At 44.9% G+C, this 57,671-nt stretch carries 38 protein-coding genes and 2 tRNA genes; 24 read left to right on the forward strand and 16 right to left on the reverse strand.

Annotated elements, in window-relative coordinates; all coding sequences use genetic code 11:
- Window positions 1-124: 124 nt before the first annotated feature.
- Complete coding sequence (locus AAEO56_RS15415; RefSeq protein ID WP_341697956.1) at window positions 125-1,513, reverse strand: dipeptidase; 1,389 nt, start codon at window positions 1,511-1,513, stop codon at window positions 125-127.
- Between the two features lie 142 nt (window positions 1,514-1,655).
- Between AAEO56_RS15415 and AAEO56_RS15420 the strand changes: the two genes are divergently transcribed.
- Window positions 1,656-1,737, forward strand: a tRNA-Leu gene (locus AAEO56_RS15420).
- A gap of 260 nt (window positions 1,738-1,997) precedes the next feature.
- On the opposite strand, the gene AAEO56_RS15425 is transcribed toward AAEO56_RS15420, so the two are convergent.
- On the reverse strand, window positions 1,998-2,846 hold the full coding sequence (locus AAEO56_RS15425; protein WP_341697957.1) for a ferritin-like domain-containing protein: 849 nt from the start codon (window positions 2,844-2,846) through the stop codon (window positions 1,998-2,000).
- 18 nt (window positions 2,847-2,864) lie between these two features.
- Window positions 2,865-3,599, reverse strand: coding sequence for a ferritin-like domain-containing protein (locus tag AAEO56_RS15430; protein ID WP_341697958.1), 735 nt, complete (start codon window positions 3,597-3,599; stop codon window positions 2,865-2,867).
- 421 nt (window positions 3,600-4,020) lie between these two features.
- On the opposite strand from AAEO56_RS15430, the gene AAEO56_RS15435 reads away from it, so the two are divergent.
- Window positions 4,021-5,046: a LacI family DNA-binding transcriptional regulator gene (locus tag AAEO56_RS15435; RefSeq protein ID WP_341697959.1), complete on the forward strand. Its 1,026-nt coding sequence runs from the start codon at window positions 4,021-4,023 to the stop codon at window positions 5,044-5,046.
- Window positions 5,047-5,250: 204 nt separating this feature from the next.
- Here the strand turns inward: AAEO56_RS15435 and AAEO56_RS15440 are convergent, their stop codons facing one another.
- Entirely contained in the window at window positions 5,251-6,573 is a 1,323-nt protein-coding gene (locus AAEO56_RS15440) for a serine hydrolase domain-containing protein (RefSeq protein WP_341697960.1), read from the reverse strand.
- Window positions 6,574-6,711: 138 nt separating this feature from the next.
- Entirely contained in the window at window positions 6,712-9,543 is a 2,832-nt protein-coding gene (gene polA, locus AAEO56_RS15445; protein WP_341697961.1) for a DNA polymerase I, read from the reverse strand.
- Window positions 9,544-9,973: 430 nt separating this feature from the next.
- Between polA and AAEO56_RS15450 the strand changes: the two genes are divergently transcribed.
- Both AAEO56_RS15450 and AAEO56_RS15455 read left to right on the forward strand, forming a co-directional pair.
- A complete protein-coding gene (locus AAEO56_RS15450) occupies window positions 9,974-11,206 on the forward strand; it encodes a metallophosphoesterase (protein ID WP_341697962.1) in 1,233 nt (410 codons plus the stop codon).
- Window positions 11,207-11,279: 73 nt separating this feature from the next.
- The gene (locus AAEO56_RS15455; protein ID WP_341697963.1) at window positions 11,280-11,576 is read left to right on the forward strand and encodes a thioredoxin family protein; all 297 of its coding nucleotides are present in this window, start codon (window positions 11,280-11,282) and stop codon (window positions 11,574-11,576) included.
- Here AAEO56_RS15455 and AAEO56_RS15460 read toward each other — a convergent pair.
- From AAEO56_RS15460 to AAEO56_RS15480, 5 genes are all read right to left on the reverse strand, one after another.
- Window positions 11,573-12,205, reverse strand: coding sequence for a polysaccharide deacetylase family protein (locus tag AAEO56_RS15460; RefSeq protein ID WP_341697964.1), 633 nt, complete (start codon window positions 12,203-12,205; stop codon window positions 11,573-11,575). The genes AAEO56_RS15455 and AAEO56_RS15460 overlap by 4 nt on opposite strands.
- Window positions 12,206-12,478: 273 nt before the next feature.
- On the reverse strand, window positions 12,479-15,760 hold the full coding sequence (locus AAEO56_RS15465) for a DUF2723 domain-containing protein (RefSeq protein ID WP_341697965.1): 3,282 nt from the start codon (window positions 15,758-15,760) through the stop codon (window positions 12,479-12,481).
- 680 nt (window positions 15,761-16,440) lie between these two features.
- Window positions 16,441-18,246, reverse strand: coding sequence for a serine hydrolase (locus AAEO56_RS15470; protein WP_341697966.1), 1,806 nt, complete (start codon window positions 18,244-18,246; stop codon window positions 16,441-16,443).
- Between the two features lie 108 nt (window positions 18,247-18,354).
- Complete coding sequence (locus AAEO56_RS15475) at window positions 18,355-19,170, reverse strand: GIY-YIG nuclease family protein (protein ID WP_341697967.1); 816 nt, start codon at window positions 19,168-19,170, stop codon at window positions 18,355-18,357.
- A gap of 18 nt (window positions 19,171-19,188) precedes the next feature.
- On the reverse strand, window positions 19,189-22,482 hold the full coding sequence (locus tag AAEO56_RS15480) for a DUF2723 domain-containing protein (RefSeq protein WP_341697968.1): 3,294 nt from the start codon (window positions 22,480-22,482) through the stop codon (window positions 19,189-19,191).
- 399 nt (window positions 22,483-22,881) lie between these two features.
- Between AAEO56_RS15480 and AAEO56_RS15485 the strand changes: the two genes are divergently transcribed.
- A tRNA-Gln gene (locus tag AAEO56_RS15485) sits at window positions 22,882-22,952 on the forward strand.
- Between the two features lie 445 nt (window positions 22,953-23,397).
- Here the strand turns inward: AAEO56_RS15485 and AAEO56_RS15490 are convergent.
- Complete coding sequence (locus AAEO56_RS15490) at window positions 23,398-24,243, reverse strand: universal stress protein (protein ID WP_341697969.1); 846 nt, start codon at window positions 24,241-24,243, stop codon at window positions 23,398-23,400.
- A 212-nt stretch (window positions 24,244-24,455) separates the two neighbouring features.
- Here AAEO56_RS15490 and rimP point away from each other — a divergent pair, with 212 nt between their 5' ends.
- From rimP to infB, 3 genes are read left to right on the forward strand one after another with little or no spacing between them, the layout of a single operon-like run.
- Entirely contained in the window at window positions 24,456-24,920 is a 465-nt protein-coding gene (rimP, locus tag AAEO56_RS15495) for a ribosome assembly cofactor RimP (protein ID WP_341697970.1), read from the forward strand.
- 17 nt (window positions 24,921-24,937) lie between these two features.
- A complete protein-coding gene (gene nusA / locus AAEO56_RS15500; protein ID WP_341697971.1) occupies window positions 24,938-26,179 on the forward strand; it encodes a transcription termination factor NusA in 1,242 nt (413 codons plus the stop codon).
- 51 nt (window positions 26,180-26,230) lie between these two features.
- Window positions 26,231-29,077, forward strand: a complete 2,847-nt coding sequence (infB, locus tag AAEO56_RS15505) for a translation initiation factor IF-2 (RefSeq protein ID WP_341697972.1) — start codon at window positions 26,231-26,233, stop codon at window positions 29,075-29,077.
- Window positions 29,078-29,167: 90 nt separating this feature from the next.
- Here the strand turns inward: infB and AAEO56_RS15510 are convergent, their stop codons facing one another.
- A complete protein-coding gene (locus AAEO56_RS15510) occupies window positions 29,168-29,554 on the reverse strand; it encodes an SPOR domain-containing protein (RefSeq protein ID WP_341697973.1) in 387 nt (128 codons plus the stop codon).
- Window positions 29,555-29,766: 212 nt separating this feature from the next.
- Here AAEO56_RS15510 and AAEO56_RS15515 point away from each other — a divergent pair, with 212 nt between their 5' ends.
- The 8 genes from AAEO56_RS15515 to AAEO56_RS15550 are packed head-to-tail and all read left to right on the forward strand — an operon-like array spanning window position 29,767 to window position 41,397.
- On the forward strand, window positions 29,767-31,113 hold the full coding sequence (locus AAEO56_RS15515) for a cytochrome c3 family protein (RefSeq protein ID WP_341697974.1): 1,347 nt from the start codon (window positions 29,767-29,769) through the stop codon (window positions 31,111-31,113).
- Window positions 31,114-31,148: 35 nt separating this feature from the next.
- A complete protein-coding gene (locus AAEO56_RS15520) occupies window positions 31,149-34,211 on the forward strand; it encodes a TAT-variant-translocated molybdopterin oxidoreductase (RefSeq protein WP_341697975.1) in 3,063 nt (1,020 codons plus the stop codon).
- 37 nt (window positions 34,212-34,248) lie between these two features.
- Window positions 34,249-35,673: an NrfD/PsrC family molybdoenzyme membrane anchor subunit gene (gene nrfD / locus AAEO56_RS15525; RefSeq protein WP_341697976.1), complete on the forward strand. Its 1,425-nt coding sequence runs from the start codon at window positions 34,249-34,251 to the stop codon at window positions 35,671-35,673.
- Between the two features lie 4 nt (window positions 35,674-35,677).
- Window positions 35,678-36,202, forward strand: coding sequence for a DUF3341 domain-containing protein (locus AAEO56_RS15530; RefSeq protein WP_341697977.1), 525 nt, complete (start codon window positions 35,678-35,680; stop codon window positions 36,200-36,202).
- An 8-nt stretch (window positions 36,203-36,210) separates the two neighbouring features.
- On the forward strand, window positions 36,211-36,756 hold the full coding sequence (locus AAEO56_RS15535; RefSeq protein WP_341697978.1) for a c-type cytochrome: 546 nt from the start codon (window positions 36,211-36,213) through the stop codon (window positions 36,754-36,756).
- 25 nt (window positions 36,757-36,781) lie between these two features.
- Window positions 36,782-38,344, forward strand: coding sequence for a quinol:cytochrome C oxidoreductase (locus tag AAEO56_RS15540; protein WP_341697979.1), 1,563 nt, complete (start codon window positions 36,782-36,784; stop codon window positions 38,342-38,344).
- A gap of 19 nt (window positions 38,345-38,363) precedes the next feature.
- Window positions 38,364-39,554 carry a cytochrome c oxidase subunit II gene (locus tag AAEO56_RS15545; protein ID WP_341697980.1) on the forward strand — a complete coding sequence of 397 codons (1,191 nt, stop codon included), beginning with the start codon at window positions 38,364-38,366 and terminating at the stop codon, window positions 39,552-39,554.
- A gap of 31 nt (window positions 39,555-39,585) precedes the next feature.
- Window positions 39,586-41,397 carry a cytochrome c oxidase subunit I gene (locus AAEO56_RS15550; RefSeq protein WP_341697981.1) on the forward strand — a complete coding sequence of 604 codons (1,812 nt, stop codon included), beginning with the start codon at window positions 39,586-39,588 and terminating at the stop codon, window positions 41,395-41,397.
- Window positions 41,398-41,814: 417 nt separating this feature from the next.
- Here AAEO56_RS15550 and AAEO56_RS15555 read toward each other — a convergent pair whose 3' ends face one another.
- The gene (locus AAEO56_RS15555) at window positions 41,815-42,429 is read right to left on the reverse strand and encodes a master DNA invertase Mpi family serine-type recombinase (protein ID WP_341697982.1); all 615 of its coding nucleotides are present in this window, start codon (window positions 42,427-42,429) and stop codon (window positions 41,815-41,817) included.
- Between the two features lie 85 nt (window positions 42,430-42,514).
- On the opposite strand from AAEO56_RS15555, the gene AAEO56_RS15560 reads away from it, so the two are divergent.
- A complete protein-coding gene (locus AAEO56_RS15560; RefSeq protein ID WP_341697983.1) occupies window positions 42,515-43,387 on the forward strand; it encodes a TaqI-like C-terminal specificity domain-containing protein in 873 nt (290 codons plus the stop codon).
- Here the strand turns inward: AAEO56_RS15560 and AAEO56_RS15565 are convergent.
- Both AAEO56_RS15565 and AAEO56_RS15570 read right to left on the reverse strand, forming a co-directional pair.
- Window positions 43,346-47,161, reverse strand: coding sequence for a type IIG restriction enzyme/methyltransferase (locus AAEO56_RS15565; protein WP_341697984.1), 3,816 nt, complete (start codon window positions 47,159-47,161; stop codon window positions 43,346-43,348). The two genes, AAEO56_RS15560 and AAEO56_RS15565, sit on opposite strands and share 42 nt — an antisense overlap.
- Before the next feature lie 386 nt (window positions 47,162-47,547).
- On the reverse strand, window positions 47,548-48,972 hold the full coding sequence (locus AAEO56_RS15570) for an APC family permease (protein WP_341697985.1): 1,425 nt from the start codon (window positions 48,970-48,972) through the stop codon (window positions 47,548-47,550).
- A 348-nt stretch (window positions 48,973-49,320) separates the two neighbouring features.
- Between AAEO56_RS15570 and AAEO56_RS15575 the strand changes: the two genes are divergently transcribed.
- The 4 genes from AAEO56_RS15575 to queG all read left to right on the forward strand — a co-directional run bounded on the left by AAEO56_RS15575 (window position 49,321) and on the right by queG (window position 52,262).
- On the forward strand, window positions 49,321-49,623 hold the full coding sequence (locus tag AAEO56_RS15575; protein WP_341697986.1) for a GNAT family N-acetyltransferase: 303 nt from the start codon (window positions 49,321-49,323) through the stop codon (window positions 49,621-49,623).
- A gap of 214 nt (window positions 49,624-49,837) precedes the next feature.
- On the forward strand, window positions 49,838-50,863 hold the full coding sequence (gene ruvB, locus AAEO56_RS15580) for a Holliday junction branch migration DNA helicase RuvB (RefSeq protein ID WP_341697987.1): 1,026 nt from the start codon (window positions 49,838-49,840) through the stop codon (window positions 50,861-50,863).
- A gap of 84 nt (window positions 50,864-50,947) precedes the next feature.
- The gene (locus AAEO56_RS15585; RefSeq protein WP_341697988.1) at window positions 50,948-51,301 is read left to right on the forward strand and encodes a four helix bundle protein; all 354 of its coding nucleotides are present in this window, start codon (window positions 50,948-50,950) and stop codon (window positions 51,299-51,301) included.
- A 31-nt stretch (window positions 51,302-51,332) separates the two neighbouring features.
- On the forward strand, window positions 51,333-52,262 hold the full coding sequence (gene queG / locus AAEO56_RS15590; protein ID WP_341698068.1) for a tRNA epoxyqueuosine(34) reductase QueG: 930 nt from the start codon (window positions 51,333-51,335) through the stop codon (window positions 52,260-52,262).
- Here queG and AAEO56_RS15595 read toward each other — a convergent pair whose 3' ends face one another.
- A complete protein-coding gene (locus AAEO56_RS15595; RefSeq protein ID WP_341697989.1) occupies window positions 52,263-52,880 on the reverse strand; it encodes a hypothetical protein in 618 nt (205 codons plus the stop codon).
- Between the two features lie 132 nt (window positions 52,881-53,012).
- Between AAEO56_RS15595 and AAEO56_RS15600 the strand changes: the two genes are divergently transcribed.
- The 3 genes from AAEO56_RS15600 (at window position 53,013) to AAEO56_RS15610 (ending at window position 57,533) form a co-directional block, all read left to right on the forward strand.
- Window positions 53,013-54,458, forward strand: a complete 1,446-nt coding sequence (locus AAEO56_RS15600) for a sensor histidine kinase (protein WP_341697990.1) — start codon at window positions 53,013-53,015, stop codon at window positions 54,456-54,458.
- Window positions 54,455-55,141 (forward strand): response regulator transcription factor, encoded by a 687-nt coding sequence (locus tag AAEO56_RS15605; protein ID WP_341697991.1) that lies wholly within the window; start codon window positions 54,455-54,457, stop codon window positions 55,139-55,141. The genes AAEO56_RS15600 and AAEO56_RS15605 overlap by 4 nt, the downstream gene beginning before the upstream one ends.
- 103 nt (window positions 55,142-55,244) lie before the next feature.
- Window positions 55,245-57,533, forward strand: coding sequence for an NADP-dependent malic enzyme (locus tag AAEO56_RS15610; RefSeq protein ID WP_341697992.1), 2,289 nt, complete (start codon window positions 55,245-55,247; stop codon window positions 57,531-57,533).
- Window positions 57,534-57,671 lie beyond the last annotated feature (138 nt).

Raw genomic sequence — 57,671 nt, forward strand, 5'->3', positions numbered from 1 at the left:
AAAAAAATCCGCCTTTTTTATGGGCGGATTTTTCATCATTTAAATTCTTCATACAGAGTTATAAATTTTCCATTCCGAGTGAAGCTGCTCCCTCTCCTTTGGAGAGGGCTGGGGTGAGGCCCACTTACTTCGTCATTTCGGTAAAATGCTTATAAAACAACGGAATAGTCTCAATCCCTTTCAGGTAATTGAATATCCCGAAATGCTCATTAGGGGAGTGGATGGCATCACTGTCCAGCCCAAAGCCCATCATGATCGTTTTGCTTTTCAGTTCTTTTTCGAACAATGCCACGATAGGGATACTGCCTCCTGAACGTACCGGTATCGGCTTAATGCCAAAGCTTTCTTCATAGGCTGCTGCTGCGGCACGGTACCCGATGCTGTCTATCGGGGTTACGTAAGCCTGGCCTCCGTGGTGTGGCTTTACTTTTACGGTTACGCCTTTTGGGGCAATGCTTATAAAGTGTTTGGTAAACAGTTCGGTGATATCATGCCAGTCCTGGTCAGGTACCAATCGCATTGAAATTTTCGCGAAAGCCTTGCTGGCAATAACTGTTTTCGCGCCCTCGCCGGTATAGCCGCCCCAAATGCCGTTTACATCAAGAGTAGGGCGGATGGAGTTGCGCTCATTGGTCGTATAAGTGGCCTCTCCGTAAATATCTTCAATGTCCAGTGCTTTCTTATAATCGTCAAGTACAAAAGGCGCTTTGGCCATTTCGTCACGCTCTTCACGAGACAATTCCTGCACCTTGTCATAGAATCCGGGAATGGTAATATGATTGTTCTCATCGTGCAACTGCGCGATCATTTTGGCAAGGATGTTTATCGGGTTAGCCACAGCGCCGCCGTATAATCCTGAATGCAGGTCACGGTTCGGGCCGGTAACTTCTACCTCAACATAGCTCAATCCCCTTAGTCCTGTAGTGATTGATGGCTGCGTGTTTGAGATCATCCCGGTATCGGAAATAAGGATAACGTCGTTGGACAGCTTCTCCTGGTTGCGCTCTACAAACCACGCAAGGCTTGGCGAACCCACTTCCTCTTCACCCTCGATCATGAATTTCACGTTGCATGGCAGTGTGTTGTTCTGCACCATATATTCCAGCGCTTTCACGTGCATGTACATCTGGCCTTTATCGTCGCAGGCGCCGCGGGCAAATATGGCACCGTCAGGGTGCAGCTCAGTTTTTTTAATAACCGGTTCGAAAGGCGGTGATGTCCAAAGCTCCACCGGATCCGGCGGCTGAACGTCATAATGGCCGTACACAAGTATAGTAGGCAGGTTTTTATCGATTATCTTTTCGCCATACACAATAGGGTAGCCCGGTGTCTCGCAAAGCTCTACCTTGTCGCAGCCTGCTTTTTCAAGGCTTGCCTTCACGGCATCGGCAGTATTTATTACATCCTGCGAATAGGCGCTATCAGCACTTACGGATGGTATTTTTAATAATTCTATGAGTTCGTCGAGAAATCTTTCCTTGTGCTGCTGCACATAGTTTTTTATGTTATCCATTTATAATTAGTGATATACGTTTGTAAGTCAAAAGTACAAAAAAATAAATTTTAAAAAATTTCAAATTTTCCTTTGAAAGTTGGAAACTGTTCGTATATTTGCACCCACAATAATGAAACAATTACCTGTTTAATTATCTCCTGCGGGTGTGGTGAAATTGGTAGACACGCCAGACTTAGGATCTGGTGCCTCACGGTGTGTAGGTTCGAGTCCTATCACCCGCACAACTTAAAAGCCTCTGATGTCTCAGGGGCTTTTTTTATTACCACAACTTTCTGAATTGATCCAGTAAATGTTATTGTTAGCTATTCATCGCGCTCCACCTCTAATATTTCACCAACATCCAGCATATGCTTAAGGTTGGTTATCCCTACCGGGTAGCTTTCTTTATTAAAAGGCTTTTCAATCCAAATACTTATAAAACGAAAAACTGCCCGCAGGAAAATTTCCCATGGGCAGCAGATCAACTTAATTTTTATTGTTACTATACAATAAACAAGCCGGCAATAGATCTTGCCTGTGCGCCTGTTAATGGCTCATCGAATGATTCTGTTCCTGCGCCTGCAGGGATTACAGGATTTCCTGCGTTGCTTACAACTGCTGTATTGAAGGTTCCCTGCAATGTAACTTGTTCACCATCATAAACAGGTTGTGCCTGTACAGGCAGCCCTCCACGGTCGTTAGAGGTAATCCATCCTTTTTGGCCTCTAAGCCTCCTTATCTGCGATGCGTGCCTTGCCTCAACAGAGTGTATCTGCAATGCAGCCTGCAACAGGTCGCCGTTAGACATCAGGTTGGCAGCCTGGCCTTTGTAGGCGCGTACTCCGGTGTCTTCAAATGCCTGCGATAGTGCAAGGAAAGTTTGGTAATCACCAAAGGGGTTGAAAGGGCCGCCTCCATTAGCACTTTGTCCACCTGTAAAATCGAAAGTTGGTTTTGCAGGTGCATCATTTCCAAGCGCCGTTTTCAGGAACTCAACGTGTGAAGCCTCGTGCTGGCTTATCTGTGCTATGATAGCCTGATCGGCAGCGGGGATAAGTCCGGTAGTGTCCAGCGCCATTTGGTAAAATTCGTCTTCAAGGTATTCCAGTGTCAGCGCAAGCTGTAATGCTTCTGTTGGTGTTTCGGCAGCTTCTGCAAAAAACGCAGCCGATGCGGCTCTTGCTTTAGTCGGAGCCAATAATGCGGATAACCCAAAAGGTACTGCTGCGAATGCTGCTGTTTTTCCTATGTTCTGGAACTGTGTAAAACTGTCCCTGCGGGAGCCTTTTTCGCTTAGGCCTTTTATAACGCCTTCGTTAGTAAACGACTCTATAAATTTTAAAATATTCATGATTTCGTAGTTTAGGGATTATGGTAAATAGTTAGCTGTAAACGGTGTTTGGATTAAATTAAGCGCAGCAACCTGAGGAATAATCAGGCCTGGCCTTTCAGCTTTGTCCAATCCCTGGGTAGTTGTAACCACATCATCACCTGCAAAAGAGTCTGTTCCCGGATTTAAAAGGCTCCTGATAGCAGAGGCATGCCTGGCTTCTACAGAAACAATTTTTCCTGCCAATAAAAGGTACTCTGAATTTTGAATATACCTTCCTGCGCCGTTGTAAGCTGATACTCCCGTATCTTCAAGCGCTTTTGCTGTGCCTAGTACACTTGCCCTGTTGCCGAAATTTACAGACGCATATGCAAATTCCAGTGTAGGAAGCACGCGGGTGTCGTCTTCAAGCGCTCCTGTAAGGGCTGCTTTAAAGAATTCCCTGTGTATTACCTCGTGGGCATACAGATCTGACAATATTGCCTGTTCTTCAGAGTTGAATATCAGACCGAAAGTGTTGCCGTTAACCACTCTTGTGTAAAAATCGGCTTCAAGCTGCTCAAGGGCATACGCATAAGTAAGTATGCCAAGGTCACCCCCGCCAAGGTCAAATTTTCCATTTCTAACGCCGGGAAGCTGGTCGTTGTTGCTTGTGCTGTCGTCGTCGCTGCTACAGCCGGCCAATAGGAGCCCGGTGCCGGCGAGGGTAAGCCCGCTGATCTTAAGGAAGCTTCTCCTGCTCGTTCCGACTTCCTTTACTTCTACTTTTTTCATAATAAAACAATTATAGGTTAATAATGTGGTGGGTGTGGTCGTTTTGTTGATTTTCAAAGTTATTTGTTACTTACGCCAATTAAGTGTTAAGAGGTTTTCCTAAATTTTAATAAAAATCATTTTTTAAGAATAATTTATGAAATACGAAATTTTTAGATTTCATGTTTTATTCAATAGTGGAAAGGGCTTACGGGTTATTCGTTTACGGCCCCACAAATCGCAATAAAAGTTTTTGAAAGGCAAAATTTACAATTGCTTTAACGTTTTACGAAACTATAGATTTAGGCATTTGTAAGTAGTTTCGCCGTAATTTTTGCGGCAAGTATGAAAATTTACTTTCTTTTATTTCGATTTCCTGCGAAATAGGATGTTTTCATTTTCAAATTTTTCGTTTCTTTACATTAAATAAAATTGGAAGGCCATGAAACAAAAAGCAACACTGAAGCAGATAGCAAAAGAACTGAACGTATCAGTATCTACAGTTTCCAAGGCATTAAGCAACAGCCCTGAGATAAGTGAGCCTACAAAAATAAAGGTGCAGGAATTTGCCAAGCTTAAAAACTACAAGCCCAATAACATTGCGGTGAACCTTAAAAGCAAGCGTTCAAAAACCATTGGCGTTATTATTCCCAATATCCTTAATCCGTTTTTCGCGAAGGTGTTCAGCGGTATTGAAAAAGGAGCCAATGACAAGGGGTATAATGTGATTACCTGTATATCCAACGAATCACTGGAAAAAGAGATACACGCTATGGAAATGCTAAGCAACGGTACTATCGACGGCTTTATACTTTCAATATCCGAAGAGACACAGAAAGAACAGGAATTCAAGCATTTCAAGGAAGCGATGTCTGACGACCTCCCGATTGTGATGTTCGACAGGATATCCGATGAGGTGACTTGCGACAAGGTGATTGTGGATGATTTTGAAGCTTCCAAAGATGCGGTTAACCACCTTATAAAGCTGAAATGCAAAAATATAGCGCTGGTCTCGAGTATCGATAACCTCAGTGTAGGCAAGCTCAGGGCCGAAGGCTACATTAGAGCCCTGGTAGATAATAAGTACACGATTAACGAGGATATCATTATACGTACCGACAATCCGGACGATTTTGACGAAAGGCTCAAAAAGCTGTTCGATACCAAAACCATAGATGGTATTTTTGCCCTGGATGAGCATGCTTCGGTTATGGCAATGAAAGCAGCCATCAAGCGCGGCATAAAAATACCCGAAGAATTGTCAATCATAGGATTTGCCGACGGTGTATGGTCAAGGCGACTTACACCAAGCTTGTCCACCATCAGCCAGCACGGTCCTGAGATAGGGGAGGCCGCTGCCGAAATGCTTATAAAAAGGCTCGAGGCCAAAGAAGGCGAAGAACCGGATTATGAAACCCGCACTATAAAAACCGAATTACGACAACGGGAATCTACCCGCAAGTTATAAAATAGTAAAGCCTCCGTATTGGAGGCTTTACTATTATCATTCCACTACATTTCTGTCATTACCACCGAAGCTTGCGAAGTGGAGAAATATCAAAATAAAATTTAGATTTTTACCTGAAATTTCTCCTTTGTCGAAATGACAAACCGCAGGAGTGCAGCTACTCCCTCTCCTTTGGAGAGTCCGGATAGCTATCGGGAGGGGAGACTATTCCTTATTAAACTCCGTAACCTTCCCGCCCTGCTTCAGCGTAAACCCTTTATCACTAAATATCATATGAAGGTCGGCCGGGTCAAAGTTGAATTCATTCTCGCTTAATGCGTTCAGCTCGAAAGATCCCTGTCCCGGTTCCAGCGCTATGGCTATCAGTTTCCCTTCGCGGGCGGCTATCTTCACTTTATATGGTAGTGAAGGTGCAGAATAGATGCCTTCATAACGTTTAAGGACATCGTCATCCACAGCAACCGATGTAAAATCAGGGAAGCGGTAGGGTAATTTATAATAGCAGCTAAGGACACCCATCACCAAGGCGTTAACGTCGGTGTTTACGCCATTCAGGGTAAGCGCTATGGCGAGGTCATCCTTCGGATTGTAGCCAAGTACTGCCGAAAACCCCTCAATGTCACCATTATGGCCGACAAACTTTCGCTCCGCAAAAGAAAAATGGAATACCCCGCGGCCAATGCCCATCTCCATTTTTGTCATCTCGCCCAAAGAGGTTTTCGTTATGATCTTGCCATCGAACAGCGCCTTTACAAACAGCGTAAGATCGCTTGCAGTAGATTGTAGTCCACCGGCACCCCCAATAGCAGATTCGTGCCACTCGTCCTCTTTTATCCATTGCCCGTCAGTTTCAACGTAGGAGTAGGCCTCGTTTTTTTTCGGGTTGATCTTGGTAAAGTAATAGGTGTTTTTCAGCCCCGCCTTTTTTATAACGCGTGCTGTTACATTCTCCTTATAGGTTTTTTTGGTTATATCCTGTATAATGTATCCCAGCAGCAGGTAATTGGAATTACTTAGTTCCGCTTTCGTGCCGGGTTCAAATGCAGGTTCGTAGCCCTGTATCCGGTCCAGCATCTGCTTACGGTTTTGCAGTTTTACTGAAAAATCTTTAAAAGCAGGCTCCTGTGTGTAATTATAGATGCCGCTTTTATGTCCCAGCATATCGGCAATTGTAATTTTTTCCGCATTCTTCATTTTAGGAAAAAACTCCGAGAGCTTAGTGTCTAATGTCAGTTTCTTTTCCTCGATCAGTTGGAAAACAATGGCGGCGGTGAACATTTCGGTTACCGACCCGATCTTGTATCTGGTATCCGGTGTTGCTTTTGCTTTAGTATCAATATCAGTAAAACCATAGGCTTTTTCAAATACGACCCTGCCTTTTTCACGAATGCTCAGAGCGCCCATAAATTTATCGTTCCTGTTGAAATAAACAAGCAGGCTGTCGATCTTGCGGTATTTAGCCTCGCCCTGCGCGAATGCAGGCAGCGTAATCGCTAAAACAAATAAGGATAAAAATAATTTCTTCATGATTATTTGATTAGACTTACTATAACGTAGGTACATTGAAAATGTTATGTGCTGTTTGTCATTCTGACGAAGGAAGAATCTCAGGCCGTAATTGAGATTCTTCACTACGCTGCGCTTTGTTCAGAATGACAGCGGCTTTTAATGCGCTTCCAGCCAGTTCCGCCCTTCGCCCATATCCACTTCCAAAGGCACATCCAGCTTAAACGCGCTTTCCATCTCTTCCTTGATCATTGGCTTGATGCGCTCCAGCTCACTGTTGTGAACATCGAACACAAGCTCATCATGCACCTGCAGCAGCATCTTGCTTTTCCAGTTCTCATTCACCAGGCGCTTTTGTATATTGATCATAGCAATCTTTATAATGTCAGCGGCACTTCCCTGTATTGGCGCGTTTACAGCATTTCGTTCCGCTGCTCCCCGCACTACCTGGTTTTGGGAGTTGATGTCCTTCAGGTAACGCCTGCGCCCCGATATAGTTTGTACAAAGCCCTGCTCGCGGGCAGTTTCCACCTGTTCGTTAATGTAATTCTTCAGTGTTGGGTATGTTTGGTAATACGCGTCAATAAGGTCTTTCGATTCGGTACGGCTCAGCGAGGTTTGATTGCTTAGTCCGAACGCCGAAACCCCATACACAATACCAAAGTTCACCGTTTTTGCGTGGCTTCGCTGCTCGCGGGTCACTTCTGCCAGCGGTACGTTAAACACTTTGGCTGCTGTCGAGGCGTGGATGTCCTCATTATTTTGGAAAGCCTTCACCATTTCCGGGTCGCCGCTCAGTGCCGCAATAATACGTAATTCTATTTGCGAGTAATCCGCAGATACTATGGTATGGTCGGCATCGCGGGCCACAAAGGCTTTTCGTATCTGCCTGCCCCTCTCGGTACGGATAGGGATATTCTGAAGGTTAGGATTATTGGAACTCAAGCGGCCCGTAGCCGCCACGGCTTGCATATAGTCGGTATGCACACGGCCTGTCTTCGGTTTAACCTGAAGCGGCAGTGCGTCCACATAGGTATTCTGTAGTTTTACCAGTTGCCTCCAGTCCAGTATGTCCTGTACGAATGGGTTGGTAAGCGCAAGGTAAGAAAGCACGTCCTCTCCGGTGGCATATTGTCCGGTCTTGGTTTTCTTTTGCTTAACGCCGCCTATTTTCAGCTTGTCGAATAATATCTCACCCAGCTGTTTCGGCGAACCCAGGTTGAATTTCTCCCCCGCGTTTTCGTATATTTTTTGCTCTAATCCTTTTATGTCGCTTGCCAGTTCTGCAGAAAGCTCTTTCAGGTAGGCGACGTCAAGGTTAATGCCTTCCTGTTCCATGCTTGCCAGTACGGGCATCAATGGTACTTCTATCTCGTCAAAAAGCTTGCGTGTCCCGGTTTGCTCCAGTTGTGGCGCAAACACTTCTTTTAATTGTAATGTGATGTCGGCATCTTCAACGGCGTACTCTTTCACCATTTCTACATCTACATCGCGCATCGTTTTCTGGCCTTTGCCCTTTTTACCAATGAGCGCCTCAATAGGCATGGGCGAATACCTCAAGTAGGTTTCCGCCAGTATGTCCATGCCGTGGCGCATATCCGGGTTGATGAGGTAGTGTGCCAGCATCGTATCGAAGAATTTTCCTTTTACGGTAATGCCATAACTGGCTAATACTTCCAGGTCGTATTTAAGGTTCTGGCCTACTTTCTCTATATTCTCATCCTCAAAGAACGGGATGAATTTATTAACGATCTCCTGCGCTTCGGCACGGTCGGCGGGTACGGGAACGTAAAAGCCTTTCCCTTTCTCCCAAGAAAAAGACATCCCGACCAACTCTGCCGTAAGGGCACAAATATCGGTAGTCTCGGTGTCAAAACTCACTACGGGCTGTTTCAGCATATCGCGCAGCAGCAGGCTTATGGCCATATTACCTTGTACAAGCTGGTAGAAATGGTCGGTAGTATCCAGGGTTTCATAGAAACTTGGCGCCATTTCCGCATTCGGGTCGGCAGCGCCTTCATCGAACAACGAAAATTGCTGCTCCCCGCTGGTAATAGTCTTTGTTGGCGAATAGCCTGATGTGGCAATGGTATCGAATTCTTCCCCATGCGAAAACAACCTGTGGAACTGGTCGGCCATACGGCGGAATTCCAGCTCGTTGAATATCGCTTCTACCTTTTCGGTATCGGGCTTCGTCAGCTCATAATCCGTTTCATTAAAGGTAACATTACAGTCGGTTATAATGGTTGCCAGCTTTTTCGACATGATGCCTTTATCCTTGTTAGCCTCAATATTCTCGCGCAGTTTGCCTTTCAGTTCATGGGTATGGGCCAGTAGGTTTTCCATTGTGCCGTAGTCTTTCAGGAACTTCTTGGCGGTCTTTTCACCCACGCCGGGCAGTCCCGGAATGTTATCCACCGCATCGCCCATCATTCCCAGGTAATCGATCACCTGCTCCGGCCTTTCAATTTCGAAACGCTCCAAAACTTCGGGCACGCCCCATATCTCAATGCCATTCCCCAGCCTTGCCGGTCGGTAGATGAATATATTGTCGCTTACCAGCTGTGCAAAATCCTTATCGGGTGTCACCATAAATACCTTGTAGCCTTCCTTTTCAGCCTGCTTTGCCACAGTGCCTATAAGGTCGTCGGCCTCGCATCCCGCCTCCTCGATAACCGGTATGTGCATGGCTTTCAGTATGTCCTGTATATATGGTATGGCCAGCATTATAGCTTCGGGCGTTGCGCTGCGGTTGGCTTTATAATCACTATACAACTCATTTCGCACGGTACTTCCTTCCTTATCGAACGCCACCGCAAGATGGTCGGGCTTTTCGCGCTTGATCACATCCAGCAAGGAGTTGGTAAAACCGAATATCGCCGAGGTGTCCATCCCTTTCGAATTGATGCGGGGATTTTTGATAAAGGCGTAATAACCACGGAATATCAGTGCGTAGGCATCGAGCAGGAAAAGTCGTTTCTGTTGTGACATGAAAAAAATATTTGACCGTAAAAATAATCAAACCGATGGAGAATTTCTAATTTAAAATACCTTCTGATAAGACAAATGAACCGGCATATTTTCAAAAACTACCACAGAGACTCACAGAGAAAGCTCAGAGATACACAGAGAAATTTTGAGTTAGGCGCGTTTCGCGCGAGTTCACAGAGCAGGGGCTAACAAACATAACGCTCTGTGGCCTCACACCAAAGGTGGTCTCCTAAAAACTCTGTGTGTCTCTGTGCCTACTCAGAGCATCTCTGTGGTATAGCTATTTTAGGTTTCAGGTCCCCTAACAAAATCCGTGTCGATCCGCCAAGATCCGCCACGTCCGCGTTCCTTCTTCCATTAGTGGAAACTACTGCAACATTCTTTGTAACAATTTGCCGCCTTATTCGTTTCTTTGTAAAAACAAATCTAAATGCGTCGCGCTTTCATCTTCATACTCATAGCCATAGTCCTTGGCGAAGTCTATACTTTTTTTGCCGTAAAAACAGTCGTTAAAGCCCGGTGGATGCTTTGGGCTTATGCCGGCATTTCGCTGCTCATCATCGCTTTTATCATCTGGTCGTTCACACAATACGACCGCACTGTTGGCCCAAATAAGCGTTCCCTCTTTACCGTGGGGCTTATGCTGCTCACGGTTGTCCCGAAAATGATTGTCGGGATCATACTGTTGGGCGAAGATGTATTCCGTATTATCGACGGACTTATTAGGTCATTCCTCGGTAACGAAGACGAGTCTTTCCTTCAGGACCGCCGCAAATTTGTAAGCCAGGTTGCTTTCGGGATAGCGGCAATCCCTTTCCTTTCGCTCCTTTACGGAATGAAATGGGGGAAATACAATTACAAAGTTCGGAATGAAATCCTGTATTTCCCTGATCTCCCAGATAATTTTGAGGGTATGACCATCACGCACATCTCCGATATCCACAGTGGCAGTTTTGATGATGCCGAAGAGATAGAGCATGCTATAGGCCTCATTAACGAACAGCAAAGCGACCTCATCCTTTTTACGGGCGACATCGTGAACACCCATGCCGAAGAAATGCACCCATGGATCGAAGCCTTTAAAAGGATAGAATCGGCTCCCTTTGGCAAATATTCCGTGCTGGGCAACCATGACTACGGTGAGTACGTGGAATGGCCCTCGCAAAAAGCAAAACAGCAAAATTTTGAGGATATAAAAGACCTGCACAGGCAGATCAATTTTAAGCTGCTGCTTAATGAGCATGTGAAGCTGGAAAAAGGCGGGCAGGAGATCGCTTTGGTAGGGGTAGAGAACTGGGGTGTCAACTTCAAGCAGGCAGGCGACCTCAGCAAAGCTTCACAGGGGCTTACTCCCGATAACTTCAAGATACTGATGAGCCACGACCCGTCGCACTGGGACGCGGAGGTAAAGAACCATAAAAACAATTACCACCTTACCCTGAGCGGGCATACGCACGGCCTGCAGTTCGGTATAGAAATCCCCGGCTTTTTCAAGTGGAGCCCGGTTCAATATGTGTATAAACAATGGGCAGGGCTGTACGAAAACGTTGGGCGTTATGTGTACGTAAACCGCGGGTTTGGCTTCCATGGCTATCCGGGCCGGGTAGGGATTTGGCCGGAAATCACAGTTATCCAACTAAAAAAAGGGCAAAAAGCATCATAATATAGTAATTATATTATATTTGTATAATCATTGCTAATAAAACGGTTTTAAATTAGTTTAAAATTTCAATTTTATGTCAAAATTTGGAGAACTTATAAACTCCCATGTGCCTGTACTTATCGATTTTTATACAGAGTGGAACGAGCCTTCGGTATCCATGCATCCGGTGATACGCGATGTGGCTGCCGCGCTTGGAGACAAGGCTAAAGTCATTAAAATTGATGTGGATAAAAACCAGGAGCTGGCCGATGCCCTAAGGATAAAGGGGCTTCCTACGCTGATGATCTACAAAGACGGGCAAATGGTATGGAGGCAGAGCGGCGAGCTGGATGCGAACACCATCATAGGCCTTGTGCAGGAGCAGCTTTAATCTATAGCCGCAAACCGAAATCCCTTTCCTTTTAAATATTCAATTGCTTTTGGCAATGCATAGCGCATATTTATATTTGCCTTAATGCTGTCGTGGAATATAATGACGCTGCCATTGGTGGTGTTGCTTATTACATTGTCCAGACACTTTTCCGGCGAAATACTTTGGTCGAAGTCGGCGCTGAGCACATCCCACATTACAATCCGGTAACCCATTTTCTGCACCTCTTTCTTCTGCGACTTTTTTATTTTGCCATACGGCGGACGAAACAGTTGCGCCCCTGAAGCACCGGCTATCCATTTTTCGCAGGCGGCAATGTTTTGAAAGTAGTTGGCGTTATCGGTATTCCAGCCGTTGAGGTGGTTGAAGGTATGGTTGCCAATGGCGTGCCCTGCTTCAACTATTTTTTTAAAAATATGAGGATGCTTTTCGATGTTATTGCCAATGCAAAAGAATGTGGCCCTGATATCATGTTCTTTCAGAATGTCAAGCACCCATTCCGTCACTTCAGGTGTGGGGCCGTCGTCAAAGGTGAGGTAAACGGTTTTGGTGGAATTAGGGATATTCCATACATAGCCGGGAAACAGCTTCCTGATAAACCACCGCGTTTTTACCCAATAGAATTTCATTGGGCAAAGATAAAGTGTTTTTGTTTCTAAATGAATTGTTACACAGAGATGCACAGAGAAGTCACAGAGTCCACAGAATTTTTTTAGTTGTCAGAGCTCTCAGAGAATTCTGCTAAAGCAGAATAAAGACTCTGTGGACTTCTAAATCTATTTAAATTTTTCTCCGTGGAACTCTATGACTTCTCTGTGCATCTCTGCGGTATAACCTCTATAAAGGCAAATAAAAAATGCAGCAAGTCTTCCTGCTGCATCTTTCATTCAATTGGAAAAGATCTACAAATCCTCTCTCCTGTGCATTTTGAACCTGCTGTTGTATTTGTTGAATACCTTCTTCGCAGCTTCATAATATTCTTTATCGCCGTTGTCATCCATAATATACAGAAGGCTCCTGTAGCGCTCTATATTGGTAATGATATCTATGTGTGCATCATTCTGCTCCGATGGCGAATAGCCCGCAAAGAAGTCGAGGTTCTCCTGGTATTTCTTGATCACTTTATCCAAAAGCTTCCGTGCCTCCGCTTTTTTGCCAATCTCATAATACCCGGTAGCATAAGGCTCCAGCAGCGTATAGTATTCGTAATACTCCACCGGCATTTTTTTCATGGCAAGGTCAATGATCTTCTCTGCCTTGTCCATTTTACCCTCCTTGATGAGCGCTTCCATCAGCCTGGCAAGGTTGGTGCGGTAGGTAATGCTGTTCTTACGGGTTTCAGGGTCATGGTAAATTTTCGGGCTTTCGCTGTTACCCCAATCCCACGACATCACGATGTTGTACATCTTGTCGGTATCAATATACCCCATATCCAGTGGGTTCCCGTCTTTAGGTATTGGTGTCTTCATTGGTACAAGTTTATACACCATACCGTCAAGCTGCAGGTAGTCTTTCATCCAAAGGTAGTCATCGTCGCCAAAGCTGCCTCCGGTAAAATACATCGGCCTTTTCCAATTATTCTGGTAAAAGATATCGAGCATCATCAGGCGGTTTTTGTACAATGCATCACCTTTGATGTCAATATCGATATACGGCACAATAGAGTCATATAATTTTGGTGAAACAATTTTGTTCTTAATGATCTCCTCCCTGTTTACCATCATCCTGATTTTGTTGGTCGGGTAAAAATTCACCATGTGGCCATTGCTCAGCTCCCTTTGCGCACGCGGGTCGTCAGTAGCCAGGAACTTGATGAAATCGCCGATAGCCCAACGCTTATCGGTACCCTGGTCAAAGAACATATAGTCGCGTGTTCCCTGCTTGTACTGGTCGTGGGTAAATGATATCGGCATTGGTTCCGACTCATACGCCTTGGCCTTCATCTGGTCAATATACCAGTCGGTCATTAATAAGCTGGTATTTACGATACGCACGTCGGTACGATAGCCTTCCACTTCCTGTGCATACCACAGCGGGAAGGTATCGTTGTCACCAATGGTAAAGAGTATCGCATTCTTATCGCACGACGAAAGGTAGGCTTTCGCCATAGCAAGCGCGGTATAACGATCCGAACGGTCATGGTCATCCCAGTTTTGCGAAGCCATAAGCACCGGTGCGGCAAGCATCGTAACGGCAATCACTACAGGCCCTGCAATTTTCGGCTGCATGTATTTTTTAATGGTATCGTAAATGGCATATACGCCAATGCCTATCCACATGGCGAAGACGTAGAAGGAGCCTACCAGCGCATAGTCACGCTCACGCGGCTCGAACGGCCTTTCATTAAGGTATATTTTTAGCGCAAGCCCTGTAAAAAGGAACAACGCCAGCAGAACATAAAAGCTCTTGGGATCTTTTTTAGCATGGAAAGCAAGGCCTATAACGCCGAGCAGGAACGGAAGGAAGAAATATACATTGCGCCCTTTGTTGTTCGCCTGGTCAGAAGGAAGGTTGTCCTGTGGCCCCAGGAAGATCGTGTCTACCGGCTTGATGCCGCTTAACCAGTTACCGTCAATATTGTCATAACGGCCCTGTATGTCGTTTTGCCTGCCGGTAAAGTTCCACATCAGGTAGCGCCAGTACATGTAACCAAACTGGAACTGGAACATATATTGCATATTCGATGCAAAAGAAGGCTTCTCAACAATAAGGTACCTGCTGTATTTGTTCAGGAATTTATCATAATCTTCATAATCCGCGTTGCCTTTGTTGAACTCCGTCCTGAATTCTGCGACTGCAGCTTCTATCTGCCCACGTGCTTCGGCCATAGCCCTGCCAAGGTCTTCGTCGCTCATTTCATTTATCGGCAATCCGTAGCGTGCCAGGTCTTCCGAAAAATCGTATGCAGGGTCGATCCGGAACTCAAGCGGCTTGGTAAACCTCATATAGTTAGCCGAGTGCTCGGTGCTCCACATCCTTGGCATCAGCCCTTTGTGGTGGTCGTCGGTATTTTGCTTGGCGTTCTTAAAGTTGTTTACAATAACATATTTGCCTGTTTTATAATCCCTTTGGTAGTTGGGCTTCTCGTCTTCATAAGGCCTTACTTTGTCAAGCCCCGCATAAGTGTCCGAGAACATCGGCCCGTAAAAGAGCTTTTGCTCGCCGTACTGCTCCCTGTTGTAGTAGGCCAGTACCTCGGCAGCATCCGACGGCTTGTTCTCATTGATAACCACATTGGCATTGGCACGTATCGGCAGCATCATCCAGGTAGAGAACCCAATGAGGATGAACAGCACGCAAAGCAGCATTGTATTGTAAACAGGCAGCCCTTTTTTCTTTGTATAGCTAAAGCCAAAATAAAAGAAAGCAAGGATGGTAAGGGTTACGAAAATGGTGCCGGAGTTGAACGGCATTCCCAATGAGTTTACCATGAATATTTCGGTTAACCCGAAAAGCGCCATGGTATAAGGCAGTAATAATTTGAATATGAATAGGAGTATGGCCACGATGACCACATTGGCTATGATGAAGCTCTTAACCGTAACTTTTTCGTAGTTTTTAAAGAAATAAATAAACCCTATCGAAGGGATGGCAAGGAGCGCCATAAAGTGTACCCCGAACGAAAGCCCGATAACAAGCGATATGATGAGCAGCCACTTGTTGCCGCGCGGCGTGTGCATTTCTTCACCCCAGCGAAGCCCGAGCCAAAGCAATAGTGCGATGAAAAGTGATGCCATGGCGTATACCTCAGCCTCTACGGCATTGAACCAGAAGCTGTCGGAGAATGTGAAGGCAAGGCTCCCCACAGCCGAAGCCCCGAGTATGGCGATCGCATTATTGTTATTGAATTCAGAGAATTTGGTAATAAGGTTGCGCAGCACGATGGTAAGCGACCAAAACATGAACAATATCGTAAACGCGCTCGAGAATACCGACATCATATTCACCATCAGTGCGACTTTATCCGGGCCTGAGGCAAACATGGCAAAGAAGGCGCCCATCATTTGGTAAAGCGGGGCTCCCGGCGGGTGGCCTACTTCGAGTTTGGCGGCTGTGGCAATATACTCCCCGCAGTCCCAAAAGCTCATGGTAGGCTCTACAGTCATCGAGAAAGTGACGAGGGCAATGGTAAAAACAGACCACCCGAGGGTGGTATTCCATTTTTTGAAATTGAATGTTATCATGAAGGATAGGTTATTCCAAATTATTCTAACTGCAAAGAAACTATTTTTTTAGGAAAGGTAAAGCTGTTTTTTAGCGATATTCAGAATTTAACCAATGAGCACCAAGATTTGCACAAGGTTCACAACTGTACCGAATCATGGGATTGTAACAACATTAAGGTAAGGCGAAATTTATTCCCTACGGGAAAGACGTACTGTTGCGTAATATCATTTCTACCCAAATTTAATCGCTACGCGATAGCTGCCAGTTATTCCAAAATTTCCCGATAGGGAATCTATTTCGGTAGATTAATTACATTTCCACTAAGGATTTCCCTTCGGGAATAAATCCCGCTCCGCAAAGTCTCTTACTTTGTGGACGCATTGGGATGTCTCCGACATACATATAAAAGGTCAGAGACCTTTAAACACCTCCACAAAGTCAGAGACTTTGCGGAGCGGGTGATTAGGTTTCTTCGCGTTCCGCGTCATTGCGAGGAGGAACGACGAAGCAATCTTTCCACAGCAACTAGTGCATCACCCCCTGAAAGATTGCCGCGCTTCATTCTTCCGCTCGCAATGACCGCACGAGAGTATTTAAGGTATTACCAATGGCATGACTGACCCTTACGGTAAAAGACACGCTGACAGAAAAAAGGGCCACCAAACCGGCAGCCCTTTATACAATCATACTATAGCTTTTACTTCTTCACCGCTGTAAATTTACCATTCGGCTGGTGCAGTGTCAGTTCTTTTATTTTTCCGTTGTCTCCGGGAATGAACTCTGCTTTATATCCATCCAGCGTTGTAATTACATACATGGTTTCTGAAGTTGGAGTAAGCTCATATTCCGGTTGGCCGGGAACAAACAGGTACAACTTATTCTCTTTTACAGAAACCTTCACCGTCATTCCTGAGATCTCATAATCCCCAATATACTTGTTTAATACGTCTGCCTCTACAGCAACCTCTTTTGGCGTCCGCTTAAATTCGATAGGGTGGTCAAGTGATGATTCTACCTTCAGCTTAACCCCCGATATCTCGCCTGCATCATTGGTAGTAAAGTTCATGAACATACCATCGGAATCTTCCGATGTGTCAATTACCTTATCCTTTGCATCATAAGGGGAAAATATATCATAATGCTTGTGCTTCAGGTAAAACCGCGTTTGTTTAAAAACTGCAAAGAGGGAGTCATTTTTCTTCACGATCTCAAAGGTGCCATAGCCGGGATTGGTAAACAGCCCTGTGTAATCATCAAGTGGGTGCGAAGGTGTGTGGTTTGCCGTTTCCTCTTTTTTAGCAGGCTCTTTCTTTGCTTTTTCTTCTGCTTCCTTCCCTTCTTTCAGTTCTTTTGCGAGCATTGCATTCCAGTCGGTCTTATCAACACCCAGCATCCTGTCGGCAATGGTGTTCCTAACCAATGACGGTATCCGCGACCCATTTTGGTTGGTAAGCACAACAATACCTATTTTAGAAGAAGGGAAAAACGCAACACTTGCCGAAAACCCGTCAATGTTTCCGCCGTGCTCTACCCTGTAGAACCCTTTATAAGACATGAGCATCCATCCGTAACCGTAGTTTGAGAAGTAGTTGTTGGGTAGTTCCTCCGAAGGCAGTGCGCCTGCTATTACAGCATGGGAACTCATCGCTTCCGTCACGTAATTTTCGGGCAAAATTTCCTTGCCTTTGAATTTTCCTTTGTTGATCCAGGTGATCAGCCAGTTGGCCATATCGTTGGCGCTGCTGTTGATGCTGCCTGCAGGTGCCATTGCGGCAATATCGTAGTAATCCATTTTGCTTATCACGTTATTCTTTTTCAGCTCGTAGCCAAAAGCCGCGTTGGAAGCCGCCTTCATTTCGGCAATGGTCACATTGGTGCGGGTCATTCCCAAGGGGGCAAGGAAACGTTCCCTGATGTTGTCCTCCCAGCTTTTGCCGGTTATTTTTTCGGCGATAACGCCCTGCACGGTAAACATAAAGTTGTTGTAATACCACTGCTGCCTTAATCCGGTAAACGGCTCCTGGTATTTTATCCTTTGGATGATACTGTCCCTGCTATGGGTTGGGAAAAAGTACCACGAAAAGTCATGGCGCGGAATGCCCGTGCGGTGGCTCATCAAGTCTTCGATATTCACGTTGCCATTAAGGTCATTGTTGTAGAATTTAAGCTCAGGCACGTATTTCAGCGGGCTGTCGGTAAAGGCCAGCTTGCCTTCATTTCTTAATGACCCTAGCACGGCAGAAGTAAACGCCTTGGTGCTGGAGCCTATCGCAAAAAGCGTGTTGGGGTCAACGGGAATTTTATTTTCATAGTCCCTGTAGCCAAACCCGGCGGAGTAGATTACTTTATCATTCTCTACTACAGCAACCGAGAATCCCGCGGCATTTGCGGTTTTCAGTAATTCATTCAGGTCTTTTTCAATGCCTTTCAGGCGTTTGTCTTTTTGGGCATAAGCCGAAACGGCAAACACCAAAAGTAAGGATAGTAAGTAATTTTTTTTCATGGATGGTTTATTGGTTTTATTTGGTTGTGGTTTACGATTTAGTGGGGACAATGTTAACAGCGCCATATTGCCAAACTGATGTTATAACGAATAGCTCTATCTCGTTCATCAATTTTCATTGTAACCAAATTGTCTGCTTTGTAAAACTTCTTTCCACCAACTTTCACTGTTAATAATAATTTGGTCGTCAGTAGTTGATTTGTAAATGCTAAGAATTGAGTATTTGAAATTTTGTTTAATATGGTCAAAAGTCAGATTTTTAAGTCCAACGTTTCCACCGTGACCATTTATTACATATGATCTCCAACGTCCTAAAATCATAGTATCTCCGTATGCTGAACCAACATATTTTTTTCCGTTTGAAATGTCGGTCATTAAGTAAACTCCTTTTTGATTTTGAAGTGCTGTTTTCCAGTTGTCCTTTTCTAATACTCGGTTCATTTCGTCCCAAGAAATATTTACATTTTCGTAACCTGGAAATATGTCGTTGTCAAAAGTGTCAGGTAAAATTTGATATACATAACAAATGTCAATTACTGATTCGGCATTACGAATCATTGTCTGTGCTTTGTTCTTAAATTTTACGATTAAACGGCCTATATATTTTTTGTATTCGGGCAGGTCTTGATATTCGTAACCAACACCGTTGAGTATATTCAAGTCATTAGTTACCTGTCCAATATGAAACAACAACCAAAGATCTTCATTCGGCTTTATCTTAACAAGTCCAATTGTGATTTGTCCTGTTTTGTATGATTTGTTTCTGTTATAATTCCAATATTGACCACCAAGCATTGTAGATGTGTCGCCATTTTTAAAAAGTTCTATCGGATTCCAATTTTGGGCGAACATTAAATTGAAACGAATCTTCACATTGTTAAGATTGTCAAGTCGTAATATGTCGTTTAATTTAATGCTGTTCATTTTCTTTTTAATTATGTCCTACTCACTATCCCTCTTAAACCTTGCAAACATCCCGTTAGCCTTATTAAACCCAACTTTCGAGGCATTGAAAAACTCCGTATCGTTATTCTCCTCCATGATGATGAGCAGGGTTCTGTACGCTTCTATTGAGCCGATGATGTCCCTCGCAAGGGCATTCTGGTCGGTAACCGACTGGGATTTATAATACGCAAGCGTTTCCTGGTACTTGCCAATCAGCTTCGTCAGCAGTTCGCGTGCTTCTTTTTTGCGCCCGGTTTTATAATATAATCCTGCAAATGGCTCAGATATAAAATAGTAGCCAAAATAGTCGACCGGCATGTTCTTCATGGCAAGGTCGATTACCTTATTAGCTTTGTCCAGCTTTCCTTCTTTTATCAGGGCTTCGCCAAGGCGTGCCAGGTTTTTCCGGAAGCTAATGCTGTTCTTCTGAGTCTGCGGGTCGTGGTATATGCTGGTATCGCCGCCATTGCCCCAGTCCCATTTCATCACGATGTTGTACATGTCATCCGTATCTATGTAACCCATGTCCAGCGGGCTGCCGTCTTTCGGTATCGGTGTTTTTACAGGCACGAGCTTATACACCATACCTTCCAGCTGCAGGTAATCCTTCAACCATGCGTAGTCTTCGTCGTCAAACCTTCCACCTGCGAAGTAGATCGGGCGTTTCCAGTTATTGGTACGGATGATGTCGAGCATGATCAGGTTGTGCTTGTAGATGGCTTCTTCGGGTAGCGTAATCTCCAGGTTAGAAACAATAGAATCATAGCGCTGCGGAGAAACTACCTTGTTTTTAATAATGAGGTTCTTGTCAACCGGGATGCGGAGCTTGTTAATAGGGTAGAAGTTTACCAAATGGTCGTTGCTCAGCGGCACTTTTGCCCTTTCATCGTCAAGGGTTACAAACCTCATGAAGTCATTGATGTTCATTGTCGAATCCTTCGTTTTGCCGAGCGGGTTGAAGAACAGGAAGTCCCTCGTACCATCAACATACTGCTCGTGGGTGAGCGATATCGGCACCGGCTCCGACTCATAGGCCTGACGCTTCATCTGGTCAATGTACCAGTCGGTAGGCAACAGGGTAGAGCACACGATGCGCACATCGGTACGGAAGCCTTCCACCTCCTGGGCGTACCACAGCGGGAAGGTATCGTTGTCGCCGACGGTAAAGAGTATCGCATTGGGTTCGCACGAGTCGAGATAGGCCTTCGCCATAGATAAAGCCGTATAACGTCCCGAGCGGTCGTGGTCGTCCCAGTTTTGGACAGCCATAAGCAACGGAACGGCGAGCAGGGTCACGCCAAGCACGGCAGGCATCAAGATCTTCGGCTGGATGTATGTTTTGATCCCGTCATAAATTGCATACACGCCAAAGGCGATCCACATGGCAAAAACGTAATAGGAGCCTACAAGCACATAATCCCTTTCACGGACTTCAAACGGCTTTTCGTTGAGGAATATCTTCAGGGCAATTCCCATAAACAGGAACAGCGCCAATAATACATAAAAGCTCTTCAGGTCTTTGCGCGCATGGTATACTGCGCCTATCAATCCAAGGATGAAAGGCAGGAAGAAATACGTATTTCGGCCTTTATTGTTTTTCATATCTGTGGTAAGTGCGTCCTGTGGGCCGAGCCTCATTTCGTCAAGGAAGGTAATGCCGCTTATCCAGTTGCCGTTCTGGTTGTCAAGCTCTCCCTGCACGTCGTTCTGGCGGCCGGTGAAGTTCCACATCAGGTAGCGCCAGTACATGTAGCCGAACTGGTATTCGAACATAAAAGCCATATTGTCACCAAAAGAAGGCTTCTCAATAATAAGGTATTGCTTGTAGGCTTTCAGGAATTTATCCAGTTCCTCATTGCCCACATCGCCCTGTGCGTACGCTTTTCTGAAATCGGCAACGACACCTTCAAATTCGCCCCTTATCTGGTTGATTGCAGCCATTGCCTGCGCATCGTCCAACTGTTCCACGTCAATGCCATATTGCCTCAGGTCGTTACTGTAATCGTATGCCGGGTCGATCCTGAATTTCGGCGGACCCGAAAACATCATGTAGTTGGCGGCATGTTCAGAGCTTGTCATCCTTGGCAGGAAAGCGCCGTGGCTCTCGTCCGGGTTTTGCTTGGCGTTTTTATAATTATTAACGATCACATATTTATTGGTCTTGTAATCGCGCTCATAGTTGGGCGCGGCATCTTTGTATGGGTTCTTTTTATCGAGCCCGCTGTACACTTCGGTATAAAGCGGCCCGTAGAAGGTTTTCTGTTCGCCATACTGCTCACGGTTGTAGTAGGCAAGTAGCTCGGCGGCATCCGATGGCTTATTTTCATTGATCACCACATCGGCGTTGGCCCTTATAGGCAGGAGCATCCAGGTGGAAAAACCGATGAGCAGGAATAACAGGCACAGCAGCAGGGTGTTCGCGAAAGGTTTTGCTTTTTTCTTTGTATAACGAAGGCCGAAGTAAAAGAAAGCGGCGATCAGGGCAAACAGGAAGATGGTACCCGAATCGAATGGCAGCCCCATGCTGTTCACCATAAAGATTTCTGTTTTACCAAAAAGCCCCATCGTGTAAGGCAGCAGGAATTTAAATACAAAGAACAATATGGCCACGGTAGCAATGTTGGCAATAATGAAACTCTTTACCGTTACTGTTTTATAATTCTTAAAGTAATAGATCATTCCTATAGACGGAATTGTGAGCAGCGCCAGGAAGTGCACCCCGAACGAAAGCCCCAGCAGCAGCGATATGAGAAGCAGCCACTTATTGCCGCGCGGTGTATGCATGTCTTCGCCCCATTTGAGCCCGGCCCAAAAGAGTATGGCGATAAACAGCGATGCCATGGCGTATACCTCGGCCTCAGTACCGTTGAACCAAAAGCTGTCCGAAAACAGGAACGCAAGGCTCCCGACAGCAGCGCTACCCAGTACCATGATGGCGTTATTGCGGTTAAATTCGGTAAAGCCCGAAACCATGTTTTTCAGGAGGATGGTGAGCGACCAGTACATGAACAGTATGGTAAACGCGCTCGAAAACACCGAAACCATATTCACCATTAACGCGACCTTACTGGTATCGCCAAAGGCGAACATCGAGAAGAAAGCGCCTGCCATCTGGAAGAGTGGTGCACCGGGCGGGTGGCCTACCTCAAGCTTTGCGGCTGTGGCAATATACTCACCGCAATCCCAAAAGCTGAGGGTGCGTTCTACGGTTGCGCTGTAAATACTAAGGGCAACGGTAAACAGCGACCAGCCTATAGCGGTATTCCATTTCCTGAAATCAAAGTTTGTCATATAATTGGTGCGGAAAGTTAATTATGATACAAAGAAAGTATTTTTACGACAATAATATTTATCAGGCTCGCAAATATTGTTTTAGTAACAGGGATATCAGAGTTTTATTGCCTCGCCTGATCTGACTTTTTTTAGGAGCGAACGAAGGAATATCATTGTTGGATGATCATTACCTGAAATTTAGTTGAGTATTATGTTTTAGCTCGATTGTTAAAAAAAAATCTTTCTCAAAGCGAACTCCATAATCGTATAAATAAGTGCATTACGATTTAGGTGTAATTTATTTTCAATATTTTTCTGCAAAAATTTGCAATAAAAAAATTATGTGCTACATTTGCACCCGCAAACAAGTTCTGCGAGCGCCTGTAAAAGCAGGAAAAACAGAGCAAATAGCAAAATTGACCTATGGTGTAATGGTAACACAGCTGATTTTGGTTCAGTCGTTCTAGGTTCGAGTCCTAGTAGGTCAACAAAAAGCCTCTCAGAAATGAGAGGCTTTTTTGTGTTGGGTTGTGCCATGAAAATCCACAACGGTATTGATAATAGCTGATCAGGAGAAGTTGAAGGTTTTCATATGCCGTTCCTCCGGAACTCTGAGCTGTATGAGGCCGACAATCTCTAAACATAACGCCCCGCCGGAACTGCCTCTCAGAAGTCCCGAGGGACGGCATGTTTATAGAAACTGTTTAGAGTACGAGTGTAGTTGACCTTCTTCTTTGGAGAAGGCACGGGTTAAGGCCTGTGCAGGAAGATTGCCACGCTCTCTTCCTCCGCTCGCAATGCCAGTGAAGTAGTTAAAACGAAAAACCCCAAAGATTTTAAAGTCTTTGGGGTTTTCAGAGGTATTATTTGCTGATAATTACATGTGACATTACACTTTTTAATTTGTGCTAATTCGTGGCAAAAGTTATTTGATTATATCTTAAAAGTCACCACCGGGCGTACCGAATGGTTTACAAGGTCTTCGCTAATGCTTCCGTTGAAGAAGTGGGCAAGCCCGTGCCTTCCGTGGGTAGACATTCCTATAAGGTCAGCATTTACGCTGTTTGCAAAATGAAGCACCCCTTTTTCTACATTTACATCATTGTAAACGTGTGAAGTATAGCCATTGGTAATACTGAATTGCGATGCAAAATCGTGCATCCTTTTCTCGGCAGCGTGAGTCGATTTGAAATCGCTCGGTGTGTTTACAAGTACAAGGTGCATGTGTACACCGAAACTGTTAGCGAAGTAAACCGCTTTTTCAAAAGGTTTTTTGATCTCGTCGGAGAAATCGGAAGCGAATACAAATTTCTGCGGATTAAATTCGCCCTCTTCTTTTTTGATTACCAAAACAGGCACATTGGAAGTCCTTACAACTTTCTCGGTATTAGACCCGATGAACATCTCCTGGAAACCACTTGCGCCGTGTGAGCCCATTACAACAAGGTCGATATCGTGTTTTTTGCTGTGTGCTATAATGCCGTCAAAAGCTTTTTCAAACTGTATTGCTTCAACAACGGTTATTCCTTCGAGGTATGGCTGGCTGATAACCTCGTTGAAGCGCTCACGGGTCTTTTCCATAAAGAACATGACTTCCGGCAGGGCTGCATTGCTTCCGACAGCATTGCTTTCGCCTATGCCGTCGCTGGCGAGGTGTGGCAGTTCCAGCATGTGCAAAAGGTATATTTCGCCATTATTTTTACGTGCTATTTGTGTAGCTACTTTTAAGGCATATTCGGCATGGTCTGAGAAATCGGTAGGAACTAGGATTTTTTTCATGGTTTGTAAAATGTAATTTTTGTAATGTAGATTTAACAGGATTTTGGTTGGAAATTTAAGACAATAAAGGTAAGGATAAATTTTACATTACCCAATGATTTTCAAGATTTATACAATGATTTTCAAGTTATAAAAAAAAGTCTTATATTTGCACGGTTATTTAATAAATACTAAATAATGAGGGGACAGGAGTCCCCTCTTTTTATACAGATATGACATTTAAGGAAAAAGTTGCCGGATTGCTGGAAAAGGGCCTTGAGGAGAGGCCGTCGCTGTTTTTAATAGACTTTTCCATTACCGGTGCAAACAAAATTATGGTGACGCTTGACGGCGACAATGGGGTAACGCTCCAGGATTGCATCGATGTGAGCAGGGCCATAGAGCACAACCTTGACAGGGAAGAAGAAGATTTTTCGCTTGAGGTAGCTTCGGCAGGGGCAACAAGCCCGATGACAAAGCCAAGGCAGTACATAAAAAACATTGGAAGGACACTTAATGTGAAAACCGCTGATAAAGAAATTGAAGCGGACCTTACCGATGCGAATGAGGAATTTATTGTTCTGGAGTGGACAGCCCGCGAACCCAAACAGGTTGGCAAAGGGAAAGAAACCGTACAAAAGAGGGTAGAGATGCCTTACCAGGACATTAAAGAAGCAGTTGTTATAATAAAATTTTAAAAAAATAGAAAGTTGGCATGGAAAATCTCGCATTAATCGATTCGTTTTCAGAGTTTAAAGATGATAAGCTTATAGATCGCGTCACGCTGATGGCGATACTGGAAGATGTATTCAGGAATGCACTGAAGAAGAAATATGGATCAGATGATAACTTTGATATTATCATCAACCCTGACAAAGGGGATATGGAGATATGGAGGAACCGCGTGGTGGTTGCCGATGGAGAGGTGGAAGATCCTAACCAGGAGATTTCCCTTAGCGAAGCAAGAAGGATAGAGCCCGACTTTGAAGTGGGTGAAGATGTTTCGGAAGAAGTGAAGCTGATACAGCTGGGCCGCAGGGCGATACTTGCGCTTCGCCAAAACCTTATTTCGAAGATACACGAACACGATAATACCAACCTGTACAAGCAGTTTAAAGACCTTACAGGCGATATTTATACAGCCGAAGTACACCATGTAAGACCAAAAGCTGTAATTTTGGTGGATGATGAAGGCAATGAGATCGTTTTGCCAAAAGAAAAACAGATACCGTCTGACTTTTTCAGGAAAGGCGATAACGTGCGCGGCATCATAGAAAGCGTAGAGCTGAAAGGCAACAAGCCGATGATCATTATGTCACGTACATCAGAATTGTTCCTTGAGAAATTGTTCGAGCAGGAGATACCGGAGGTTTTCGACGGGCTTATCACAGTTAAGAAAGTGGTTAGGATACCTGGCGAAAAAGCGAAAGTAGCTGTTGACTCGTATGATGACAGGATCGACCCGGTTGGGGCCTGTGTGGGAATGAAAGGTTCACGTATCCACGGTATCGTCCGCGAGCTGGGTAACGAGAATATCGACGTGATTAATTATACGACAAACACGCAGTTATACATATCAAGGGCATTGAGCCCGGCAAAAGTGTCTTCTATCAAGATTGACGAGGCTAATAACAGGGCTGAGGTTTTCCTTAAGCTGGAAGAGGTTTCGAAAGCGATTGGAAGGGGCGGCCACAATATTAAACTGGCAGGATTATTGACGGGCTATGAGCTCGATGTTATCCGCGAAGGCACTCCTGCTGAGGATGAGGATGTTGAATTGACAGAGTTCTCTGATGAGATCGAGGCGTGGATCATTGCCGAGTTTGCAAAGATCGGCCTTGATACAGCAAGAAGCGTACTGAAACAGGACGTTGCTGACCTTGTGAGAAGGACCGACCTTGAAGAGGAGACCATACTTGATGTGATGAGGATATTGAAAGAAGAATTTGAGGATTAGTCCGGTGTAACACAGCACAACACAACAAAGAAGATAAATTAATAAGATTGTATGTCTGAAGAAAGAGCAATAAGAATAAACAAAGTATTAAGGGAATTAAATATTTCGCTTGACAGGGCCGTTGAGTTCCTTAAGGACAAGGGTTTCGCTATCGAAGCCAGCCCGAACGCCAAGATCTCGGGCGAGGAATATAATACGCTCTACAATCAATTTTCTGCCGACAAAGGAAATAAAGCCGCTTCCCTCGAAGTAAGCGAGGAGAAAAGGAAGGAGAAGGAAGCGCTTCGTATGGAACGCGAACGCGAGATGGAAGAAAAGAGGAAGCAGGATGATGAAAAACAACGTCAGGAAGTGATAAGGGCGAAAGCCTCACTTTCAGGGCCGGTTTCTGTTGGCAAAATTGACCTTAATGCCAGAAAAGCAGAGCCTGCTTCAGACGCTCCTGCAAAGCCTGAACCACAGGCGGCAGCTCCCGAAAAACCACAGGAAGCAGTGAAACCTGCCGAGCCCGTGGCTGATGTTCCTCCTGTTGTGCAGGAAAAGGAAGCAGAACCGGAGCAGCCAAAAGCAGCACCTGCAATCCAGCCAAGAGCAGCACAAAAACCTGCCGAAGAGAAAAAAGAACAGCCGGCACCTGCTGAGGCGCCTGCCGAAGAGGAAAAAATAGCAACGCAGTACCAAAAGCTTACCGGAGCGACTTTTACAGGGCAGACAATTGACCTTTCGCAGTTCAATAAGCCTAAAAAGAAAAAAGAGGAGTTCAAAAAAGACCCTCCAAGACCGGGTGGCGCGGCCATTACTCCTAATACCGGAGCTAATGCCAACAACGATAAGAATAAGAGAAAAAGGATTACGCCGAAACCCCAGGGGCAAGGCGGGGCGGGACAGATAAGACCGGGCGCACCGGGCCAAAGCAGGCCGGGACAGCCTGCAGCAAATAAATTTGGGCCGAATACAAATAAGAGGCCGGCAATTGTTTCTAAAGTTGAGCCTACCGAAGAAGAAGTTAAAAACCAGATCCGCGAAACCCTTGAAAAACTCCAGGGCAAAGGAAGTAAATCCAAAGCGGCGAAATACAGAAGGGACAAGCGTGACAGCCACCGCCAGAAATCTGACGATGAGCAAAGGATGCTTGACGAAGGAAGTAAAGTAATCAAGGTAACGGAATTTGTTACCGTTGGTGAAATTGCTACCATGATGGATGTGCCTATTACAAAAGTGATCTCGGTATGTATGTCGTTGGGTATCATGGTTACCATGAACCAAAGGCTTGATGCTGAAACGCTTACTATTGTGGCGGACGAGTTTGGTTTTGAAGTTGAATTTATTACTACCGATATCGAGGAATCGATGGAAGTGGTGGAAGACAGGGAAGAAGACCTTGTATTCAGGGCTCCGATTGTTACCGTAATGGGTCACGTTGACCATGGTAAGACATCGCTTCTTGACTACATCCGTAAAGAAAATGTTATCGCAGGTGAGTCGGGTGGTATAACCCAGCACATTGGTGCTTACGGCGTAACGCTCGACAACGGGCAGAAAATAGCATTCCTTGATACACCGGGCCACGAGGCGTTTACCGCAATGAGGGCAAGGGGTGCACAGGTTACCGATATTGCCATTATCGTGATTGCTGCTGATGATGACATCATGCCGCAGACGAAAGAGGCGATTAACCACGCCCAGGCGGCGGGAGTGCCTATTATATTTGCGATCAATAAAGTGGATAAGCCGGCGGCGAATCCTGAAAAGATAAAAGAAAGGCTTGCAGGAATGAACCTTCTTGTAGAAGACTGGGGAGGTAAGATACAATCGCACGATATCTCTGCAAAAACAGGCCTTGGTGTAAAAGAATTGCTTGAAAAAGTATTGCTTGAGGCCGAATTGCTCGACCTGAAAGCGAACCCGGAAAAAGCGGCTGTGGGAACTGTTGTAGAAGCGTTCCTTGATAAGGGAAGGGGATACATCTCTACAGTGCTTGTACAGGGTGGTACCCTGAGGTTGGGTGACTATGTCCTTGCGGGCAAGCACCACGGTAAGGTAAAAGCCATGCACGATGAGCGCGGGCACAGCATTAAGGTGGCAGGCCCATCTACGCCTATATCGATATTAGGACTTGATGGCGCACCTACTGCGGGCGACAAGTTCAGTGTGTTTGAAGATGAAAGGGAAGCGAAACAAATCGCTGCAAAACGTACGCAGTTGATGCGCGAGCAGTCGGTACGTACGCAAAGGCACATCACGCTTGCCGAGATCGGAAGAAGGATTGCGCTTGGGCAGTTCAAGGAGCTTAACATTATCCTCAAAGGAGACGTGGATGGTTCGGTTGAAGCATTATCCGATTCCTTCTCTAAATTGTCTACCGAAGAGATCCAGATCAACATCATCCATAAAGGTGTAGGGGCGATTACCGAATCTGACGTATTGCTGGCCTCGGCTTCCGATGCGATCATTATCGGGTTTAACGTACGCCCTTCTGCCAGTGCAAGGACTCTTGCCGACAGGGAAGAGATCGATATCAGGAACTACTCGATCATATACGATGCGATAGACGACCTTAAGGATGCGATGGAAGGTATGCTTTCACCGGAACTGAAAGAAGAGGTTACAGGTACTGCCGAGATCCGTGAAACTTTCAAAATATCCAAAGTGGGTACGATTGCAGGATGTATGGTGACCGATGGTAAGATATTCAGGTCGTCAAAAATAAGGCTGATAAGGGAAGGTGTGGTTATCTATACCGGAGAACTTACTGCCCTGAAACGTTTTAAAGACGATGTGAAAGAAGTTTCCAAAGGATATGACTGTGGTATGCAGATCAGGAATTATAACGACATACAGGAGCTTGATATTGTAGAGGCTTACCAGGAAGTTGAAGTTAAGAAAAAGCTGAAATAAATAATCAGCTTTAAAATATAAAATCCCTCGCTGTGGCGGGGGATTTTTGTTTATAGATATGTCATTGTGGCATATTTTGCCTGACAAAAATTACTTATTTGGTTTAATTAGTAAGGCGTACGGGTATTTTTTCTTTAAGTCTGCCAATGTTTTTTCAGCCTCAATTCGTGATTTATAGTTCCCTACCCATACTTTATACGTGGGGCTTTCAAATACAATTGTGCCGTCTATGGTTTTAAATTCCCTTTTAAAATCCGACAGTGTTTTCCTCGCTTTGTCGTTTTCACCATAGAATATCTGTATTTTGAACCGGTCATTTACGGTAATAGATGGGTTTATCCTGCGTTTTTCGGCCAAAAGCTGCTCAAAGCGAGCGTCCTGGTCAACAGTAACGCTTTCCTGGGCAAGGCATTCGGTGCTTAATAAGCCAATGCAAAATAGGGAAAAAGTAAGGTGTGTAATTTTTAAAATTCTCATAATGAACAGTGTTTATACAAAAGTACGACATATTATTTTATCTGCGAAAACGCGATTTATTTAGAATTATTATAAATTATGTTTTAAGGTTTATTTAAGGTTTGAGAATAATTCTTAAGTCGTATTTTTGTGGGAGTTTTTAAAAAAGCATAGTGTTTGCACAGTATGCCTTGAAAAAACCATACCAATTTAAGTCGATAATCATTTTTAATATGAAAAAAGTGGGTAACCATACTTCGTTTTCAAGAATTTTATTGTTCTGCCTGGCGTTATCGCTGTCATTCTCTTTTACATCTTTTGCCCAGGAAACTGCGGCTCCTGCAGCGGCTGCGGCTCCTGCTGGTGGTGCAGCTGCTCCGGCGGCTGGCGCAGGGGATCCTGTGAAGGGAAAGGAACTATTCAATACTCTTTGCGCTGCATGTCACAAGCTTGATGCAAAGTCAACCGGCCCTGCTTTAAGGGGTGTGGCTGATAAGCACGACCGTGCATGGATCTACAAATGGGTGCACAACAGCAGTGAAATGATAAAATCGGGCGATCCGGCCGCTGTTAAGCTGTTCGCTGAAAACAACAACTCGGTAATGACAGCATTCCCGCAGTTGAGCGAGGGTGATATTGATAATATCATGGCCTATACGTCAACGCCGATTGATAACGGTGGAGGCGGTGGTGGAGTTGTTCAGACAAAAGTTGCTCCTAATGCTGACAACGGATCTTCGAACGTGCTGATACTTGGTGCGCTTGTTTTGGTTCTTTTGGTTCTTATCGTGATGCTTGTTTTGGTAAACAAGACGCTGAGAAGGGTTGCTGCTTCCAATGGTATTGTGATCGCGGAAAAAGAATCATCAGTGTCATTATGGAAAGCGTATGCTAAAAACCAGTTTCTGGTATTGGTTACTGTTATCCTGCTTATGCTGGCTTCGTCTTACTTCCTGTATGGCTACCTGATGCAAATCGGGGTTGACCAGGGGTATGAGCCGGTTCAGCCAATTCACTTCTCGCACAAAATACACGCCGGTGACAATGGCATCGACTGTAAATATTGCCACTCGTCGGCAAGGGTAAGCAAACATTCAGGGATACCTTCATTAAATGTTTGTATGAACTGCCACAAAAATATTGCTGAATTCCAGGGTGACAAAGATTCTTTGTATGTAGACTATTCAAAAGAATTCTACACTGCTCAAATCAAGGAATTGTATAATGCAGTAGGTTGGGATGCTACTGCGCAGAAATATACCGGAAAACAAAAACCTGTTAAATGGGTAAGGATTCACAACCTTCCGGATTTTGTTTACTTCAATCACTCACAGCACGTATCTGTTGCCGGTGTTGAATGCCAGACATGCCACGGCCCGGTTGAGACTATGGAAATTATGAGGCAGCACTCACCGCTTACAATGGGTTGGTGTATCAACTGCCACCGTGCGACCGATGTTAAGGTAGAAGGCAATGAATACTACACTAAGATCCACGATGAGCTGGCCAAGAAATATGGCAAGCAAAAGCTTACCGCTGCTGACATGGGCGGAACTGAGTGTGGAAAATGTCACTATTAATCAAATTTTTAAGAAGCTAAATATTTATATACAACATGGCATCAAACAAAAAATACTGGCAAAGTGTTGAAGAGCTTAATGAAAACAGCTCTATTGTTGAGACGCTAAGAAACAATGAGTTTGCTGAGGAGATACCTACAGAAGAATTTCTTGGAGACAAGGAAGCTCTGGCAGGATCATCAACAAGCCGTCGTGACTTTTTGAAATATGTAGGGTTCACTACAGCTGCAGCATCGTTGGCAGCATGTGAGGGCCCGGTTATCAAGTCTATTCCTTATGTAGTTCAGCCGGAAGAGATCATCCCTGGTGTTGCAGATTATTATGCAACAACAATGGCCGATGGTTTCGATTTCGCCAACATACTTATCAAAACCCGTGAAGCACGCCCAATCAAGGTAGAGAAGAATATTCTTGCCGGAGCAAAGGTTAATGCTAATGCAAGGGTTTATGCTTCGGTACTTTCGCTTTATGACAGCATGCGCTTAAAAGAGCCGATGATCAAAGAGAAGCCGGCAACGTGGGAAGCTGTTGATGCGCAGGTGAAAGCGAGTCTTTCCCAGGCAGCGGCAGGCGGTGGACAGGTAGTGGTGCTTACAGGTACAACTGCAAGCCCGTCTACAGATAAGCTTATCGCTGAATTCGGTGCCAAATACCCGGGCTTTAAGCACGTGGTATATGATGCGGTTTCTGCTTCTGAATCGCTTGACGCGTTCCAGGCTGTTTATGGTGAAAGGGCGCTTGCCGATTATGATTTCGGTAAGGCTGATGTTATTGTTTCTGTTGGTGCTGATTTCCTTGGCGACTGGCAGGGTGGCGGATATGATTCAGGCTACACTATGGGCCGTATCCCGAAACAAGGTAAAATGTCAAGGCATATACAAATTGAGTCTAACCTGTCACTTTCAGGGTCAAACGCTGACAAGCGTATCCCGTTGACAGTTACAGAACAGAAATATGCCCTCGTAAAAATATATAATGTAGTTACAGGCGCTTCGGTAAGCACTCCGGCATTTGCCAACAAGGCTTACGAAAAGGCGGTTATGGATGCTGCAACAGAATTAAAGACTAAAGGATCAAGGGGTGTACTTGTTACAGGTCTTGACGATGTAAACGCACAGCTTCTGGCTATCGCCATTAACAACGCGCTAACCTCACAGGCATTCCAGCCGGGTGCTGCACGCCTTGTGAGAAAAGGTGATGCCAAAGCAGTTGCACAGCTTGTAAACGATATGAAGGCAGGCAGCGTACACACGCTTATCATGAGCGGTGTAAACCCTGTATATACACTGCCAAACAGTGCAGCTTTCGTTGAAGGGCTTAAAAAAGTAAAACTATCGGTAGCATTCTCGCTTAAAGCAGACGAGACCGCTTCGCAATCTACTATAGCTGCCGCAGCTCCTCACTACCTTGAGGCTTGGGGCGATGTAAGCATAGCAAAAGGGCATTACGCTATCACGCAGCCTACTATCCGCCCGTTATTCAAAACAAGGCAATTGCAGGATTCATTACTTGCATGGTCGGGCAGTTCGCAGTCATTCTACGACTACCTGAAAGCGACTTCGCTTACATGGTCGGCTGGAAAAGGCTGGAACCAATTGGTTCACGATGGTGTTGCCGTAACTGAAATGGCAGGTACTGCTGTTGCTGGCGGTGCAGATTTCAGCGGTGCAGCGTCAAAGCTTGCAGGTGCTAAAAAAGCAAACGGCCTTGAGTTGGTGCTTTATACCAAAGTGGGAATGGGAGACGGCCAGCAGGCAAACAACCCATGGCTTCAGGAGTTCCCTGACCCTATTACCAGGGTATCATGGGATAACTATGTTACGGTATCGAAATTTGATGCAGAGAAACTTGAGCTTGAAAACTGGAATGTGGCAAACGGCGGACTTAACGGAAGCTATGTTACTATCGAGGCTAACGGTAAGAAACTTGAAAAAGTACCCGTTATCATCCAGCCGGGACAGGCAAGGGGTACAGTAGGTGTTGCACTGGGCTACGGGCGCCAGGCAGCCATGAAAAAAGAAATGATCGTAGGCGTCAATGCGTACACATTATATAATAACTTCAACTCCTTCCAGGACGTGAAGCTTACAAAAGAACCAGGGGAGCATGAGTTTGCCTGCGTTCAGCTTCAAAATACGCTAATGGGCAGGGGAGATATCATTAAGGAAACTACCCTTAAAGAATTCAACTCAAAAGATGCGTCGGAATGGAACATCATGCCGGTTGTATCTTTAGACCATAAAGAAGTTCCTGCTGCTACGGTAGACCTTTGGGAGTCTTTCGACAGGAGTACAGGGCACCACTTTAACCTTTCTATCGACCTTAATGCCTGTACAGGATGTGGGGCTTGCGTTATCGCCTGCCACGCAGAGAACAACGTTCCTGTAGTAGGAAAATCAGAAATAAGGAGAAGCCGCGATATGCACTGGCTGCGTATTGACAGGTACTACTCCCACGAAGAGACTTTTGCAGGGGATAATAAGCTTAAAGACAATACGTCAGGTCTTATCAATTCAGTATCTACCTTCAGCGATATGGAAGATCCGTCGGAGAACCCGCAGATCGCCTTCCAGCCTGTAATGTGCCAGCACTGTAACCACGCTCCTTGTGAGACTGTGTGCCCGGTTGCTGCAACATCACACGGACGCCAGGGACAAAACCAGATGGCTTACAACCGTTGTGTGGGTACCCGTTACTGCGCCAACAACTGTCCTTATAAAGTACGTCGTTTCAACTGGTTCCTTTACAACAAAAACAGCGAGTTTGATTACCACATGAACAACGACCTTGGCCGTATGGTACTTAACCCGGATGTTAACGTGCGCTCAAGGGGTGTTATGGAAAAATGTTCTTTCTGTATCCAGATGACGCAGGCTACTATATTGAAAGCCAAAAGAGAAGGCCGCAGGGTTAAAGCTGATGAGTTTTCTACTGCATGCTCTGAAGCTTGCGGAACCGGCGCGATGGTATTTGGCGATGTGAACGAAACTGAAAACCCAATCGTAGCGCTTAAAGACGACGAAAGGGCTTACCACCTGCTTAGCCAGATAGGAACGAAACCGAATGTGTTCTACCACGTGAAAGTGAGGAATACATAGTTAGAAGTAATATTAATAAGAAACAAGATAAAGGATTATGTCGTCTCATTACGAAGCACCCATTAGAAAACCTTTAATTATAGGTGACAAAAATTATCACGATGTAACAGTAGATGTTGCAAGGCCGGTGGAAGGCAGGGCCAACAGGCAATGGTGGATTGCATTCTCCATTGCACTTGCCGCTTTCCTCTGGGGTGTAGGTTGTGTTGCCTATACAGTTGGAACAGGTATTGGTACATGGGGTTCAAATAAAACAATTGGCTGGGCCTGGGATATCACCAACTTCGTTTGGTGGGTAGGTATCGGTCACGCCGGAACGCTGATCTCGGCGGTACTTTTACTGTTCCGCCAAAAATGGAGGATGGCTATTAACCGTTCGGCAGAGGCGATGACCATCTTCTCTGTAATCCAGGCAGCGATGTTCCCAGTATTCCACATGGGCCGTCCATGGTTAGCCTACTGGGTTATGCCGATCCCGAACCAGTTTGGTTCACTTTGGGTAAACTTCAACTCACCGCTACTTTGGGACGTGTTCGCGATCTCGACCTACCTTTCGGTATCGTTAGTATTTTGGTGGACAGGTTTGCTTCCCGATTTTGCAATGCTTCGTGACAGGGCTGTAACGCCTTTTACCAAAAAAGTATATTCTATTGTAAGTTTCGGATGGAGCGGCCGTGCCAAAGACTGGCAGCGTTTTGAGGAAGTATCACTGGTACTTGCCGGACTTGCCACACCACTCGTACTTTCTGTACACACAATTGTATCTTTTGACTTTGCTACCTCGGTAATACCGGGATGGCATACAACAATCCTTCCGCCATACTTCGTTGCGGGAGCTATCTTCTCAGGATTTGCAATGGTAAACACCCTGCTTATCATCATGAGAAAGGTATCCAACCTTGAGGCTTATATCACCGTACAGCATATCGAATTGATGAATATCATCATCATGATTACCGGTTCGATAGTAGGTTGTGCCTATATCACCGAGCTGTTCGTTGCCTGGTACTCGGGTGTTGAATACGAGCAGTACGCCTTCCTTAACAGGGCTACAGGGCCATACTGGTGGGCTTATGCATTGATGATGACGTGCAACGTTATCTCTCCGCAGGTAATGTGGTTCAAAAAGATCAGGACCAGCATTTACGTTTCTTTCGTTATATCAATTGTTGTAAATATAGGTATGTGGTTTGAGCGTTTCGTAATTATCGTTACCTCACTTCACAGGGATTACCTGCCATCATCATGGACCATGTTCCAGCCTACGTTTGTAGATGCGGGCTTCTTCATCGGTACCATTGGCTTCTTCTTCGTGTTGTTCCTTCTTTATTCAAGGAGCTTCCCTGTAATCGCACAGGCCGAGGTGAAAACTATCATGAAATCTTCGGGCGAATTCTATAAAAAGAAAAGGGAAGAAGGCGGACACGACAATCATTCACATTCAGAACATAATCATCACTAAGATCATGAGTAATAAAGTTATACATGTACTATACAATGACGATGATATCCTAATGGATGCAGTAAGGCAAACACGCGCTGCGCATCATCACATTGAAGAAATTTATACGCCGTTCCCGGTTCACGGGCTTGATAAAGCCATGGGCCTTGCCCCAACGAGGATCGCTATTACTTCATTCTTATACGGTTTGGTAGGATTATCTGTAGCCACTTCGATGATGTGGTTCATCATGATCCAGGACTGGCCGCAGGATATTGGCGGTAAGCCAAGCTTTAGCTACATCCAGAACATGCCTGCATTCGTTCCGGTAATGTTTGAGATGACCGTATTCTTTGCTGCCCACTTAATGGTTATAACCTTTTACATGAGGAGTAAATTATGGCCGTTTAAACAAGCGGAGAACCCGGATGTAAGGACTACCGATGACCATTTCCTTATGGAAGTTGCCGTTCACGGTGATGTTGACCAAATGGTTTCTTTCTTTATGGGTACGCACGCGGTAGAAGTTAAAGTAATTGATAAGCATTAACAGAAAGTATGAAAGCGTTATATAAAATAGCATTACTTGCAGTGGCATCAGTTTCATTTACTGCCTGCCATGACAAATCGGAGCCAAACTACCAGTACATGCCAAACATGTATGAGCCTGTATCGTATGAAACCTATGCAGAATCGGCTGCATTTCCTAACGGGAAAGAAGGCCAGCTTCCTGCAAAAGGGTCGATACCAAGGGGCTTTACGCCGTATGAGTATGAAAACTCTACAGCTGGTTATGATCTTGCGAAAGCCAACCTGAAATCTCCTATAGATTCTACAGGTTTTGATGCTCCAAGGGCCGAACAGCTTTTCACTATTTACTGTGCGATTTGTCACGGTGATAAGGGTGACGGAAAAGGAAACCTTGTTAAAAGGGAGAAATTCCTGGGCGTACCAAGTTATAAAGACAGGGTTATTACAGAAGGAAGCGTATTCCATGTAGTGACTTACGGACTCAACAGCATGGGATCGCATGCTAACCAGCTTTCCCAGGAAGAACGCTGGCAGGTGGCTCACCATGTAATGCAACTTAGGAGTAAATTATAATTGTAGAACACTGAAAGCATAAAATATGTACACATTTTCAAGTAGATTAAAAACTGTTGCACTCGCCCTGATGGTACTTGGCCTTCTTGGTATAGGCTATAGTTTTTTCACTGCACCAAAAAGTATTGAAGACGTAGAGCGAATGGAGGCGGAAAACGCAGCGCACGGGCACCATGGAGATGCTGCCCATCATGACGCGGCACCGCACGATGCTCATGGTTCTGCAACAGCACCTGCTCCTTCTCACAAAGAGGGTGAGGCACACGCCGAAGCTGCACACGACACTACACATGCCGTTGCTGCTGAAGCTGTACACGAAACCCATGACACCATTCATGCCGAAGCAGCTGTAGCCGCAGGGCATGAAGGCCATGATAACAAGACCGGCGAAGCAGTTCATGCTGAAGAAGCACACGCAGCACATGCAGATGCTCATGCTGCCCACGGCCATGATGATGCGCATGATGCACACAAGGAACATCAGGAGCATTTGGAGCATACACTTCTACAGCTTCAGAACAAGCCTTGGTCTGCATTATATGTCTCTGCCTTGTTCTTCATGCTTATTTCACTTGGCGCACTTGCTTTCTATGCTATCCAGAATGCTGCACAGGCAGGATGGTCTCCTGTGTTGTTCAGGGTTATGGAAGGTATATCAAGCTACCTTATACCGGGCGCTATTATCGTATTCCTGATATTTGTTGCCGGAGCACTGGATATGCATAAAATATGGATATGGATGGATAAGGATGTTGTGGAACACGATCACCTTATAAAGGCAAAATCTGGCTACCTTAATAAAGTATTCTTCCTTGTAAGGGCAGCGATATTTATGGGCGGATGGATATGGTACCGCCAATATTCAAGAAAAAATTCACTGGCTCAGGATGACGCAACAGATAACAGCTACTACAAGAAAAACTTTAAGGCTGCTGCTACATTCCTTGTATTCTTTATTATAAGTGAATCTATGATGTCATGGGACTGGATTATGTCGGTTGACCCGCATTGGTACAGCACCCTGTTTGGATGGTATGTATTTGCAAGCTTTGTAGTAAGTGCAGTAACCGTTATTGCAATGATTACGCTTTACCTGAAATCAGTTGGCTACCTTGAGTATGTAAATACAAGCCACATACACGATTTAGCGAAATTCATGTTTGGTTTCAGCGTATTCTGGACGTACCTTTGGTTCTCACAATTTATGCTTATATGGTATGCCGATATACCGGAAGAGGTAACGTATTTTAAAACACGTATCGAAGACTTCAACCTGCCTTTCTTTGGAATGGTTGTCCTCAACTTCGTGCTTCCGATACTTATCCTTCTTAACACCGATTTCAAACGCCTTACGTGGGTTGTTGTTTTGGCGGGTACTATCATACTATGCGGACACTATATGGATTTCTTCAACATGATTATGCCGGCAACCGTAGGTAAACAATGGTTTATCGGTGCAGGAGAGATAGGCGCGCTGATGTTCTTTATGGGCTTGTTTATATTCGTGGTGTTCACTACGCTTACTAAAGCTCCATTATTGGCAAAACGCAATCCGTTGATTGAGGAAAGCAAGCATTTTCATTATTAATATTTAAAGAAATAAACAGATGACTAGTTTATTGGTAATTATAGTTTTAGTTTTATTAGGCATTGCAATATGGCAGTTAACTAAAATATTCCACCTGACCCAAATTGGAACAGCTAATGCTGAAGATTCAGCGATGGCGCAAATAGCCAACGACAGGGATAATAATGTTAACGGCTACCTGATGTTTGCCTTTGTGGGATTCATCTATGTCTTTACAATTTTCTCTTTGTGGAAATGGGGACACCTGGTATTAGGTACTCCGGCTTCTGAACATGGCCCTGAAATAGACCGTATTATGGCAATTTCTATGGTGCTTATCTTTTTTGTACAGACGATCACACAATTCCTGCTTCACTATTTTGCATTTAAATACAGAGGTAAACAAGGGAAAGTAGCTTACTACTATGCCGATAACGATAAATTAGAGTTCATCTGGACTATTATACCGGTAATTGTTCTTGCAGGACTTATCCTTTACGGATTATATGCATGGACAAACATCATGTTCCTGGATGACAAGAACGAAGATGCAGTTTATGTGGAAGTATATGCTAAGCAATTTAACTGGGAAGTTCGCTATACTGGCCCGGACGGAGCACTTGGAAAAGCTAACGTAAGGTATATTGATGGCGTAAATACAATGGGTGTTGACATGTCCGACCCGAACGCGCAGGATGATATCACCGCTACAGAGCTACACTTACCAAAAGGCAAGCAGATCATATTCAAGTTCCGTTCGCAGGATGTATTGCACTCTGCTTACATGCCGCACTTCAGGGCACAGATGAATGTTGTGCCGGGTATGGTGACACAGTTTGGTTTCACACCGACCGTTACTACCGACGAGATGCGCCAGGATCCTGCTATCATGAAAAAAGTTGCTCACATCAATGAGATCAGGTCCAAGAAAAGTGCCGACCTTATTGCTAAAGGAGAGCAGGCACTTGAGCCTTATACCTTCGACTACCTGTTGCTTTGTAACAAGATATGCGGACAGTCACACTACAACATGCAGATGAAGATCGTTGTAGAAGATGAAGCCGATTTCAAAAAATGGCTAAGTGGTAAAGAAACGCTTTCGGCAGCTGTGAAGAAGTCTAAAGAAGCGCCGGCAGCTCCTGCAGGTGGCGAGGCAGCTCCGGCGGAACCGGCAGATTCTGCAGCAGTGAAGACTGATTCTACTATGGTAGCCCAGGTAATAAAAAAATAATTCTTTTTAAATATATTCAAATTAAAGAAATATGTCAGCAGTAGGACACGAAATACACGGTCACGACGAACACGGTCACCACGATGAGCATCACCACCATAAAGATACTTTCATAACGAAATATATCTTTAGCATCGACCATAAGATGATTGCCAAGCAGTACCTTATTACGGGTATTTTGATGGGAGTCCTCGGTGTGGGTATGTCATTGCTATTCCGTATGCAGATCGCATGGCCGGAAGAATCTTTCGGGATATTTAAAGTGCTTTTGGGCGATAAATTCGCTCCAAACGGAGTAATGCGCAACGATATTTACCTGGCACTTGTAACCATACACGGTACCATAATGGTATTCTTTGTACTAACGGCCGGTTTGAGTGGTACCTTTAGTAACCTCCTCATTCCGTTGCAGATTGGTGCGCGGGATATGGCATCCGGTTTCATGAACATGATCTCCTACTGGTTGTTCTTCCTTTCTACAATAATCATGGTAATGTCATTGTTTGTTGAGGCAGGCCCTGCATCTGCAGGATGGACGATCTATCCGCCATTGAGCGCATTGCCACAGGCAATACCGGGCTCAGGAGCAGGTATGACGCTTTGGCTGGTTTCTATGGCTATCTTCATCGCTTCATCGCTAATGGGATCGCTTAACTATGTGGTAACCGTTATCAACCTTCGTACAAAAGGTATGTCGATGACAAGGCTTCCGCTTACAATATGGGCATTCTTCATCACTGCGGTTATCGGTATCATTTCGTTCCCGGTACTATTCTCGGCAGCGTTGCTACTTATATTCGACAGGAGCTTCGGTACATCGTTCTTCCTTTCCGATATTTTCATTGCAGGCGAGGTTCTTCACTACCAGGGAGGTTCCCCGGTATTGTTCGAGCACCTTTTCTGGTTCCTTGGTCACCCGGAGGTATACATCGTACTCCTGCCTGCCCTTGGTATTACATCTGAAGTTATTGCGACCAACTCACGTAAGCCGATCTTCGGTTACCGTGCGATGATCGCCTCTATACTTGCCATCGCGTTCCTGTCAACCATCGTTTGGGGCCACCACATGTTCATCTCGGGTATGAACCCGTTCCTGGGCTCGGTGTTTACCTTCACAACGCTATTGATCGCGATACCATCGGCAGTAAAAGCATTCAACTACATCACGACCCTTTGGAGGGGTAACCTGCAGCTTAACCCTGCAATGCTCTTCTCTATCGGATTGGTGTCAACGTTTATCACAGGTGGTCTTACAGGTATCATCCTGGGTGACAGTACGCTGGATATCAACGTTCACGATACGTACTTCGTTGTAGCCCACTTCCACCTTGTAATGGGTATCTCTGCACTATACGGCTTCTTTGCCGGTGTGTACCACTGGTTCCCAAGAATGTTCGGAAGGATGCTCAACAAAAACCTTGGCTACATCCACTTCTGGGTAACGGCGGTGTGTGCTTACGGCGTATTCTTCCCGATGCACTTTATCGGTATGGCAGGCCTACCAAGGCGTTACTATACCAACACGGCATTCCCGTTGTTCGATGACCTTTCCGATGTGAACGTGCTTATCACAATGTTCGCTATCATTGGAGCAGCCTTCCAGCTGGTATTCCTTTGGAACTTCTTCTATAGCATATTCAAAGGCCCTAGGGCGCCGCAAAACCCATGGAGGTCGAACACCCTTGAGTGGACTGCCCCTGTAGAGCACATACACGGTAACTGGCCGGGCGAAATACCTGAAGTATACAGGTGGCCTTATGACTATAGCAAACCGGGTCATGACGACGACTTCGTTCCACAAAATGTCCCTATGAAACCGGGCGAAGAGCAGCTACATCATTAATTCAATCTTACTTATAATAGAAAAGTGGCAGGTGAAAACCTGCCACTTTTTTTTGTCCTCACCCCCAGCCCCTCTCCCAAGGAGAGGGGAGCAGGACGATGCACGACGAATTTACGTTTTCTGGCAGGAGTGTAGCTTTTCCCCTCCTTGGAGGGGTGCCCAAAGGGCGGGGTGGTTAATCCATCAATGCCTTTTTCCCAGACAACCATCAACCATCAACCGACAACCAAAAATTAGGAGCAGTAACGGCTTGGTGCAATTGCTACACTTCGTCCCGCTTTCCGCTCTATCCCGCTCGTTCCTCGCGGGGATGCCGCTGCAATCGGGGCTAGGAGGGAAGGGTGGTGTGTGCATGGCGCCGTTATGTCATTAGCTTCGCTTAACCGCCGTGTCATTCTGACGAAGTAAGAATCCCGCCTAAGCAGGAGTTTTCTTTTTAAGGTTATTGGCTTCAACAAAAGTGGAAACAGTTAATCTGTGGGCTCCTAATATCCTGCCTATGGCACTATAGGATATTTTACGTTTTAGCAGTTTTCGAATCTCTTCTTCCTTGCCCGTTAATTTAAGCACAGACGATTTACTGCCCTTTGGCCTTCCCAGTATAACACCTTCGGCCTTTCGTCGCGCTAAGGCCTCCTTTGTGCGTTGAGAGATAAGATTTCGTTCTATCTCCGCGGAGAGGCCGAAAGCAAATGCCAATACTTTTGAGTTGATGTTGTTTCCAAGTTCGTAACGTTCCTTTACAGTAAAGACCTGAATGTCCTTCTCCATACAATCGTGAAGTATTTTCATGATCTGCATCAGGTTACGGCCCATTCGTGAAAGTTCAGAAACAATAAGCATATCGCCTTTCTGCATTTTCTTTAGCAGCCCGCCAAATTTGCGTTGGTCCAGTTTCTTGGTTGCGCTTATCTTTTCATCAATCCATTCGTCAATAGCGATGTTTCGCTCTTTGCAGAAATTCTTGATCTCAAATTTTTGGTTTTGCGTTGTTTGTTTGTCAGTGCTGACGCGAATGTAGCCGTAGATCATGATGTGGTGTGGTTTAGTTTAATAGTAGACCTTTTTTCTTAATATTAAATGTATGAAATATATATAAGCCTTTAAATTGGTGAGAATGTCCTTAACCAAAGCCAGCGATTATGTTCGACAGAAGTTTGGCAAAATTTCTTTTAATTCCGGTAGTTGGGTGGTACTTAGCACCATTGAACTGCAAATAAAAAACAAAATCGAAAATATTGGAAAACCGCTAAAAGACTGGGATATTCAAATCAATTATGGCATAAAGACTGGTTTTAATGAGGCATTCATAATCAACTCAGCCAAGCGGGATGAACTAATTGGAAAATGTCCAAAATCTGAAGAAATCATTCGACCAATTTTACGCGGCAGGGATATTAAAAAATATAAGGCTGATTGGGCAGGGTTGTACATTATAAATACTCATACTGGCTATAAAAGTCAATCTGGACAAATAATTCCCGCAGTAAATATTGAAGAGTATCCGGCAATCAAAGACCATTTGGATAAATTTTACACACAACTATCTGTAAGGCAAGACAAAGGAATGACTCCATACCATTTGAGGAGCTGTATTTATATGGAGGATTTTTATAAACAAAAAATTGTATGGGGGAACTTAAATCTTAGTGCATCATATTGCTTAGCTGAAGAAGGTATGTTTATAAATGCACCTTGCGCAATTATAACACCATACAGTGCGTATTTACTTGCAATTCTAAACTCTAGGATCGCAGATTATTATATAAGAAACCTTGGAGTTACTAGAAATGGTGGATATTTCGAGTATAAACCAATGTTTGTTGAGAAATTACCACTTCCAATTCTATCTGATAATGAACGGGAAGCTTTATCAAAGTTAGTCGAAAATCCAACTATACAAAATCAATATGAAATCAACTTACTTATATATAAAATTTATGGTCTGTCAGCGAGTGAGATTTCCTTCGTCGAGTCTCTTTTCAATTAAATTCATTTTATATGATTTAATGACTTCAATTTCATCCTTCTCAAGACTTAATGCTTCAGACCAAATGTTGTTCAGTCGTTCTATAGATTCTTGATTAGTAGATAATTCGTTTATTATTAAGCGCATTTCGTTTACATGTGATAAACTGATTTCAGGAATAAAGGCATCATCAAGATATGCCTTTTTGTATCGAAATCCAGTGGAGTCAAATTGGGGTCCCGTATAAAATTTTGAGAAAGTATAGAATCCTAGATCAGAACTAAGAAATAAATATATTAAATCTATTTCTTTTCCAACCATAATAAAATTTGTCGCTTCTACAAAAAAGTTTTTTTGGTCAAGATAGAAATATGGATAGGTTTTTAACATTTCTTTTTGGGTTGGCATTCTCATTATATCTGGATAAATAAGTTTTTGTTTATAAAAATCCTCCCAATAACTTATGCTATCCTGAACTTCAAACCATTGATTGGCTGTTTTTTTTCTTGAATCTATATCCCCTGTTTGTCTTAATCTATCATAACCGAATGATAATAAATGTTCTTTCACTGCCGGATATTCTTCGATGTCAATTTTAAGGCTTGGAAATGTAGTGATGATATGCAATCCAGCCCATTGTGCTTTGTAACGTTTGATATCCCTGCCGCGTAAAATTGGTCGAATGATTTCTTCAGATTTTGGACATTTTCCAATTAGTTCATCCCGCTTGGCTGAGTTGATTATGAATGCCTCATTAAAACCAGTCTTTATGCCATAATTGATTTGAATATCCCAGTCTTTTAGCGGTTTTCCAATATTTTCGATTTTGTTTTTTATTTGCAGTTCAATGGTGCTAAGTACCACCCAACTACCGGAATTAAAAGAAATTTTGCCAAACTTCTGTCGAACATAATCGCTGATATTATTTATACTGAAATCTTTGTCTAAAATACAGGCATTAGTAGCTCCTTCATAAAGCGCTTTTTCGCCTATCCAAATATTGGTGTCAACGGTAGCTGTATCAAATACCTGTATGCCGCCAAAGTCAATCAATATCAATGGATTAGATTGCTCTACAAAATACTTTCGCAGACTTTCACCATAGGCCGCTCGCATCCATTTGTTTGATGTAATAAAACTTAGCAATCCTTTCCTCTTTAGAATGTTTATGCCAAGCTCATAGAAAAGGCTGTAAATGTCGCCTGTTTTCACATAGGTGTGATAATGCATACGTTGCAGGTCGGCTCCGGCCTGTCCCATTTTTTGTAACTGTATATATGGCGGGTTACCAATAATAACATCAAAGCCGATAAAATTCCCATCATCATCCAAAACCTCGGGAAATTCAAAGCGCCATTCGAATGCATTCTCATACATTTTGTTGCTCTTTATTTCTTCGATTTCGGTATCCAGTTTCTTAATTTCAGCAATCAGCGCTTTTAACTTCTTGTCCCGTACGGCTGCTTCTTTTTTTGTAGGTTCAAAAAGGCCGGTTTGGTTTTTAAGGGTCGTAAGTTCACCGTTCTTGTTGTAAAGTTTTGTGACTTTAGGATCGTTCTTGTTTATCTCACTCCTGAAATTACCCTTTATGTCATTTATCAACCTTTCCATTTCACGTTTTTGCTCCTTATCTTCTGCATTACGATACGTGACCACTGCATTTTTGTAACTTTCGATAGACCACTTTGTATCCTTTAGCGCTTTCTTCAGGTCAACATCAAGTCCAAAACGGCTTATGAGTGAATTGCCATTCTTGATATTGATGTCAATATTCGGAAGGGTTTCCAGTTCTTTATGGTCAGGGCCTTTATAATAAGCATTCTTCAACAGCTCAATCCAAAGGCGAAGGCGGCATATCTTTACGGAGTTCGGATTAATGTCTACACCAAACAGGCAGTTCTCAATGATGGTTTCTTTTTCGTGGAACAGCGTTTCCTGTACACGCCTGCTTTCTTCATTGAGAGGATTATACTGGAACGGCCTTCCATCTTCATCGGTAACTATCAATTCATCATTAACTACATCAATTTGATAATCTTTTAACTTTCTTCCATTTTTGTCTACTAAGATTTTTAAATCATATTTAATAGCAAGAATTTCATTAAGAGCAGAAACCAAAAAATGTCCCGATCCAACTGCGGGATCACATATTCTTAAACTGTTTACAATGTAATTTGCTTCTTCAATATCGAGCTCTTTATTGTAAATATCTTTAAGGTCTTTTGCATCCCAACCTTTAATAGCGTTGAACCGTTGCACCACGGCACGGCGAATGGTTTCCCTGCACATGTACATGGTAATAAAACCGGGGGTAAAGAAGGAGCCGTCTTTATAGCCATTTATCTTTTCGAAGATAAGACCAAGCACAGAGGCGTTGATAAGGCGCTTATTGTCCTCCTGTATTTCCTCACTGCCTTCGCTGGAAAAGTCGTAGGCATCGAGGAAAGCAAAGAAATAATGCAGGGCATCCATAGTACCCGCCTGTTTTTTCCCGGACACATCTTTCAATACAGTTTGCGATGTAAAAGCAAGCGGCTTATGGTCTTCGAGTTGAGAAATGAACAAGGTTTGGTGCTCAATCTCGGTAGGCTCAAAGAGGGAACTGTTGAGATACGGTACATGAGCATATAGTTTTTGTACATCGGTATTACGCTCGTCCGGTTTTTTGGCAAGCACCTGGAAAAAGAGTTTGTCCAGGTCGTCGTAATCCCTAATCTTATCGGCGTTCAGGAAAGCGTATTTTTTGTCGCCTTTATGGTAGGCCGTGAGTTGCGCTTCCAAAAGCTTTAGGAACAATATCCTGTTTACCCACGTGATGGTGAGTTCGAGCGCCACGTTGAAAAGGCGTTCATCTGTAGTGTCACCAAATTGTTTGAGATTTGTGATGCGCGAAAGCTTGTCGCGGCTGTCCAGCTGGATGATGGCGTTTTCGAGTAGTGAGGCAGAGTTGCGCTGACCTTCTTTATTACGTCCGATGATCTTCTTGCCGCCTTCCTTGGTTTCGGCAAGGCCTATGATGTGCAATAGCTCGGCGTAGAAATTCTTGTCGAGCGTATTGCTGTCATTAGCGAATGAAAGCTTTAGCAGGTGCTCGGGTGAGAAGAGTTTGTATAATGCGATGAGCTGGCGGTCATCCTCCTTATCATTGTTGCGCAATGGCTTTTCGAACTTTCGTATATCTACGTATGTGTATTCTATAGTGCCGGCAACAGCTTCAATGCATGGGGCCGCGATGTCTTTGTAAAATGCACTGGTAGAAGTGTTGGACAATGATTTGCCTTCTGATTCTTTAAACTTGCGAACCAATTCTGTATTTTGGGCAAACAGCTTATCAAACACTTGTGCGTCAAAGATAAACCACTCGTATAGATTGGTAGCAATCAGGTGGCGCACCTCGAGGTTTTTATGGGTGATGCGCTCGCGCAGGTAATATAACACCAGTTCCTGTAGCGCCTTACAATTGATCTTCTCACGGGTAATCATCTCTGACTTATTCTTCGGGCTTTTGGTCTCAATGATAACCCCTACAGAACTCTTTGTGTCCTTTCCGTTATGGATAACCAAATCGTTCCGCTCCTTGGTATTGATATAGAAGTCCGGCGCATAATACGTGCTCTTGAAGAAATCTGATATGATATTCTTGTGGAATTCTTCGCTCTCACCCTTCCTTTCATTGCTTTGGTCCAACGTAGAGATAAGTTTGATCTTGAAGCGCTCGATACTTTCCCTGTCCGGCTTAACTTTGAGGTAGGCTTTATTGAGGGCTTTGCGGGGTTCTATAGGTGTTGTTAGCATATTGTTAAAAATTCTGCCATAAATATACGTATACGTTTTTATTAGACAACAAACAATTGAGATTCTTCACTGCGTTCAGAATGACAGATGACAGCCAAGATAAAACCACTTTCCCGAATAGCCCCGATAGAGCCGGTATCCTGCCGTAGCTTGCGGAGGCAGATAAAGGCGAACGCGGGAACTGCCACTCCAAAAAAGCACTGGCCATTCCGCTCCCGTTAAAAGCCATTATCCGGCATAAAAGTAAAACCCGCCATGGTATTGTCACGGCGGGTTTTTCATAATTACTGCGTATCAATTGATTAAATATATAATATATTGATATTCAACGCTTTATGTGATATTGCTATTGGTTTAATAGTAAAGGTATATACCCCTAACCTGTGTTAAATTTTAGTCGATGATTTAGGGCGGGTCAGGTAGTACACCGGTATCCCGGCCAGCATGATCACTACGCCCCAGCCGCAGGTTTCGGGCTTGTCCTTGAGGAGCATCACACAGAAGGTGGCCGCCAGGATAATGTAGATGGCAGGCAGGACAGGATAGCCAAAGGCCTTGTAGGGGCGGTCGGCATTGGGCATTTTGCGCCTCAGGATAAAGATGCCGGCAATGGTGAGGATATAGAAGATCATCACGATGATCATTACATAGTCGAGCAGGTCGCCATACTGCCCGCTCAGGCACAGCGCCGATGCCCAGATGCACTGGAACCACAGGCCCCATCCGGGAACGCTCGATTTGTTGAGCCCCGCCGCCTTTTTGAAGAACAGGCCGTCTTTGGCCATAGTGTAATACACCCGTGCCCCGGCCATGATAAGGCCGTTGTTGCACCCGAAGGTCGATATCATTATCATAATGGCGATGATGTACGTTCCCGTCCCGCCAAAGATAGGCTGGGCCGCCGCGATGGCTACCCGCTCCTGGTCGGCAAAGGCAATGCCATCCAGTGGCAGCACGGCCAGGTACATCACGTTGGCCGCGATATAGATGATCGTCACGATAAGCGTCCCGTAGAAAAGGCTCAGCCCCACATTGCGGTGCGGGTCTTTTATCTCGCCCGATATGAAGGTAACGCCGTTCCACGCATCACTGGAGAATAGGGACCCCACCATCGATGCAGCAATAGCCGACATCAGTACGCCGCCGCCTATGGCAGTCCAAGATCCGGTATCCTTGCTCCACTGTCTTGCGCTCCAGGCATCGGCCCAGTTGGCATCCCAGATTTCACCCTTAGCGGCGAGTATGAATCCAAAGATGATCAGCCCGAAAAGCGAGGCGATCTTGGTAATTGTAAAGATGGTCTGGATGTATTTGCCATTCTTCACCCCCCGGCTATTGATGAACGTGAGCAAGACTATCGTTGCGATAGACACCAGCTGCGCGGCATTCAGCTTAAAGGCACCGACCTCGTAAAGGATATTTTCAGGTCCTAAAGGCGGGTAGAGGTAAGCGGCGAATTTACCAAAGGCAACACCCACTGCGGCAATGGTCCCCGTTTGTATTACGGCAAAGAAGCTCCATCCGTAGAGGAAGGCAATGAGCTTGTTGTAGGCTTCTTTCAGGTAGACGTATTGCCCGCCCGCTTTTGGGAACATGGCGCTCAGTTCGCCGTAGCTCACCGCAGCGATCATGGTCATCAGGCCTGACAGTACCCAGATAAGGATGAGCCACCCGGCGCTTCCCACCTGCTGCACCATCCCGGCGCTGACGATAAAAATCCCCGATCCTATCATCGACCCTACTACGAGCATCGTGCCGTCGAGCAGGCCCAGTTCGCGCTTTAAGTGCTTGTTTTCGTGTTCGTTTTCCATAATTGGTTTTTGGTTTGTTTGCTAAAGATATTAAAAAAGCATTAGGTGTAAATATTTATTTGGGCGTGCCGGCTCCGTGCCTCCGCCGTCGGGCTTTCGCCTTTATCTGCCTTCGTTCCTCCGGCAGGATATCGGCTCTATCCCTCACGCGGACGTAGACATCATGTTTTACGTTAATAAGGTTATTTATCTTCCTTGCTCCCCTCTCCTTTGGAGAGGGGCTGGGGGTGAGGCCAACATCCACCTCGGACTTCGGACCTCCGACCTCCGACAAATCCCCCCGACTTTTAACTTACTTTAAATATTTCCCCAAAACAAAAAAAACTATCTTTATCAAAACCACCCACTATGAAAAACAATAACAAAGACGGCTTTAAGGTCAATGAAGAAGGGAAGCAATTCGAATTGCACGTAGAAGGCCAGGTCGCTTTCCTCGAATACTACCGCGAAGGCGAAAAGATATTCCTTACCCACACCGAAGTGCCGGAGTCATTACGCGGTCAGGGCATCGCGGCGCGGCTGGTTAAGAGCACGTTCCAGTGCGCCAAAGACAATGGGCTTACCGTTATGCCATTGTGCTCCTATGTAATGCATTATGTCGACGAAAATCCCGAATGGGGCGATGTGCTTTCTGAGGGCTACAGGATGTAGCCAAGTCAACGCATAATAAAAAATAAGCCACGAATTACACGAATTTTCACAAATTGCCAATTGATGAATTTACTTTTCTAATAAATTAGCGGAAAGAGGAGAGAATTAGTTGAAATTAGTGTAATTCGTGGCTAAGCTTTCCTAAAACCCACTTGGTGCGTTGCCCTAAGGATGTATCTGTAAGGACAACCGAAATTTCGATTATCTTTGCTGCATGAATGAGAATTTAGACCCTACGAACACCAATTATAACGCGGAAGAGCTGGACCTTGAAAAGAAATTAAGGCCGCTCTCGTTCGACGACTTTACCGGGCAGGACCAAGTGCTGGAAAACCTTTTGGTATTCGTGCAGGCAGCCAACATGCGTGGGGAGGCATTAGATCACACACTGTTCCATGGCCCTCCGGGACTGGGGAAGACCACATTGGCGAACATCCTTGCGAATGAACTGGGCGTAGGCATCAAGATAACTTCAGGGCCGGTGCTCGATAAGCCGGGCGACCTTGCCGGGCTGCTAACCAACCTTGAAGAAAGGGACATTCTTTTTATAGACGAAATTCACCGCCTCAGCCCCATAGTGGAAGAATACCTGTATTCGGCAATGGAGGATTTCAGGATCGATATCATGATCGAGTCGGGCCCGAATGCACGCTCAGTACAAATAGGGCTGAACCCGTTCACGCTTGTAGGGGCCACCACACGCTCCGGATTGCTTACAGCGCCTATGCGCGCCCGTTTCGGGATTTCCAGCCGGTTGTCCTATTACACCACCGAACTGCTTACCACGATCGTGCAGCGCAGCTCGATGATCTTAAAAATGCCCATAACCATGGAAGCTGCCATCGAGATCGCAGGCCGCAGCCGTGGTACGCCGCGTATTGCCAATGCACTGCTGCGAAGGGTGCGCGACTTTGCCCAGATAAAAGGTAACGGGAAAATAGATATTGAGATTGCTAAATACGCGCTTAAAGCCCTACACGTCGATGCCCACGGCCTTGACGAAATGGACAATAAGATACTCAACACCATTATTGATAAATTCAAAGGTGGGCCGGTAGGCCTGTCCACATTGGCAACTGCTGTATCAGAAAGCGGAGAGACCATCGAAGAGGTATACGAACCATTCCTCATCCAGGAAGGCTTTATCATGCGTACGCCTAGGGGACGCGAAGTTACAGAGAAAGCATACAAGCATTTAGGCAAGGTAAGGCTCGGCCCGCAGGGAGGGTTGTTTGATTAAAGATTTCAGATTTCAGAATGTAGATTTCAGATTGAGCTGCATCCGTAAAAAAGGAGTATTTTCGTAAAGAAGAAATTATCGTTTATGACATCTGAACAATTAAAAATCAGGACAAAACAGTATTCGTTATTGATCATTAATTTGGTCGAGAAGCTACCTGTAACAACAGCTTCAAAGATCGTGGCATATCAAATTGCAAAATCGGGCACTTCTGTAGGAGCTAACTATAGAGCAGTTTGCAGGGCAAGAAGTGATAGGGAATTTATTTCTAAAATGGAGATCGTATTGGAAGAAGCTGATGAAACTTTATTTTGGCTTGAAATTATAAGCGAAAAATGTTGGATAGAAAAAGATAGTATTGATGCAATTTGGAAGGAAGGTAATGAACTCACGGCGATCTTTGTAAGTTCGTTAAAAACGGTAAAGTCGAAGATATGAAGTACATCGTTCTCAATCTGAAATCTACGATCTGAAATCTGAAATTAAATACTCCGCCTTCATCAAATCCGAAGCCAAACGCCTCGGCTTCATCTCCTGCGGTATATCCCGTGCCGGTTTTTTAGAAGAGGAAGCCCCGCGACTTGAGAAATGGCTCAACGAGAACAGGCACGGCCAAATGCAGTACATGGAGAACCATTTCGATAAGCGGCTCGATCCGACATTGCTTGTTGATGGTGCCAAAAGCGTAATCTCCCTCCTGCTGAATTACTATCCATCCGAAACGCAAATTGAAGGTTCCTATAAAATATCCAAATATGCCTACGGGCAGGACTACCATTTCGTCATAAAAGAAAAGCTGAAAGAACTGCTGCACTCGATACAGTCGACTATCGGTGAAGTAGGAGGCAGGGCTTTCGTTGATTCCGCGCCCGTGCTCGATAAGGCCTGGGCAGCCAAAAGCGGCCTCGGATGGATAGGCAAAAACAGCAATCTCCTCAGCAAGCAGGTAGGCTCTTTCTTTTTTATTGCCGAGCTTATTGTTGACCTCGAACTCGAATACGACCACGCCGTAACCGACCACTGCGGGAGCTGCACCGCCTGCCTCGATGCCTGCCCCACCCAGGCTATTATCCAACCCTATGTGGTGGACGGCAGCAAATGCATTTCTTATTTTACCATAGAATTAAAGGATAACCTGCCTGCCGAAATGAAAGGCAAGTTTGACGAATGGGCCTTTGGGTGCGACATTTGCCAGGACGTTTGCCCCTGGAACCGCTTCTCAAAACCACATTCCGAACCGCTCTTTAATCCGCACCCCGACCTGCTTTCACTTACCAAGAAAGACTGGGAAGAGATCACCGAAGATACCTTTAGGGCTGTATTCAAAAATTCCGCCGTAAAGCGCACCAAATATGAAGGGCTTAAAAGGAATATTGATTTCCTTAGGCCCCACAGTTAACTACTCAAAAAACTTCATCTCAAAAAGGATGTAGTGCTTAATGCCAAACTCCTTTCCCCAGGTTTCTATATCCTTGCCGCTCACTTCAACCGCGCACCACTGCTTTCCGCCATCTTCATCTTCATGGGGCAGTATATAGGCAAAAGCATAAAAGGGTTGGCCCGGCTCAATGTTAACAAAGGCGCTGGCACCATAGTCACGCAGGCTGTAATCGTCGGAGGGCAGGCATTTGTAGACCTCATTTAATTCAAAACGGTCAAACATAAATTTCATTTTAAGGTGCTTTTTATCGGCTTTAGATGCTATAACGGTCATATTCACCGTGTCGCCCTGCACCTTTCCTATGTAGCTGAATACATTGGTATTCATTACCGTATCTGTTTTTGAGAGCTTGCCATTCCAAAATTCCTTCGCCACAATAGTATAACGCTTGTTGTTAAGCTCGGCACCTTTAAACTGGACCTTAAAATACTCAATGCCCTGAAAACGCATCAGGTGCACCATCTCTTTATTGTCTGACATCGACTTCGAATTCATAATGATTTTGCCGGAAACCGATTCCTGTGCAAAGCCTGCCGTTACTAACAGCAGTGTAGTGATAATGTGTGAAAGTTTCATGGTATCTGGTTTTAATGATATGGGCAAATGTAGGCGGTCGGTTTCAGGAAGATGGTTAACCAGGATAAATTAGGGTTAATTAGTGTTAACAGAACTAACAGTGGTATATTTTAAATTTTAATTTTGAGCTATATGAAACGGAGCATCCTTTGGGTATTTATATTGATGTCGCTTTGTGTGGCGGGTATTACTGTCTTTCAGCTGTATTACAGCTACAAAAGCTATGCGGTGGAGTCGGCTGCTTTTGAGCGTAATATAAATGAGGCGCTCAACCAGGCGGTAGACAGCACCTTTAAGGATCGGCATAATCAGGTACTTAAAAAACTCAGGGGATGGCTTAATGATCCTGAATTTATAACCATATCGTGTAAATGGAATGAGGTGCAGCACCTTACAGTGTTCAATATTAAACAGGTAGTTCCATCTGCCGACGGGCAAAATGACATCAGTATGAGTATTGATTATTTTACCGAAAGGGCTGATAGCCTTACACCTAAAGCCAGGAAAATATTTATAGACCACATGATAGATTACGTAGGTACAGAACTTAAAAAGGGTTTTGTATGGTATTACACGCAAAAGCTGGGCGATAGTATTAATAAGGCCGCGTTTTCTGAACCTCAGGATATAAATCAGATACGCAGGCGCTACAAGCAAACATTGCATACAAGGGGCATTGATTTGCCTTTCTTGTTCGACCGAAATAAGCTTCCTGAAAATTCCATCACTACAAAAAAGGTAAATATTGCGGTTGGCCGCCCCCAAAAAGAAGAATGGCTGCAGGCAACGTTTATAGACACCAATGCTTTTTTAATGAAACAAATGCGTCGGCTTTTGGCGGGTTCGGTGGGACTGTTTGTTATATTGCTGCTGTGCTTTTGGTACACAGCAAAGACCCTGTTAAGCCAACATAAGCTCAATAAAATGAAAGATGATTTCATCAGCAATATGACGCACGAGATACACACGCCGTTGTCTTCTATTTTAGTCACTGCCGAGGCCCTGAAAAAATTTCGCCACGACGAAGAGGCTCAGCAAAGCTATATCGACATAATCCTCCATCAGGGACAAAAGCTGTCGGCTCTTACCGAAGAGATCCTTGCAGGCGCCAAAATGGAAAAAGCCGGAATGCCATTGGGAGACATCATTGAAGTGAATGCCTTTATTAAAAACATAATTGATAACGGTCATTATAAAAACATAGAATATTCCGGCAGTGGACAATCGGTTTCCCTAAAAGTAAACGCACTCCATTTGGCGAATGCCGTGGCGAACCTCATTGACAATGCAATCAAATACAATACTGCCGATGAGCCATTAGTCACCATTGCCTGTACGGTTTCGAATAAAGAAGTGGTTATTTCGGTTACAGATAACGGACCAGGGATACCCGATAGCGAAAAAGAACGGATATTCGGACAGTTTTACCGCATCCCTTCCGGGAATGTGCATAATATTAAAGGCTACGGACTTGGCCTTAGCTATGTTCGGAAAGTGGTTGCGGCACACAAAGGAGTCATTTCCGTTAAAGACAATGTGTCTTCGGGAAGTATTTTTACGATCAAACTGCCATTATGAAAGCACAGCATAAAATACTATTAGCCGAAGACGAGCCCTTTTTAGGCAAGGTGGTTAAGGAAAGCCTTGAAAAGCAGGGTTATGAAGTTATGCTGGCTCCTGATGGCAGGAAAGCGTGGGAGCTGTTCAACGAGGGAGGATTTTCCATCTGCATATTGGATGTGATGATGCCCTACAAGGACGGCTTTACCCTTGCAGCCCAGATACGGCAGTCCAATAGCAAAATCCCGATGATGTTCCTTACCGCAAAGGCCGATATTAAAGATGTAGCCGAAGGGTATGCGAGCGGCGGCAACGATTACCTCAAAAAGCCCTTTAGCCTCGATGAGCTTTTTCTCCGTATAGCCGAACTCCTTAAACGCAGCACTAATGATGATGCACCTCAAAATGAAACAGCGATTGGCAGCTATACCTTCCTTTACCACCGCCAGGAACTCAAAGACAGTTCGCAGAAGATCGTAAAGCTTTCGCATAAAGAAGCCGAATTGCTCGCCTTACTGCTGCAGCATAAGAACAATGTGCTCGACAGGAAAGCCACGCTACTGAAATTATGGGGAGACGACAGCTTCTTCAACACCCGCAACATGGATGTCTATATCACACGGCTACGAAATAAATTAAAAGGTGACGCCTCGGTTGAGATCGTAAATATACGAGGGTTTGGGTATAAGCTTATCTGCTGATTCATATATAACTTCCTTATTTATGCCGAAAAGAAAACCGTTAAAAATTTCTTAGTTCCGTTCATAGGTTTAACTTTGTGGGTTCGGTACCAAATGTTAAAAGATGAATCAATACAGTAAAAGACGCGAAGCCCTGTTATACCACGCAAAACCGCATCCCGGTAAAATACAGGTAGTACCCACAAAGCCTTACGCCACCCAGCGGGACCTTTCGCTTGCGTATTCTCCGGGTGTTGCGGAGCCCTGCCTCGAAATTGCGAAAGACGTAGACAACGTATATAAATATACCGCCAAAGGAAACCTTGTTGCCGTAATTTCTAACGGGACTGCCGTTCTTGGCTTGGGCGATATCGGCCCCGAAGCCTCTAAGCCGGTAATGGAGGGGAAAGGCCTATTGTTTAAGATATTTGCCGATATCGATGTTTTTGACATTGAGGTAGATACTAAAGATGTAGAGGCTTTTATCCAGACGGTAAAAAACATCGCGCCGACTTTCGGCGGGATTAACCTTGAGGACATCAAAGCCCCGGAATCGTTCGAGATTGAAAGAAGGCTTGTAGAAGAGCTGAATATCCCGGTGATGCACGACGACCAGCACGGAACCGCCATCATATCATCTGCTGCGTTGCTGAATGCCGTAGAGCTTGCTGAGAAAAAATTAAACGAGATCAGGATCGTGGTCTCAGGTGCCGGTTCTGCCGCACTTGCCTGCGCCAACCTGTACCTCTTGTTGGGCGTAAAGGTAGAGAACATAATCATGTTCGACAAAGACGGAATGCTGGTAAACAGCCGTACCGACCTCTCCGACCTGCAACGAAAATATGCCAAGGAGCAGTTAATGACATTGGGTGAAGCTATAAAAGATTCAGATGTCTTTTTAGGCCTTTCGGTAGGGAATATCCTTACACCCGAAATGCTCCTGAGTATGGCGGCGAACCCGATTGTGTTTGCAATGGCAAACCCCATACCCGAAATAAATTACGACGTTGCAATAGGTACACGTCCCGATGTTATTATGGCAACAGGACGGTCGGATCATCCTAACCAGGTGAATAACGTACTGGGTTTTCCGTACATCTTCAGGGGTGCGCTCGATGTGAGGGCATCAAAGATAAACGAGGCCATGAAAATGGCTGCCGTAACTGCTTTGGCAGAATTAGCAAAAGCGCCCGTACCCGAACAGGTAAATATTGCGTATGGAGAGACAAAGCTGAATTTTGGCCGCGAATATATTATCCCGAAACCTTTTGATCCAAGGCTTATAGCCGTTGTAGCGCCTGCTGTAGCAAGGGCTGCCATGGAAAGCGGCGTGGCAAAGCACCCGATACTCGACTGGGATAAATATACCGAAGAGCTGCTGGAACGCCTTGGCAACGACAACAAAATGGTGAGGCTTCTTACCAACAGGGCGAAAACCGACCCGAAACGTATCGTTTTTGCCGAAGCCGACCACCTGGATGTGCTGAAAGCTGCCCAGATCGTACTGGAAGAAAAAATAGGGTTCCCGATACTTTTGGGTAACCGAGAGAAGATAAACCTGCTCAAATCAGAAATTGGCTTTGATGCCGAAGTGGCCATCATCGACCCAAAAACCGATGCCGAGGACGAAAGGCGCTACCGTTATGCTGAATCTTTTTGGAAGAGCAGGCAGCGCAGGGGCATCAACCTGCTGGATGCGCAAAAGTGGATGCGCGAACGTAATTATTTTGCGGCAATGATGGTAAACGAAGGCGAGGCTGATGCACTGGTTACCGGCTATTCCCGTAGCTATCCTTCTACCGTTAAGCCGATCATGCTGTTGATAGACAAGGCTCCGGGTGTTACGCGGATAGCGACAACCAACATGATGCTTACCAAACGGGGGCCACTGTTCCTTTCGGATACCGCAATCAATCCTAACCCAAATGCTGAAGATCTTGCGAGGATAGCGCTGATGACAGCCCGCACCGTTCGGATGTTTGGAATGGAACCGGTAATAGCTATGGTGTCGTTCTCTAACTTTGGGTCGTCAACCGATCCAAGCGCCGTAAAAGTGCGCGAGGCAGTGGCATACCTTCACAAAGAACATCCTGATCTTATCGTTGACGGAGAAATACAGGCCGACTTTGCCCTGAATCCGGATATGCATAAAAGTAAATTCCCGTTCTCAAAACTGGCAGGCAAAAAAGTGAATACGCTAATTTTTCCAAACCTTGAATCGGCGAATATTACGTATAAAATACTTAAAGAGCTTGACCATGTAGTTTCTATAGGCCCTATAATGCTGGGCATGGATAAGCCGGTACACATTTTCCAGCTGGGTGCCAGCGTAGAGGAAATGGTAAACATGGCTGCCGTAGCGGTAGTGGATGCGCAGGAAAAAGAAAAGCGCCTGAAGATGATAAAGAAGTAGGCCGCAGTCGTTAAATGAGGCAGGCAGCATAATGCCGCTTCAACATACCAATACAAAAGTATATAAGGAAAGTGGGGTAAACGGTTCGGCTCCTGTTTATTTCAATGTTAAAAAATAACATGAAAAAGGTAATACGAC

This window comes from Flavobacterium arundinis, assembly GCF_038289855.1.
GTDB lineage: Bacteria > Bacteroidota > Bacteroidia > Flavobacteriales > Flavobacteriaceae > Flavobacterium > Flavobacterium arundinis.

What these genes read in the sequence shown, in the direction of transcription:
- AAEO56_RS15560 (WP_341697983.1), top strand. Translation starts at nt 42,515, where the DNA reads ATGTCCTTAACCAAAGCCAGCGATTATGTTCGACAGAAGTTTGGCAAA.
- polA (WP_341697961.1), bottom strand. Translation starts at nt 9,543, where the DNA reads ATGTCACAACAGAAACGACTTTTCCTGCTCGATGCCTACGCACTGATA.
- AAEO56_RS15600 (WP_341697990.1), top strand. Translation starts at nt 53,013, where the DNA reads ATGAAACGGAGCATCCTTTGGGTATTTATATTGATGTCGCTTTGTGTG.
- AAEO56_RS15430 (WP_341697958.1), bottom strand. Translation starts at nt 3,599, where the DNA reads ATGAAAAAAGTAGAAGTAAAGGAAGTCGGAACGAGCAGGAGAAGCTTC.
- infB (WP_341697972.1), top strand. Translation starts at nt 26,231, where the DNA reads ATGTCTGAAGAAAGAGCAATAAGAATAAACAAAGTATTAAGGGAATTA.
- AAEO56_RS15515 (WP_341697974.1), top strand. Translation starts at nt 29,767, where the DNA reads ATGAAAAAAGTGGGTAACCATACTTCGTTTTCAAGAATTTTATTGTTC.
- AAEO56_RS15530 (WP_341697977.1), top strand. Translation starts at nt 35,678, where the DNA reads ATGAGTAATAAAGTTATACATGTACTATACAATGACGATGATATCCTA.
- AAEO56_RS15425 (WP_341697957.1), bottom strand. Translation starts at nt 2,846, where the DNA reads ATGAATATTTTAAAATTTATAGAGTCGTTTACTAACGAAGGCGTTATA.
- AAEO56_RS15565 (WP_341697984.1), bottom strand. Translation starts at nt 47,161, where the DNA reads ATGCTAACAACACCTATAGAACCCCGCAAAGCCCTCAATAAAGCCTAC.
- AAEO56_RS15415 (WP_341697956.1), bottom strand. Translation starts at nt 1,513, where the DNA reads ATGGATAACATAAAAAACTATGTGCAGCAGCACAAGGAAAGATTTCTC.
- AAEO56_RS15585 (WP_341697988.1), top strand. Translation starts at nt 50,948, where the DNA reads ATGACATCTGAACAATTAAAAATCAGGACAAAACAGTATTCGTTATTG.
- AAEO56_RS15545 (WP_341697980.1), top strand. Translation starts at nt 38,364, where the DNA reads ATGACTAGTTTATTGGTAATTATAGTTTTAGTTTTATTAGGCATTGCA.
- rimP (WP_341697970.1), top strand. Translation starts at nt 24,456, where the DNA reads ATGACATTTAAGGAAAAAGTTGCCGGATTGCTGGAAAAGGGCCTTGAG.
- AAEO56_RS15575 (WP_341697986.1), top strand. Translation starts at nt 49,321, where the DNA reads ATGAAAAACAATAACAAAGACGGCTTTAAGGTCAATGAAGAAGGGAAG.
- AAEO56_RS15535 (WP_341697978.1), top strand. Translation starts at nt 36,211, where the DNA reads ATGAAAGCGTTATATAAAATAGCATTACTTGCAGTGGCATCAGTTTCA.
- AAEO56_RS15540 (WP_341697979.1), top strand. Translation starts at nt 36,782, where the DNA reads ATGTACACATTTTCAAGTAGATTAAAAACTGTTGCACTCGCCCTGATG.
- ruvB (WP_341697987.1), top strand. Translation starts at nt 49,838, where the DNA reads ATGAATGAGAATTTAGACCCTACGAACACCAATTATAACGCGGAAGAG.
- AAEO56_RS15550 (WP_341697981.1), top strand. Translation starts at nt 39,586, where the DNA reads ATGTCAGCAGTAGGACACGAAATACACGGTCACGACGAACACGGTCAC.
- AAEO56_RS15595 (WP_341697989.1), bottom strand. Translation starts at nt 52,880, where the DNA reads ATGAAACTTTCACACATTATCACTACACTGCTGTTAGTAACGGCAGGC.
- AAEO56_RS15520 (WP_341697975.1), top strand. Translation starts at nt 31,149, where the DNA reads ATGGCATCAAACAAAAAATACTGGCAAAGTGTTGAAGAGCTTAATGAA.
- AAEO56_RS15465 (WP_341697965.1), bottom strand. Translation starts at nt 15,760, where the DNA reads ATGATAACATTCAATTTCAAAAAATGGAATACCACCCTCGGGTGGTCT.
- AAEO56_RS15460 (WP_341697964.1), bottom strand. Translation starts at nt 12,205, where the DNA reads ATGAAATTCTATTGGGTAAAAACGCGGTGGTTTATCAGGAAGCTGTTT.
- AAEO56_RS15490 (WP_341697969.1), bottom strand. Translation starts at nt 24,243, where the DNA reads ATGAAAAAAATCCTAGTTCCTACCGATTTCTCAGACCATGCCGAATAT.
- nusA (WP_341697971.1), top strand. Translation starts at nt 24,938, where the DNA reads ATGGAAAATCTCGCATTAATCGATTCGTTTTCAGAGTTTAAAGATGAT.
- AAEO56_RS15450 (WP_341697962.1), top strand. Translation starts at nt 9,974, where the DNA reads ATGCGTCGCGCTTTCATCTTCATACTCATAGCCATAGTCCTTGGCGAA.
- AAEO56_RS15510 (WP_341697973.1), bottom strand. Translation starts at nt 29,554, where the DNA reads ATGAGAATTTTAAAAATTACACACCTTACTTTTTCCCTATTTTGCATT.
- AAEO56_RS15440 (WP_341697960.1), bottom strand. Translation starts at nt 6,573, where the DNA reads ATGAAGAAATTATTTTTATCCTTATTTGTTTTAGCGATTACGCTGCCT.
- AAEO56_RS15570 (WP_341697985.1), bottom strand. Translation starts at nt 48,972, where the DNA reads ATGGAAAACGAACACGAAAACAAGCACTTAAAGCGCGAACTGGGCCTG.
- AAEO56_RS15605 (WP_341697991.1), top strand. Translation starts at nt 54,455, where the DNA reads ATGAAAGCACAGCATAAAATACTATTAGCCGAAGACGAGCCCTTTTTA.
- AAEO56_RS15555 (WP_341697982.1), bottom strand. Translation starts at nt 42,429, where the DNA reads ATGATCTACGGCTACATTCGCGTCAGCACTGACAAACAAACAACGCAA.
- AAEO56_RS15475 (WP_341697967.1), bottom strand. Translation starts at nt 19,170, where the DNA reads ATGAACAGCATTAAATTAAACGACATATTACGACTTGACAATCTTAAC.
- AAEO56_RS15610 (WP_341697992.1), top strand. Translation starts at nt 55,245, where the DNA reads ATGAATCAATACAGTAAAAGACGCGAAGCCCTGTTATACCACGCAAAA.
- AAEO56_RS15435 (WP_341697959.1), top strand. Translation starts at nt 4,021, where the DNA reads ATGAAACAAAAAGCAACACTGAAGCAGATAGCAAAAGAACTGAACGTA.
- nrfD (WP_341697976.1), top strand. Translation starts at nt 34,249, where the DNA reads ATGTCGTCTCATTACGAAGCACCCATTAGAAAACCTTTAATTATAGGT.
- AAEO56_RS15480 (WP_341697968.1), bottom strand. Translation starts at nt 22,482, where the DNA reads ATGACAAACTTTGATTTCAGGAAATGGAATACCGCTATAGGCTGGTCG.
- AAEO56_RS15455 (WP_341697963.1), top strand. Translation starts at nt 11,280, where the DNA reads ATGTCAAAATTTGGAGAACTTATAAACTCCCATGTGCCTGTACTTATC.
- AAEO56_RS15470 (WP_341697966.1), bottom strand. Translation starts at nt 18,246, where the DNA reads ATGAAAAAAAATTACTTACTATCCTTACTTTTGGTGTTTGCCGTTTCG.